Source organism: Streptosporangium sp. NPDC020072 (genome assembly GCF_040631445.1).
Taxonomy (GTDB): domain Bacteria; phylum Actinomycetota; class Actinomycetes; order Streptosporangiales; family Streptosporangiaceae; genus Streptosporangium.
Map to the genome: position 1 here is coordinate 278,310 of NZ_JBEYAB010000007.1, position 54,678 is coordinate 332,987.

At 69.0% G+C, this 54,678-nt stretch carries 57 protein-coding genes (2 of these 57 running past the window's edge); 46 read left to right on the forward strand and 11 right to left on the reverse strand.

Going from position 1 to position 54,678, the window contains the following annotated elements; translation table 11 throughout:
- Positions 1-578, forward strand: the 3' end of a protein-coding gene (locus ABZ470_RS18875) for an antibiotic biosynthesis monooxygenase (protein WP_362912483.1). Its footprint begins 1,204 nt before the window's first position; 578 of the gene's 1,782 nt are visible here — the last part of the coding sequence; its start codon lies off the left edge, out of view; the stop codon is at positions 576-578.
- On the opposite strand, the gene ABZ470_RS18880 is transcribed toward ABZ470_RS18875, so the two are convergent.
- The gene (locus ABZ470_RS18880) at positions 575-823 is read right to left on the reverse strand and encodes a glutaredoxin family protein (protein ID WP_184711971.1); all 249 of its coding nucleotides are present in this window, start codon (positions 821-823) and stop codon (positions 575-577) included. The genes ABZ470_RS18875 and ABZ470_RS18880 overlap by 4 nt on opposite strands.
- Before the next feature lie 215 nt (positions 824-1,038).
- On the opposite strand from ABZ470_RS18880, the gene ABZ470_RS18885 reads away from it, so the two are divergent.
- The 7 genes from ABZ470_RS18885 to hemL all read left to right on the forward strand — a co-directional run bounded on the left by ABZ470_RS18885 (position 1,039) and on the right by hemL (position 9,481).
- Positions 1,039-1,746 (forward strand): redox-sensing transcriptional repressor Rex, encoded by a 708-nt coding sequence (locus ABZ470_RS18885; RefSeq protein WP_352010943.1) that lies wholly within the window; start codon positions 1,039-1,041, stop codon positions 1,744-1,746.
- A 70-nt stretch (positions 1,747-1,816) separates the two neighbouring features.
- Positions 1,817-3,136: a glutamyl-tRNA reductase gene (locus ABZ470_RS18890; RefSeq protein WP_352010942.1), complete on the forward strand. Its 1,320-nt coding sequence runs from the start codon at positions 1,817-1,819 to the stop codon at positions 3,134-3,136.
- Entirely contained in the window at positions 3,133-4,053 is a 921-nt protein-coding gene (gene hemC, locus ABZ470_RS18895; RefSeq protein WP_352010941.1) for a hydroxymethylbilane synthase, read from the forward strand. The genes ABZ470_RS18890 and hemC overlap by 4 nt, the downstream gene beginning before the upstream one ends.
- A complete protein-coding gene (locus ABZ470_RS18900) occupies positions 4,050-5,630 on the forward strand; it encodes a bifunctional uroporphyrinogen-III C-methyltransferase/uroporphyrinogen-III synthase (protein ID WP_352010940.1) in 1,581 nt (526 codons plus the stop codon). The genes hemC and ABZ470_RS18900 overlap by 4 nt, the downstream gene beginning before the upstream one ends.
- A gap of 141 nt (positions 5,631-5,771) precedes the next feature.
- Positions 5,772-6,758 (forward strand): porphobilinogen synthase, encoded by a 987-nt coding sequence (gene hemB, locus ABZ470_RS18905; RefSeq protein ID WP_362912485.1) that lies wholly within the window; start codon positions 5,772-5,774, stop codon positions 6,756-6,758.
- A gap of 202 nt (positions 6,759-6,960) precedes the next feature.
- The gene (locus ABZ470_RS18910; RefSeq protein ID WP_352010938.1) at positions 6,961-7,599 is read left to right on the forward strand and encodes a bifunctional DNA primase/polymerase; all 639 of its coding nucleotides are present in this window, start codon (positions 6,961-6,963) and stop codon (positions 7,597-7,599) included.
- A gap of 586 nt (positions 7,600-8,185) precedes the next feature.
- Complete coding sequence (hemL, locus tag ABZ470_RS18915; protein WP_362912487.1) at positions 8,186-9,481, forward strand: glutamate-1-semialdehyde 2,1-aminomutase; 1,296 nt, start codon at positions 8,186-8,188, stop codon at positions 9,479-9,481.
- A 393-nt stretch (positions 9,482-9,874) separates the two neighbouring features.
- Here hemL and ABZ470_RS18920 read toward each other — a convergent pair whose 3' ends face one another.
- Both ABZ470_RS18920 and ABZ470_RS18925 read right to left on the reverse strand, forming a co-directional pair.
- The gene (locus tag ABZ470_RS18920; protein WP_362912489.1) at positions 9,875-10,654 is read right to left on the reverse strand and encodes a thioredoxin domain-containing protein; all 780 of its coding nucleotides are present in this window, start codon (positions 10,652-10,654) and stop codon (positions 9,875-9,877) included.
- A 30-nt stretch (positions 10,655-10,684) separates the two neighbouring features.
- Positions 10,685-11,167: a vitamin K epoxide reductase family protein gene (locus ABZ470_RS18925; RefSeq protein ID WP_352010934.1), complete on the reverse strand. Its 483-nt coding sequence runs from the start codon at positions 11,165-11,167 to the stop codon at positions 10,685-10,687.
- Positions 11,168-11,685: 518 nt separating this feature from the next.
- Here ABZ470_RS18925 and ABZ470_RS18930 point away from each other — a divergent pair.
- From ABZ470_RS18930 to ccsB, 7 genes are all read left to right on the forward strand, one after another.
- Positions 11,686-11,970, forward strand: a complete 285-nt coding sequence (locus tag ABZ470_RS18930; RefSeq protein WP_362912492.1) for a hypothetical protein — start codon at positions 11,686-11,688, stop codon at positions 11,968-11,970.
- Positions 11,971-12,202: 232 nt separating this feature from the next.
- A complete protein-coding gene (locus ABZ470_RS18935) occupies positions 12,203-13,147 on the forward strand; it encodes a LysR family transcriptional regulator (RefSeq protein WP_352010932.1) in 945 nt (314 codons plus the stop codon).
- A gap of 219 nt (positions 13,148-13,366) precedes the next feature.
- Positions 13,367-14,005, forward strand: a complete 639-nt coding sequence (locus ABZ470_RS18940) for a histidine phosphatase family protein (RefSeq protein ID WP_352010931.1) — start codon at positions 13,367-13,369, stop codon at positions 14,003-14,005.
- A gap of 56 nt (positions 14,006-14,061) precedes the next feature.
- Positions 14,062-14,643, forward strand: coding sequence for a TlpA disulfide reductase family protein (locus tag ABZ470_RS18945; RefSeq protein ID WP_352010930.1), 582 nt, complete (start codon positions 14,062-14,064; stop codon positions 14,641-14,643).
- Positions 14,633-15,379, forward strand: coding sequence for a cytochrome c biogenesis protein CcdA (locus ABZ470_RS18950; RefSeq protein ID WP_352010929.1), 747 nt, complete (start codon positions 14,633-14,635; stop codon positions 15,377-15,379). Before ABZ470_RS18945 ends, ABZ470_RS18950 begins: the two co-directional genes overlap by 11 nt.
- On the forward strand, positions 15,379-16,977 hold the full coding sequence (locus tag ABZ470_RS18955) for a cytochrome c biogenesis protein ResB (protein WP_362912495.1): 1,599 nt from the start codon (positions 15,379-15,381) through the stop codon (positions 16,975-16,977). Before ABZ470_RS18950 ends, ABZ470_RS18955 begins: the two co-directional genes overlap by 1 nt.
- The gene (gene ccsB / locus ABZ470_RS18960) at positions 16,967-17,935 is read left to right on the forward strand and encodes a c-type cytochrome biogenesis protein CcsB (RefSeq protein WP_362912497.1); all 969 of its coding nucleotides are present in this window, start codon (positions 16,967-16,969) and stop codon (positions 17,933-17,935) included. Before ABZ470_RS18955 ends, ccsB begins: the two co-directional genes overlap by 11 nt.
- Before the next feature lie 69 nt (positions 17,936-18,004).
- Here ccsB and ABZ470_RS18965 read toward each other — a convergent pair whose 3' ends face one another.
- Complete coding sequence (locus ABZ470_RS18965; protein WP_352010926.1) at positions 18,005-18,307, reverse strand: PLDc N-terminal domain-containing protein; 303 nt, start codon at positions 18,305-18,307, stop codon at positions 18,005-18,007.
- A 114-nt stretch (positions 18,308-18,421) separates the two neighbouring features.
- On the opposite strand from ABZ470_RS18965, the gene ABZ470_RS18970 reads away from it, so the two are divergent.
- Both ABZ470_RS18970 and ABZ470_RS18975 read left to right on the forward strand, forming a co-directional pair.
- Positions 18,422-19,258 carry a hypothetical protein gene (locus ABZ470_RS18970; RefSeq protein WP_352010925.1) on the forward strand — a complete coding sequence of 279 codons (837 nt, stop codon included), beginning with the start codon at positions 18,422-18,424 and terminating at the stop codon, positions 19,256-19,258.
- Between the two features lie 10 nt (positions 19,259-19,268).
- A complete protein-coding gene (locus ABZ470_RS18975; RefSeq protein ID WP_352010924.1) occupies positions 19,269-19,508 on the forward strand; it encodes a hypothetical protein in 240 nt (79 codons plus the stop codon).
- A gap of 133 nt (positions 19,509-19,641) precedes the next feature.
- On the opposite strand, the gene ABZ470_RS18980 is transcribed toward ABZ470_RS18975, so the two are convergent.
- Complete coding sequence (locus tag ABZ470_RS18980; protein WP_184711992.1) at positions 19,642-19,881, reverse strand: BldC family transcriptional regulator; 240 nt, start codon at positions 19,879-19,881, stop codon at positions 19,642-19,644.
- Between the two features lie 269 nt (positions 19,882-20,150).
- On the opposite strand from ABZ470_RS18980, the gene ABZ470_RS18985 reads away from it, so the two are divergent.
- Positions 20,151-20,348, forward strand: a complete 198-nt coding sequence (locus tag ABZ470_RS18985; protein ID WP_352010923.1) for a DUF4229 domain-containing protein — start codon at positions 20,151-20,153, stop codon at positions 20,346-20,348.
- On the opposite strand, the gene ABZ470_RS18990 is transcribed toward ABZ470_RS18985, so the two are convergent.
- Positions 20,349-21,626 (reverse strand): delta-60 repeat domain-containing protein, encoded by a 1,278-nt coding sequence (locus tag ABZ470_RS18990; RefSeq protein ID WP_362912499.1) that lies wholly within the window; start codon positions 21,624-21,626, stop codon positions 20,349-20,351.
- 432 nt (positions 21,627-22,058) lie between these two features.
- On the opposite strand from ABZ470_RS18990, the gene ABZ470_RS18995 reads away from it, so the two are divergent.
- The 17 genes from ABZ470_RS18995 (at position 22,059) to ABZ470_RS19075 (ending at position 40,925) form a co-directional block, all read left to right on the forward strand.
- Entirely contained in the window at positions 22,059-22,784 is a 726-nt protein-coding gene (locus tag ABZ470_RS18995) for a demethylmenaquinone methyltransferase (RefSeq protein ID WP_352010921.1), read from the forward strand.
- A gap of 146 nt (positions 22,785-22,930) precedes the next feature.
- Positions 22,931-24,208 carry a geranylgeranyl reductase family protein gene (locus tag ABZ470_RS19000; protein ID WP_352010920.1) on the forward strand — a complete coding sequence of 426 codons (1,278 nt, stop codon included), beginning with the start codon at positions 22,931-22,933 and terminating at the stop codon, positions 24,206-24,208.
- Positions 24,209-24,342: 134 nt separating this feature from the next.
- Positions 24,343-24,702, forward strand: a complete 360-nt coding sequence (locus ABZ470_RS19005; protein ID WP_352010919.1) for an NADH-quinone oxidoreductase subunit A — start codon at positions 24,343-24,345, stop codon at positions 24,700-24,702.
- Between the two features lie 2 nt (positions 24,703-24,704).
- Complete coding sequence (locus ABZ470_RS19010; protein WP_352010918.1) at positions 24,705-25,256, forward strand: NADH-quinone oxidoreductase subunit B family protein; 552 nt, start codon at positions 24,705-24,707, stop codon at positions 25,254-25,256.
- Between the two features lie 53 nt (positions 25,257-25,309).
- Complete coding sequence (locus ABZ470_RS19015) at positions 25,310-25,987, forward strand: NADH-quinone oxidoreductase subunit C (protein WP_352010917.1); 678 nt, start codon at positions 25,310-25,312, stop codon at positions 25,985-25,987.
- 74 nt (positions 25,988-26,061) lie between these two features.
- Positions 26,062-27,318, forward strand: a complete 1,257-nt coding sequence (locus ABZ470_RS19020; protein WP_352011279.1) for an NADH-quinone oxidoreductase subunit D — start codon at positions 26,062-26,064, stop codon at positions 27,316-27,318.
- Entirely contained in the window at positions 27,315-28,016 is a 702-nt protein-coding gene (nuoE, locus tag ABZ470_RS19025; RefSeq protein WP_352010916.1) for an NADH-quinone oxidoreductase subunit NuoE, read from the forward strand. Before ABZ470_RS19020 ends, nuoE begins: the two co-directional genes overlap by 4 nt.
- Positions 28,013-29,299, forward strand: coding sequence for an NADH-quinone oxidoreductase subunit NuoF (nuoF, locus tag ABZ470_RS19030; RefSeq protein WP_352010915.1), 1,287 nt, complete (start codon positions 28,013-28,015; stop codon positions 29,297-29,299). Before nuoE ends, nuoF begins: the two co-directional genes overlap by 4 nt.
- Positions 29,300-29,363: 64 nt before the next feature.
- Entirely contained in the window at positions 29,364-31,832 is a 2,469-nt protein-coding gene (locus tag ABZ470_RS19035; RefSeq protein ID WP_362912502.1) for an NADH-quinone oxidoreductase subunit G, read from the forward strand.
- 7 nt (positions 31,833-31,839) lie between these two features.
- Positions 31,840-33,192 carry an NADH-quinone oxidoreductase subunit NuoH gene (gene nuoH, locus ABZ470_RS19040; RefSeq protein ID WP_352010913.1) on the forward strand — a complete coding sequence of 451 codons (1,353 nt, stop codon included), beginning with the start codon at positions 31,840-31,842 and terminating at the stop codon, positions 33,190-33,192.
- On the forward strand, positions 33,179-33,694 hold the full coding sequence (gene nuoI / locus ABZ470_RS19045) for an NADH-quinone oxidoreductase subunit NuoI (RefSeq protein ID WP_271216307.1): 516 nt from the start codon (positions 33,179-33,181) through the stop codon (positions 33,692-33,694). Before nuoH ends, nuoI begins: the two co-directional genes overlap by 14 nt.
- Positions 33,687-34,613: an NADH-quinone oxidoreductase subunit J gene (locus ABZ470_RS19050; protein WP_362912504.1), complete on the forward strand. Its 927-nt coding sequence runs from the start codon at positions 33,687-33,689 to the stop codon at positions 34,611-34,613. Before nuoI ends, ABZ470_RS19050 begins: the two co-directional genes overlap by 8 nt.
- Positions 34,610-34,906, forward strand: coding sequence for an NADH-quinone oxidoreductase subunit NuoK (gene nuoK / locus ABZ470_RS19055; protein WP_352010911.1), 297 nt, complete (start codon positions 34,610-34,612; stop codon positions 34,904-34,906). The genes ABZ470_RS19050 and nuoK overlap by 4 nt, the downstream gene beginning before the upstream one ends.
- A gap of 70 nt (positions 34,907-34,976) precedes the next feature.
- Positions 34,977-36,818 carry an NADH-quinone oxidoreductase subunit L gene (gene nuoL, locus ABZ470_RS19060; protein ID WP_352011278.1) on the forward strand — a complete coding sequence of 614 codons (1,842 nt, stop codon included), beginning with the start codon at positions 34,977-34,979 and terminating at the stop codon, positions 36,816-36,818.
- Positions 36,818-38,365, forward strand: coding sequence for an NADH-quinone oxidoreductase subunit M (locus ABZ470_RS19065; protein WP_362778068.1), 1,548 nt, complete (start codon positions 36,818-36,820; stop codon positions 38,363-38,365). Before nuoL ends, ABZ470_RS19065 begins: the two co-directional genes overlap by 1 nt.
- Positions 38,362-39,915, forward strand: a complete 1,554-nt coding sequence (gene nuoN / locus ABZ470_RS19070) for an NADH-quinone oxidoreductase subunit NuoN (RefSeq protein WP_352010909.1) — start codon at positions 38,362-38,364, stop codon at positions 39,913-39,915. The genes ABZ470_RS19065 and nuoN overlap by 4 nt, the downstream gene beginning before the upstream one ends.
- Before the next feature lie 14 nt (positions 39,916-39,929).
- Positions 39,930-40,925, forward strand: coding sequence for a polyprenyl synthetase family protein (locus tag ABZ470_RS19075; RefSeq protein WP_352010908.1), 996 nt, complete (start codon positions 39,930-39,932; stop codon positions 40,923-40,925).
- Positions 40,926-41,054: 129 nt separating this feature from the next.
- On the opposite strand, the gene rarD is transcribed toward ABZ470_RS19075, so the two are convergent.
- Entirely contained in the window at positions 41,055-41,987 is a 933-nt protein-coding gene (gene rarD / locus ABZ470_RS19080) for an EamA family transporter RarD (RefSeq protein ID WP_362912506.1), read from the reverse strand.
- A 138-nt stretch (positions 41,988-42,125) separates the two neighbouring features.
- Between rarD and msrA the strand changes: the two genes are divergently transcribed.
- The 5 genes from msrA to ABZ470_RS19105 all read left to right on the forward strand — a co-directional run bounded on the left by msrA (position 42,126) and on the right by ABZ470_RS19105 (position 45,377).
- On the forward strand, positions 42,126-42,788 hold the full coding sequence (gene msrA, locus ABZ470_RS19085) for a peptide-methionine (S)-S-oxide reductase MsrA (protein ID WP_362912508.1): 663 nt from the start codon (positions 42,126-42,128) through the stop codon (positions 42,786-42,788).
- A 261-nt stretch (positions 42,789-43,049) separates the two neighbouring features.
- Positions 43,050-43,253 (forward strand): Arc family DNA-binding protein, encoded by a 204-nt coding sequence (locus tag ABZ470_RS19090; RefSeq protein ID WP_362912510.1) that lies wholly within the window; start codon positions 43,050-43,052, stop codon positions 43,251-43,253.
- A complete protein-coding gene (locus ABZ470_RS19095; RefSeq protein WP_362912512.1) occupies positions 43,250-43,624 on the forward strand; it encodes a type II toxin-antitoxin system death-on-curing family toxin in 375 nt (124 codons plus the stop codon). The genes ABZ470_RS19090 and ABZ470_RS19095 overlap by 4 nt, the downstream gene beginning before the upstream one ends.
- A gap of 228 nt (positions 43,625-43,852) precedes the next feature.
- Entirely contained in the window at positions 43,853-44,209 is a 357-nt protein-coding gene (locus tag ABZ470_RS19100) for a hypothetical protein (RefSeq protein WP_362912514.1), read from the forward strand.
- A gap of 769 nt (positions 44,210-44,978) precedes the next feature.
- Positions 44,979-45,377 (forward strand): DUF3592 domain-containing protein, encoded by a 399-nt coding sequence (locus ABZ470_RS19105; protein ID WP_362912516.1) that lies wholly within the window; start codon positions 44,979-44,981, stop codon positions 45,375-45,377.
- A 93-nt stretch (positions 45,378-45,470) separates the two neighbouring features.
- Here the strand turns inward: ABZ470_RS19105 and ABZ470_RS19110 are convergent, their stop codons facing one another.
- Positions 45,471-46,355 (reverse strand): alpha/beta hydrolase, encoded by an 885-nt coding sequence (locus ABZ470_RS19110; protein ID WP_362912518.1) that lies wholly within the window; start codon positions 46,353-46,355, stop codon positions 45,471-45,473.
- 39 nt (positions 46,356-46,394) lie between these two features.
- Here ABZ470_RS19110 and ABZ470_RS19115 point away from each other — a divergent pair, with 39 nt between their 5' ends.
- Complete coding sequence (locus ABZ470_RS19115; RefSeq protein ID WP_362912520.1) at positions 46,395-46,886, forward strand: MarR family transcriptional regulator; 492 nt, start codon at positions 46,395-46,397, stop codon at positions 46,884-46,886.
- 332 nt (positions 46,887-47,218) lie between these two features.
- On the forward strand, positions 47,219-48,313 hold the full coding sequence (locus ABZ470_RS19120) for a Fic family protein (protein ID WP_362912522.1): 1,095 nt from the start codon (positions 47,219-47,221) through the stop codon (positions 48,311-48,313).
- On the opposite strand, the gene ABZ470_RS19125 is transcribed toward ABZ470_RS19120, so the two are convergent.
- Entirely contained in the window at positions 48,291-48,926 is a 636-nt protein-coding gene (locus tag ABZ470_RS19125; RefSeq protein WP_362912524.1) for a transcriptional regulator, read from the reverse strand. The genes ABZ470_RS19120 and ABZ470_RS19125 overlap by 23 nt on opposite strands.
- The gene (locus tag ABZ470_RS19130; RefSeq protein ID WP_362912526.1) at positions 48,923-49,318 is read right to left on the reverse strand and encodes a DNA-binding protein; all 396 of its coding nucleotides are present in this window, start codon (positions 49,316-49,318) and stop codon (positions 48,923-48,925) included. The genes ABZ470_RS19125 and ABZ470_RS19130 overlap by 4 nt, the downstream gene beginning before the upstream one ends.
- 59 nt (positions 49,319-49,377) lie before the next feature.
- On the opposite strand from ABZ470_RS19130, the gene ABZ470_RS19135 reads away from it, so the two are divergent.
- Positions 49,378-50,610: a PEP/pyruvate-binding domain-containing protein gene (locus ABZ470_RS19135; RefSeq protein ID WP_362912528.1), complete on the forward strand. Its 1,233-nt coding sequence runs from the start codon at positions 49,378-49,380 to the stop codon at positions 50,608-50,610.
- Positions 50,607-51,218, forward strand: coding sequence for a histidine phosphatase family protein (locus tag ABZ470_RS19140; RefSeq protein ID WP_362912530.1), 612 nt, complete (start codon positions 50,607-50,609; stop codon positions 51,216-51,218). The genes ABZ470_RS19135 and ABZ470_RS19140 overlap by 4 nt, the downstream gene beginning before the upstream one ends.
- Positions 51,219-51,508: 290 nt before the next feature.
- On the opposite strand, the gene ABZ470_RS19145 is transcribed toward ABZ470_RS19140, so the two are convergent.
- On the reverse strand, positions 51,509-52,588 hold the full coding sequence (locus tag ABZ470_RS19145) for a cellulose binding domain-containing protein (protein ID WP_362912532.1): 1,080 nt from the start codon (positions 52,586-52,588) through the stop codon (positions 51,509-51,511).
- Positions 52,589-52,969: 381 nt separating this feature from the next.
- On the opposite strand from ABZ470_RS19145, the gene ABZ470_RS19150 reads away from it, so the two are divergent.
- Together ABZ470_RS19150 and ABZ470_RS19155 are read left to right on the forward strand one after the other, a co-directional pair.
- Positions 52,970-54,088, forward strand: coding sequence for an FAD-dependent oxidoreductase (locus ABZ470_RS19150; RefSeq protein ID WP_362912534.1), 1,119 nt, complete (start codon positions 52,970-52,972; stop codon positions 54,086-54,088).
- Between the two features lie 173 nt (positions 54,089-54,261).
- On the forward strand, positions 54,262-54,678 hold the 5' portion of the coding sequence (locus ABZ470_RS19155) for a hypothetical protein (protein ID WP_362780815.1). Its footprint extends 159 nt past the window's final position; the window shows 417 of its 576 coding nt (coding positions 1-417); its start codon is at positions 54,262-54,264; its stop codon lies off the right edge, out of view.

Sequence of the window (54,678 nt, forward strand, 5' to 3'; positions counted from 1 at the left end):
TGTACGGCGGCAGGCACAACAACGGCCTCGCCCCCATGCCCGCCGACCAGGCCTTCGGCGCCCCGCCCGTCCCGCCCGGCGGCCCCGACCTCTCACGGGGCGCGAGGCACGGCCAGGCGCCCGAACAGTCCCAGCCCGGGGTGCCCGCCTTCGGCGCCTACGGCCAGCCGCCCATGGCCGCCCCGGAGACCGGCGTCATGTATCCCGGCGCCGGGCCCGAGCAGGCGGGTGGCGCGGGCCGTCCCTCCCCGGCCATCTTCGGGCTGCTGACCGTGTTCACCCTCCTCGACGGCACCGGGGAGAGGTTCGACCGGCTGGCCGAGGAGACGCTTGAGGCCGTCCGCCGCGCCGAGCCGGACACGCTGATCTACGCCTGCCACTCGGTGAAGTCGGCCCCGTTGCAGCGCATCGTCTACGAGCTGTACCGCGACGAGGTGGCCTACGCCGAGCACCAGCGGCAGCCCCACGTCGAGCGCTTCGTCGCCGAGCGGCAGAGCATGGTGCTGGCGACCAACGTGATCGAACTCACGGTCAACGCCGCCAAGGTGATGCCGCTGCCCACGGCGTTCAGGATCTAGCGAGCCAGTGCGGCGCGCAGCCGACCCTCGTCGACCCGCCAGAAGTCGTGCTGGACGCCGTCGATCAGCGTGACCGGGATCATCTCCCAGTACTTCGCCTGGTCCTCCTCGGAGAGCGTGATGTCACGCTCCTCCCACGGAACGCCCAGCTCCGCCGCCACGCGGCCTATCACCGCCCGCGCGTCGTCACACAGGTGACAGCCGGGCTTGCCGTACAGCGTGATGCGGTGGTCCTGCGGTGCCATGTCCGTCACGCTAGCCCAGGGCACGGCCGGTCCGGGAACGTGGGGGACAGGAGAGCAACCTGGGAGTTCTCGTCGTCCCGTTCCGTGCCCGACACTGGGAAGACCCACTTTGTGCACCGGTTCACAAAGGGACTAACCTGAAAGACAGTGGCCTCACCTCGTCATCCGTCGCGTCCGGGCCGCGCCGGCCGCCTGTCCCCCTGGAGCTCCGGCACGTGATTCGCCGTCTTTCCCAAGCTCGTGAACGTGGCATTCCCGAGGCGACCGTCGCCCGGTTGCCGCTCTATCTGCGAGCGCTCAACGGCATGGCCGAGCGGGGCCTGGCGACCGTGAGCTCGGAGGACCTGGCCGTCGCCGCCGGAGTGAACTCGGCCAAGCTTCGCAAGGACCTCTCGCATCTGGGCTCGTACGGCACCCGCGGGGTAGGCTACGAGGTCGAGTACCTCATCTACCAGATCTCCCGTGAACTGGGTCTGACCCAGGACTGGGCGGTCGCGATCGTCGGGGTGGGTAACCTCGGGCGCGCGCTCGCCAACTACGGAGGGTTCGTCTCCAGGGGGTTCCGGGTCGCGGCGCTCCTGGACGCCGACCCGGAGGTGGTTGGTGACCACATCGCGGGACTGACCGTCGAGCACGTCGACGAGCTTGAGGCCGTCATCAGGCGGCGGGCCGTGTCGATCGTCGTGCTCGCGACCCCGGGCGCGGCGGCGCAGGAACTGGCCGACCGGGTCATAGCCGCCGGTGTGACGAGCATTCTGAACTTCGCCCCGGTCGTACTCGCTGTACCCGAAGGCGTCGATATCCGTAAAGTCGACCTATCCATTGAACTGCAGATCCTCGCGTTCCACGAACAACGTAAGACGGATCGGATGACTGGGGGGCCCGCGATGGCCGAGGAGTGGCCCGAGGCGGTGGACTTGTGAACGACAGAGCCCGAAGGCACGACGTCTCCCGCGGGGAGACCACGGGTTCACCACGACCCGAGGAGGCCCGGTGAGCGTCCTCGTCGTCGGTCTGAGTCACAGGACCGCCCCCGTCGCACTGCTCGAACAGGTCTCCGTCACCGGTGACGCGCTGGTCAAACTGCTGCACGACGTGCAACAGGACGTCCGGGTCGCGGAGGCCATGGTCGTCTCGACCTGCAACCGGGTCGAGGTCTACGTCACCGTCGACCGCTTCCACGCGGCCGTCAACGCGATCTCCGAGCTGCTCGCCGTCCACTCCGGCGTCCCCATGGAGCGGCTGGCCGGCCACCTGTACGTCCACTACGAGGACCGGGCCGTCGAGCACCTGTTCTCCGTCGGCTCGGGACTCGACTCGATGGTCCTCGGCGAGGGGCAGATCCTCGGTCAGATCCGCTCGGCGCTCAGGCTCGCCCAGGAGCAGGGCACCGTGGGCCCGACGCTCAACGAGCTGGTCCAGCAGGCCCTGCGGGTCGGCAAGCGCTCCCACACCGAGACCGGCATCGACCGGGCGGGCGCCTCCCTCGTCGGCGTCGGCCTCACCCTCGCAGAACGCGCCCTCGGCCCCATCCAGGGCAGGCGCGCCCTGGTCGTCGGCGCGGGCTCGATGAGCGCCCTGTCGGCCGCGACCCTCCAGCGGGCCGGTGTCACCGACATCGTGATCGTCAACCGCACCCACGAGCGCGCCGTACGGCTGGCGCAGACGGTCGGCGGCAGGGCCGCGCGGTTCGACGACCTGACGGCCGAACTGGCCGAGGCCGACCTGGTGATCTCGTGCACCGGCGCGACCGACGTGGTCGTCACCGTCGACATGGTCCCCGCCAGGCGGATGTTCGTGCTGGACCTCGCCCTGCCCCACGACGTCGACCCGGCCGTGCGGAGCCTGCCCGGCGTCACCCTCGTCGACCTGGAGTCGATGCAGGACGGCGACATCGCCGAGACCGACGACGGCGGACGGGCCGAGGCGGTCGCCGCCGTACGAGAGATCGTCACCCGCGAGGTCGCCGCCTACCTGTCGGCCGAGCGCGCCGCGCGGGTCACCCCGACCGTGGTCGCGCTGCGCAGCAAGGCGGCCGACGTGGTCGAGGCCGAACTCGGACGGCTCGCCTCCCGGGTGCCCGGCCTCGACGGACGGGTCCGCGACGAGGTCGCGCAGACGGTCAGGCGCGTGGTCGACAAGCTGCTCCACGAGCCCACCGTGCGTGTCAAACAGCTCGCCGAGTCTCCGGCAGGCGATCATTATGCGGAGGCGCTGCGCGAGCTGTTCAATCTTGACCCGAAGGTGCCCGATGCGGTGAGACGGGTCGATTCGGTGGAAACGGAGACGAACAAGAAGGAGGTGGGCAGATGAGCGACACCGCTTCTCCACTGAGGATGGGGACCCGGCGCAGCCTGATGGCGACGACCCAGTCCGGCCTGGTCGCCGCCCGCCTCACCGAGCTGACCGGCCGCGCCGTCGAGCTCGTCGGCGTCACCACCTTCGGCGACGTGACCAAGGCCAACCTCACCCAGCTCGGCGGCACCGGCGTCTTCGTCAGCGCGCTGCGCGACAAGCTCATCGAGGGCGAGATCGACTTCGCGGTCCACTCGCTGAAGGACCTGCCGACCACGCCGGACCCGCGCATCGTCATCGCCGCCATCCCGCCCCGCGACGACCCGAGGGACGCGCTGGTCGGCCCCGCCAAGCTGGCCGACCTGCCGCCGGGCGCCAAGATCGGCACCGGCTCCCCGCGCCGGGTCTCCCAGCTGCGGGTCCTCAGGCCCGACCTGGAGTACGTCCCGATCCGCGGCAACGCGGAGACCCGCATCGGCAAGGTCACCTCCGGCGAGCTGCAGGGCATCGTCCTGGCCGCCGCCGGACTCGGCCGTCTCGGGCGAGAGGCCGAGATCTCCCAGGTCTTCGAGGTCGAGGAGATGCTCCCGGCCCCCGGGCAGGGCGCGCTGGCCGTCGAGTGCCGTGCCGACCGCCCCGACCTCGCCGAGTTCCTGAGCGTGCTCGACGACGCCGCGACACGCGCCGCGGTGACCGCCGAACGCGCGGTGCTCGCCGCACTTGAGGCGGGGTGCTCGGCTCCGGTCGGCGCCTACTCCGCCGAGCGCGGGCACGATCTGTTCCTGACCGCCGCTGTCGTCGCCGTGGACGGCAGCAGAGCGGTACGCAAGTCCGCCGCCGGGACCTCTTCGGCGCCCATGGATCTCGGTCGCGACCTCGCGGCCGAGATGATCGCCGAAGGGGCAGGCACGTTGATAGGGGAGCGAGCACATTGAGCTCCGGAAGTACCACCTTCGAGCGCTCCGCCGGGTTCGTCGCCTTCGTGGGCGCCGGGCCAGGCGATGAGGGCCTGCTCACGCTTCGCGGCGCCGACCTGCTCTCGAAGGCCGACGTCGTCGTGCTCGATCGGGAGCCGTACGGCACGCTGCTGCGCCACTGCCGGGAGAACGTCGAGGTCGTCGACACCGCGAACGAGGAGGCCGTCTCACTACGGGCCGTCAACGCCGCCAAGGCGGGCCGTGACGTCGTGCGCCTGTGCGCGGGCGACCCGATGTTCTTCTCCGCGATCACCGACGAGGTCGCGGCCTGCGCCAAGGCCGAGGTGGACTTCGAGATCGTCCCCGGCGTGCCGGCGGCGACCGCCGTCCTCACCTATGCGGGCATTCCCGCCGCGGTCTCCGTGCCCGAGTTCCGCGTCGTGGACGCCACCCAGGTCGACGACTGGTCGGCGCACGCGACCGGCGCGGGAACCCTGGTGATCTACAACGGGCTCTCCCAGGCCGCCGCGATCGGCAAGGCACTGATCGCCGCGGGCCGTCCCGACTCGACACAGGTCGCGATCAGCGGCTCGGGCACCACCACCGAGCAGTACACCGTGGTGACGACCCTCGGCCGGATCGCGCCCGACCTCAAGCACGCCGGGATGACCGAACCCGCGCTGATCGTGGTCGGTGAGGCCGTCGGCATGCGGGAACGCCTGTCGTGGTTCGAGACCAAGCCGCTGTTCGGCTGGCGGGTGCTCGTGCCCAGGACCAAGGAGCAGTCGGCCGGGCTCGTCGAACAGCTGCGCTCCTACGGCGCGGTGCCCGAAGAGGTCCCCACGATCTCCGTCGAGCCGCCCCGGACCCCGCAGCAGATGGACCGGGCGATCAAGGGCCTGGTCACAGGCCGTTACGAGTGGGTGGCCTTCACCAGCGCCAACGCCGTCAAGGCCGTCAGGGAGAAGTTCGAGGAGTACGGCCTCGACGCCAGGGCCTTCGCCGGGCTCAAGGTCGCCGCCGTCGGCGAGGCCACCGCGCGGGCCCTGGTGAGCTTCGGCGTCAAGCCCGACCTGATGCCCTCGGGTGAGCAGTCGTCCGAGGGACTGGTCGCCGAGTGGCCGCCGTACGACTCGATGCTCGACCCGATCAACCGGGTCCTGCTGCCCCGCGCGGACATCGCCACCGAGACCCTGGTCGCCGGGCTGACCGAACTCGGCTGGGAGTGCGACGACGTCACCGCCTACCGGACGGTCAGGGCGGCGCCGCCGCCCGCGCCGACCCGGGAGGCGATCAAGAGCGGCGGCTTCGACGCGGTGATGTTCACCTCGTCGAGCACCGTGCGCAACCTCGTGGGCATCGCGGGCAAGCCGCACAACGTCACGGTCATCGCCGTGATCGGCCCGCAGACCGCCAAGACCGCCGAGGAGTTCGGGCTCAGGGTGGACGTCATGGCCGACAAGCCCTCCGCCTCCGCCCTCGCCTCGGCACTGGCGGAGTACGGCGCCAAGCAGCGCCAGGCGGCCGTCGCCGCGGGAGACGTTCCCCGCAGGCCCTCCCAGACCAGACGAGGGGCCAGGCGCCGCGCCAAGTAGCCTGGAGGACGGTAGGCACGGGTGCCGCGCGGCAGGAGGTCGGCGCGTCGGCACCCGGGAAGACGTTGGACAAACCGAATACGTCCCCCGGCTCCTCTCACCCTCCGTGGTGCCCGTGTGCCGGGGGGAGGGGGAGACATCATGACCGCCCAGTTCCCTGTCGCGCGCCCACGCAGGCTCCGCCGTACGGCGGCGATGCGCCGGATGTCAGCGGGCACCCGGCTGCATCCCGCGGAGCTGGTGCTGCCGGTGTTCGTCAAGGAGGGCATCGACGAGCCCAGTCCCGTGACCTCCATGCCCGGCGTCCTGCAGCACACCCGCGACTCCCTGCTCAAGGCCGCCAACGAGGCCGCTCAGGCGGGCGTCGGCGGCCTGATCCTGTTCGGCGTGCCCGAGGTCAAGGACGCCAGGGGCTCGGCTGGCGACGACCCCGAGGGCATCGTCCAGCGCGCGGTCGCCGACCTGGTCGCCGAGGTCGGCGACGCGCTGGTCGTGATGACCGACACCTGCCTGGACGAGTTCACCGACCACGGCCACTGCGGCATCCTGACCCCCGGCGGGGAGGTCGACAACGACGCCACCCTGGAGCGCTACGCCGCCGTCGCGGTCGCCCAGGCCAGGGCCGGATCCCAGGTCATCGCGCCCAGCGGCATGATGGACGGTCAGGTCGCCGCGATCCGCGCCGCGCTGGACGCCGACGGCTTCCAGGAGATCCCCATCCTGGGCTACTCCGTCAAGTACGCCTCGGCGTTCTACGGCCCCTTCAGGGAGGCCGCCGAGTGCGCGCCGCAGTTCGGCGACCGCAACGCCTACCAGCAGGACCCCGCAGGTCCGATCGGTGAGGCGCTGCGCGAGGTGCGCCTCGACCTCCAGGAGGGGGCCGACGCCGTCATGGTCAAGCCCGCCCTCGCCTACCTCGACATCCTGCGCCAGATCCGCGACCTGGTGGACGTCCCGGTGGCCGCCTACCAGGTCAGCGGCGAGTACTCCATGATCGAGGCCGCCGCGGCGAACGGCTGGATCGACCGGGACCGCGCCATCATGGAGTCCCTGATCGCGATCCGCAGGGCCGGGGCGGACATGATCCTCACCTACTGGGCGACCGAGGTGGCCAGGAAGCTCGGCTGACCTGGTGTGACGACAGGCACGTGGTGAGAACCGGGGGTTTGTCATTCGCACATGGGGTCTGTGCGTTAGAGTGCGAGGACCGGTGCGGATGTGTCCCAGGTGGTGTAGACCCTGGCTGTCTGACTTCTTTCGCTGATCGACCGAACACGGGCATGTCATCGCATCCGAAGGCACGCGGGACGCGCGGACGACGGAGGACACGATGGTGGGGGTACCGCTGACTCGTCGGGGCAAACGACGCGCTCATCCGAAGCAGACGGTCGCCTCCGTGCTGGAGTACGCCGCCCTCGGCTGGGCGAGCTGTCCCGGGGCGCGGCCCCTGAACAGCGGTTCCCGCGCCTGCTCGTGCGACCGCATCGGCTGCCCGGACGCCGGTGCCCACCCGCTCTCCCGCGCCTGGCAGATGCAGGCGACCACCGACCCCGCCCTGCTGAGCCACTGGTGGCAACGTGACCCGGAGGCGAACGTGATCCTCCCCACGGGCAGGGTCTTCGACGTCTTCGACGTGCCGCTCGCCGCGGGCCTGACCGCCTTCGCGAACATGGACTCCGCCGGAACCGCCCAGGGCCCGGTCGCCGCCAACGGTGACCGGGTCCTGTTCTATGTGGCCACCCGCAACACCTCCGACGACGAGGACGAGTGGTGGTCCTGCTCCCTCGACTACGGCCCCTCGACCATCGAGGAGATGCCCGGCCTACGGTGGCACTGCCGCGACAGCTACGTCATGGCGCCGCCCTCCCTGCTGCCGACAGGCAAACCCGCCACCTGGCTCCGCCCCCCGGACGGGCGACCGCTTCCTGACCCGCTGGTCGTGCTGGAAAAGCTGGCCGATACCTGTTGATGGCGATGCCTTCGGCATCGCGGGTCCGGGCGCTTCGGGCCGGTGCTTTCCCTCGTCACTCCGTCGCTTCGCTCCTGCGTTCCTCAGTCCAAGCACCGGCGCGCCCGAACCGGGTTTCTTTGCTCCGCCTGGCGGCGTCGCGGGCTTGGGCGCTTCGGGTCGGTGTCTTCCCTCGTCTCTCCGTCGCTTCGCTCCTGCGTTCCTCAGTCCAGACACCGACGCGCCCAAGCCGACACTCCTCACGCTTGGCGCCGGTAAAGCACAAGATCAAACTCTTCACGCCCGAGGTTGGCGCGCCCGAACCATGTCTCTTTGATCCGCCTGGCGGCGGTAAGGTACAGGCCGGAACTCTTCACGCACCGCGCCGGACGGTCGGGGTGAAGCCCTGCACTTCTGGCATAGGGGCTTTTCGCGCTGGGGTGCCGAGGGCAGGGTTTCTGCACGCTGAGTAATTGTGGTGTCCGGAGCGGACCCCTATCCGGCCAGGGACGGTGCTCCTACCGTGGCCTTTCGCAGGTTGAGGCCCGGGGTGGGGGTTGGGATGCCCTGGGGTGGGGGCTGGGCCTGTCGTGGTTACGCTGGGGGCGTGAGCCTTACTGAGAAGTCCGAGGACCTGTTCGCCCGTGCCCGCGAGATCGTCCCTGGAGGGGTGAACTCTCCCGTCCGCGCCTTCGGCGCCGTCGGTGGTACGCCCCGGTTCATGGCCTCGGGGCAGGGGCCGTACATCACCGACGTGGACGGTAACCGCTACGTCGACCTGGTGTGCTCCTGGGGCCCCATGATCCTTGGGCACCGGCACCCGGCCGTGGTCGAGGCCCTGCAGGAGGCGCTCGCGGCCGGGACCTCGTTCGGTACGGCCACGCCCGGCGAGGTCGAACTCGCCGAGGAGATCGTCTCCCTCGTCGAGCCCGTGGAGAAGATCCGCCTCGTCAGCTCGGGCACCGAGGCCACGATGTCGGCCGTACGGCTGGCGCGGGGGTTCACCGGCCGGGCGAAGATCGTCAAGTTCGCCGGCTGCTACCACGGCCACGTGGACGCGTTGCTCGCCTCCGCCGGGTCGGGACTGGTCACCTTCGGGCTGCCCGACACCCCCGGTGTCACCGGAGCGTCGGCCGCCGACACGGTCGTGCTGCCGTACAACTCGGTCGAGGCCGTCACCGAGGCCTTCCGGGAGTTCGGCGACGAGATCGCGTGCGTGATCACCGAGGCGTGCCCGGCCAACATGGGCGTCGTCCCTCCGCTGGACGGCTTCAACGCCAAGCTGCGTGAGCTGTGCACCGCCCACGGCGCCCTGCTGATCCTCGACGAGGTGCTCACCGGCTTCCGGGTCTCCGAAGCCGGGTGGTACGGCCTCGACCCGGTCGAGGCCGACCTGATGACCTTCGGCAAGGTCATGGGTGGTGGCCTGCCCGCCGCCGCCTTCGGTGGTCGTGCCGACGTGATGGCCAATCTCGCTCCCGAGGGGCCGGTCTACCAGGCGGGCACCCTGTCGGGGAACCCGCTGGCCTGCGCGGCGGGCCTGGCCACCCTGCGTTCCTGCGACGAGGAGGTCTACGACCGCGTCGACGCCGCCGCCCTGATCATCGGCCGTGCCGCCTCCGACGCCCTGGCCGCGGCCGGGGTGCCGCACCGCCTGCAGCGTGCGGGCAGCCTGTTCTCCATCTTCTTCACCGAGGACCAGGTCACCGACTTCGCCGGTGCGCAGACCCAGAACACCGCCGCCTACCGGGCGTTCTTCCACGCCATGCTCGACCAGGGCGTCTATCTGCCTCCCTCGGCGTACGAGGCGTGGTTCCTCTCCTCCGCCCATGACGAGGAGGCCCTCTCCCAGGTGGTCGAAGCCCTCCCCGCAGCCGCCAAAGCCGCAGCCCAGGCCTTCTGAAGCCGTCGCTCGGACCTGCCGACCCGAAACACCTCGGCCTGGGTGTGCCCCCGCCCCCAGGCTGAGAGGTTCCCCGGGTGCCCCGACGCCAAGTCTGAAGAGCTCCGCCCCAGACGCCCCGGCATCAGAAGTGAAGAGTTTGGTCTTGTGCTTTACCGGTGCTGTGTGTGAGGGGTTTTCGGTTCGGGCGCGCCGGTGCTTGGACTGAGGAACGCAGGAGCGCAGCGACGGAGTGACGAGGGAAAGCGCCGGCTCGAAGCGCCCGGACCCGCGACGCCGAAGGCGGCGCAAGGAGACACAGCGACGAGGGAAAGCGCCGGCCCGGAGTGCCCGGACCCGCGACGCCGAAGGCGGCGCAAAGAGTCACAGCCCGCGCCGCCGAAGGCGGCGCAATTATTTCGCGCTCAGGATCTGCTCCAAGCTCTCAGGAGTGGAGAGGAGTTCGTTGACCTGTTCGGCGGTCAGGTCCTTGCCGTTGAGGCGGAGGGTCGGGGTGCTGTTGACCTTCTGCTTCTGGGCGTATTCGGTGGCCTTGTCGACGTCGGCCCCCATCTCCAGGCCGGTGACGCACTTGTCGAACCCGGCGTCGTAGAAACCGAGGTCCCGGGCCCAGTTGAGCAGGTCCTTGTTCTCGAAGCCGTTCTGCCCCTCGACCGGCTGGTTGGCGTACAGCGTCTTGGCGTAGGAGGCCCACTTGTCGGGCGGGGTGCACAGGGCGGCGTTGGCGCCGCGCCGGGAGACCGACGGTACGGGTTCGGGGTGGGCGGGGGCCTGGAAGAGCTGGAACGGCCGGAAGATCACCCGGGCCTTGCCCTCCGCGGCGGCCTTGTAGATCGCGTCGCCGGCGCTGTCCTCAAGCTTCTTGCAGAAGGGGCACTGGAAGTCCTCGAAGATCTCCAGGGTGGGGGCGGTGACGCCCTCCTTGGCCATGAGGATCGAGCCGTCCTCCTGGCGTGTGGTCGGAGCCAGCGGCCCGGTGTAGGCGACGGCCTTCTGGTCGCTCTGACCGGCGTTGTTCTGCGCGACGACGACCGCGACCACGATGACCGCCGCGGCGGCTATGCCACCGAGGACGCCCAGCAGCAGTTTCCGCTGCCTGTCCTTGGCGGCCTGCAGCCTGCGCTCCTCGGCGACGCGCTCCCTGGCTGACTGCCGCCGGGCGTTCTTGCTCATGAGGACTCCTCATCGATATCGCTGCGGCGGTCAGACCGGCTGGCCCGCCCGCCGGTATTCGTCGGTCACGACGCATCCGAAAAGCGCCACGGTTATCACGTGTACGGCCGTGCACCACAGGCAGATCTTGCCGAGGACGAGCAGTTCGGCGCTCACCAGGTAGACCACGAAGAGCACGCCGACGATCACGCTGCCGAGCCGTACCCAGCGGATGAGGGGGGAGGCCGAGCGCCAGGCCCACGGGGTGGTCAGCACCGTGATCGCGGCGAAGAACAGCAGGCCGAGCACGGGTACCGGGATGCCCAGCAGTTCGGAGTAACTGCTCGACGTCACCGAGGCGCAGTCGATCGTGGAGTTCTCCGCGCACACGAGGGGCACCGCGGTGTCGTAGTGGGCGAGGGTCAGGTAGGCCGAGACCGCCAGGCCCATGACGCTCAGCAGGATCGTCGCGACGAGGAACCAGCGCGGCCGTTCCGGTGCTCGACCGGGGTGCGGGTGAACGTCTGTGGCCATGGGGTTTCCTATGGAGGTTCCGGCTTCGCGTCGCCGTGCGGGACAGAGGCGAGGCTAGAACAAAGGGCGTAAGAGGGCGGTAAGGGGCTTGGTAGTGCGTCTTTGGTGCTCATGGGGATCTGTCGGGTCTGAGCGACGATAGCCGGGACAGGCTTTCCCGAAGTAGGGGACAAAGTCCTTGGAAAGACCCGGAGCGGTTTTCCTTTCGTGATTTCTACGGTTCGGTGGGGACTTTTCGGTGTGGGGAGTGGTTGTGTTCCTCCCGGAAGTGGGGGTTGTGAGAAGTCGAGGGTGGCGGCGAGGATCGGGCAGGTAGCCTGACGGAGTCGGTCGTGGGGCCGTGCCGGTGACTCCCCAGGGCGGTGCCCGAGGGGAGACGCGCCGGACGGCCGTGCATGTGCCGGTGTGGTGTCATGGGCGGCCTACCATGATCATCGGAGATACGTGGTAGACGGTCGCCCTTCGGATCGATCATCGTCCCCCGATTGGAAAAGCCTGTGACCGAACGAGGAACGTATGTGCTGGGCATTCCCACCGCCGCGGGCGGCAAGGTGGTGTTGCCTTTCCTGACGGGGGAGCAGGCGGAGCGGGTCAGGGCGTCGTTCGCGGACGTCGCCCAGGCCGCGGCCCAGGTGAAGGAGAGGCCGATGGGAGCGACGCGCCCCTGTGGCAACTGTGAGGGAAACGGCCACTATTACGAGACCCGTGAGACCAAGACCGCCGCGGGCGGGACGGTGGTGACCCAGGTCGAGATCACCTGCCGTCCCTGCAAGGGGAGCGGGCAGGTCAGCGCCAAGGGCTGAGGTCTCCGTTCTTCGGTCCCCGTACGGCCTCCGGGGGCGGCGGCCGTACGGGACCTGATGCCGCAAAACCACCCAGGTGTCGCGAAGTCGTACGGGTGGCTTGAAAGGGTATGAACGAAGGCGATGGGCCGGGCTGGGCGAAGGTGTGATGGATTCGGCGACTTTCGTCCCTGTTCGTGCTTTTTCTTTAGTAAAGGGAGCTTTTTCTGCTACGGGCGTTTAGAGTTGCTACATGCTGGATCTCAACCGCCTCAAAGCTCTGCACGCCGTGGCCGTGTACGGATCGGTCGGTGCGGCGGCCGACGCCCTCATGGTGACCCCGTCCGCCGTGTCTCAGCAGCTCGCCAAGCTCGAACGGGAGACCGGCGCGACGTTGCTTGAGCGCAACGGGCGCGGGGTCCGGTTGACGGACGCGGCCGGGTTGCTCGCCGACCACGCCGAGCGCATCCTCGCGCTGGTCGAGACCGCGGAGGCCGACTTCGAGGCGCTGCGGGGAGCGGTCGTCGGCAGGTTGAGCATCGGGGCGTTCCCCACGGCGGCGCGGGGGCTGCTGCCCGCGGCGCTGTCCCACCTGCAGCGGCGCCACCCCGACCTCAGGCTCCAACTGCACGAGCGGGAGCCGGAGCGTCAGCTCCGTGAGGTGAGCAGGGGTGAGCTCGACCTCGCGGTCGTCCAGGACTGGATGAACCGGCCGCTGGCCGTTCCCGAGGGGCTCTCCAGGGCGATGCTCTTCGACGACGTCGCCGACGCGATCCTGCCCTCGTGCCATCCGCTGGCCGACCGGCAGGAGATCGAGCTCTCCGAGCTGTCCGGCGAGCGATGGATCAGCTCCTCGCCCGGTACGGTCTGCCGCGACTGGCTCGTCTACACGCTGCGTTCGGCCGAGCTCGAACCCGACATCGCCTGCATGGCCGACGAGTATCCGACCCACCTCGCCCTCGTCGCGGCCGGGCAGGGCTGCGCGATCGTCCCCCGTCTCGGCCGCGACTTCGTGCCCGAGGGGGTGCGGATCGTCCCGCTCAGGCCGCGTCCCACCCGGAAGATCTACGCGCTCTGGCGCACCGACGCGGCCCGCCGCCCGGCGATCAGGGCCGCGGTCGAGGCGCTCAGGCTCGCCTCCGAGCCCCACTGCCCGGCGGGTACGGCCGATCCGGTCGGGGAACCCGTCGAAGGCTGAGTGCACGGGCCGGGCGCCTCGGTGACCGGCCCGTGAACAGGTGTCCCATATCGGCCACAGATCGGCCGTGGAACGGTGAGATCATGCACGAAGCACCGGAAAACGCCGCTAAACCCGGAAGTCGACTGTCTTCGGCGCTGGCGTCGTCCGGGCGGCACAGCCACACTGGTCCATCTATGCGCCCTATTCATCCATACCTGTCGGTAGGCTGGCGGCACCATGGCTGAGACGACCGTCGTTCACCTCCTGCGCCACGGTGAGGTGCACAACCCCGCGAACATCCTGTACGGCAGGCTCCCCGGATACCACCTGTCGGAGACGGGAAAGCAGATGGCCGAACTGGTCGCCAAGTCCGTCGCGGGACGAGACGTCACGGCCCTGTTCTCCTCCCCTCTGGAGCGGGCCCAGGAGACCGTCGCTCCGATCGCCTCCTCCTTCGGCCTTGAGGTCACCCTCGACGAACGTCTCATCGAGGCGGAGAACATCTTCGAAGGCGTCTCGGTCGCCGGGGGCAATGGCGTCTTCCGCAGCCCGCGCCACTACCGTCACCTGTGGAACCCGCTGCGTCCCTCCTGGGGAGAGCGCTACACCGACGTCGTCCGGCGGATGAAGAGCGTGATCGACACCGCCAGGGACGCGGCGCGCGGTCACGAGGCGGTGCTGGTCAGCCACCAGCTGCCGATCTGGATCATCCGGCTCGCGGCCGAGGGCAGGCGGCTGCCGCACGACCCCAGACGCAGGCAGTGTTCGCTGGCCAGCCTCACGAGCTTCTCCTTCGAGGGCGACCGGCTGGTCAGTGTCGGATACAGCGAACCCGCGGGCGCGCTCGTCGGGCGCCCTGCCGTACCGGGCGCCTGACCACGCCGGTAGAGTGACTGCTCTACCGGTTGTAGTACAGGAAGACTCAGCCCCTGATGCGCGCAAAACCCTTCGCCGCCGTGCTGCTCGTGGCCGTGTCGATCGTCACCGTGGCCGGATGTGCCGGTAACCAGGGATCGCAGCCGCAGAGCGGGGACACCCGCTTCGTGCCGGGTGACGGCAAGATCACCACGTTCGAGGCCGCCGGCCGCAAACCGGCTCCAGCCGTCGAGGGCGAGACCCTCGACGGCAAGACCGTCTCCCTGGCCTCGTACAAGGGCAAGGTCGTGGTGCTGAACTTCTGGGCCGCCTGGTGCGCGCCCTGCCGCTCTGAGGCGCCGGTGCTCAAGGACATCGCCGCCAAGACCAAGGCGTCGGGCGTGGAGTTCCTCGGCATCGACTTCAAGGACCGCAAGGCCGAGGCCCAGGCCTTCGAACGCAGCCAGCAGCCCGGATACCCCAGCATCTTCGACCAGCCGGGCCGGATCGCGCTGTCCTTCCACGGCACCGTGCCCCCGGCCGCGATCCCCTCGACGCTGGTCATCGACCGCCAGGGCCGGATCGCGGCCCGTGCCCTCGGCGCCGTCAAGTACAACGACCTCCTCGACGTGGTCACCAAGGTCGGCGGTGAGCACTGAGGTGGGAACCGACCTGACCGCGACGGTCGCGAGCGGGTCGCTGCTGCTGGCGTTGCCGATCGCGGTGGCCGCCGGCCTTGTCTCCTTCCTGTCGCCCTGCGTGCTGCCACTGGTGCCCGGCTACCTGTCGTACGTGACGGGGATGAGCGGTGACCCGAGGCGCGGCCGGATGGTCGCGGGCATCGGGCTGTTCGTGCTCGGCTTCGCGCTGGTCTTCGTGGCGGGCGGGGCGATCTTCGGGAGTCTCGGCGAGGCGCTGGCCGACAACGCCGCGATCATCACGCGGGTGCTCGGCGTACTGACGATCGTGCTCGGCCTGGCGTTCATGGGAGTGCTGCCCGGTCTCCAGCGTGACCTGCGCATCCACCGGATTCCAGCCGCAGGGCTGGCCGGGGCGCCGCTGCTCGGCGTGGTCTTCGGCCTCGGCTGGACCCCCTGCATCGGCCCCACCCTGGGTGTCGTGCTCACCCTGGGACTCACCGAGGGCAGCGCGGGGCGGGGAGCCCTGCTGGCCTTCGCCTACGCGCTCGGCCTCGGACTGCCCTTCCTGGTGGCGGGGCTGGCATACCGTAGGGCACTGCACACGTTCAAGGCGGTTCGCCGCCATTCGCAGCTGATCACCCGGATCGGCGGGGCCATGCTGGTCGCCGTCGGCCTGCTGCTCGTCACGGGACTCTGGGGAGAGCTCGTCGCGACCATGCAGGGGTGGATCGGCGGATTCGAGCCGGTGATCTGATGGAGGAAGTCAAGCAGGCCGAGCCTGGCCGTACGGCCGGGCGGCGCGAGCCGGACGGGGACGAGCGGGCCGTACGGCCGGGCTCGTTCGGCGTGGTCGCGTGGGCGCGCTGGTTCTGGCGCACGCTCACCTCGATGCGCACGGCCCTGATCCTGCTGTTCCTGTTCGCCCTCGCCTCGGTCCCGGGGTCGATCTGGCCGCAGCGCGGCGTCTCCGACGCCAAGGTCTCGCAGTACTTCAGCGACAGTCCGGCCCTGGCCGAGTGGCTCGACCGGCTGTGGCTGTTCGACGTGTTCAGGGCGCCGTGGTTCGCCGCGATCTACCTGTTGCTGTTCCTGTCCCTGATCGGCTGTGTGCTTCCACGTGCCGCGACGCACCTGCGTGAGCTGCGGAAGAAGCCCCCGGCACCGCCGCGCAACCTGCTTCGGCTGCCGCAGAACGCCTCCTTCGAGGGTGACCTGACCGTCGAGGAGGCGGCGAAGCGGCTGCGCCGGATGCGCTTCCGGGTGGTCACCGGGCCCGGCTGGGTCTCCGCCGAGAAGGGCTACCTGCGCGAGACGGGCAACCTGATCTTCCACGTCGCGCTGCTCGGCCTGCTCGTCGCGGTCGGCGCGGGCGCCCTGTACGGCTACCGCGGCAACGTGCTGGTCGTCGAGGGGGAGGGCTTCGCCAACACGGTCGCCGCCTACGACCGCTACATGCCCGGCCAGCAGGTCAGCGCCGAGTCGCTCGAACCGTTCTCCTTCACCCTTGACGACTTCCAGGCCACCTACATCGCCCAGGGTGAGCGGCGTGGCCAGCCGCTCGACTTCGAGGCCAGGCTCAAGGTCACCGAGGCCCCCGGCGCCGGACAGCGCGACTACACGCTGAAGGTCAACGACCCGCTGGACGTCAACGGCACGCTGACCTACCTCATCGACCACGGCTACGCCCCCACCTTCAAGATCACCGATGGCAGGGGGCAGGTCGCCTTCGACGGTCCCGTGCCGTGCCTGGTCGTCCAGCCCGCGACGTTCACCTCCGAGTGCGTCATCAAGGTGCCCGACGCCCAGCCGGAGCAGCTCGGCCTCCTGATCGGCTTCCTGCCGACCACGGTGCCGATGAACGGTGAGTGGATCTCGGTCTTCCCCGGCGCGGCCAACCCGACCGCCCAGGTGTACGGCGCGTTCGCCGGGGACCTCGGGCTGCGCAACGGCAGGCCGCAGTCGGTCTACGAGCTGGACCCGACGAGCCTGAAGAAGATGAAGCCGCTGGTCATGAAGGCCGACCCGCTGGCCGTCGGCAAGAAGCTCGACCTGCCGAACGGTATGGGGTCGATCGAGTTCACCGGGCTCAGGCAGTGGATCGCACTGCAGATCACCCACGACCCGGGCCGGATGCCCGCGCTCGTCGCCTCCGCGCTCTCGGTGATCGGCCTGGTGCTCTCGCTGACCGTCCGCCGCCGCCGGGTGTGGGTGCGGATCGGCGACCGGCAGGAAAAGGACAGTGGACACGTCGAGATCGGCGGTCTCACGCGCACCGAAGGCAGCGATTTCAGCGAGGAGTTCGCCGGGATCGTCGCCGCTTTGAATCCAGGAGTGAACAACGATGCCCGTTGAGGTCGATGTCGGCCTCGCCACGCTGAGCGACCAGCTCACCCTGGCGACCGTGCTGCTCTACATCGTCGCGATGATCGGCTACGCCCTCGACCTCGGCTTCGGCCGGGTCAGAAGCACCGCGAAGGCCAGGGCCGCCGGTGAGCCCGCGCTCGTCACGGTCGGCGGGGACGCGGGGGGTGTCTCCCAGGACACCCCCCGGGACGAGGCGCCCGAGGAGAAGGCACCGCCCGCCTGGGCGCTGCGGGCGGCCCCGGTCGCGCTCGCGCTGACCTGGCTCGGCTGGGCCGCGAACCTGGCGGCCATCCTGACCAGGGGCTGGGCCATCGGCCGCTGGCCGTGGGGCAACATGTACGAGTTCGTGGTCGCGATGTGCTTCGCGGCGGTGAGCGCGTTCCTGTTCATGCACCTGCGCTACCGGAACCTGTTCCTGGGGGCCTTCGTCACGGTCGCCGCCGCCCTCGGGCTCGGCTTCGCCGTACGGTATCTGTACGTGCAGGCCGGTCCCGTCGTGCCGGCGCTGAACTCCTACTGGGTCGCCATCCACGTGTCGGCGGCGATCATCGCCAGCGGCCTGTTCATCATGGCGGGCGTCGCCGGTGTCCTCTTCCTGGTGAGGAAGGACAGCGCGGTCCGGCTGCCGTCCCGGCAGGACCTGGAGCGGGTCGCGCACCGCGCCATCGTGGTCGGCTTCCCGATCTGGACGTTCGCCGTCATCGCGGGCGCCCTCTGGGCGGACAAGGCGTGGGGACGTTACTGGGGCTGGGACCCCAAGGAGGTCTGGGCGTTCATCACCTGGATCGCCTACGCGGCCTACCTGCACGCCCGCGCGACCGCGGGGTTCAGGGGCAAGGCCGCGATGATCGTGCAACTCATCGCCTTCGCCTGCCTGATGTTCAACCTGGTCGGGGTGAACATCTTCCTCGGCGGTCTGCACTCCTACGCCGAGGTTCCCGGCTGAGACCGGTCCTTCCCGCCCGTCAGGAGGGCGGCCGTGCCGTACCTCCTGGCGGGCTTTCGCATGTGCTGTTCACTCCTCGTCACGCAGCCGCCGCTCCAGGTCCCTGAGGAACTCGGGGTCGTCGTCGGGGCCCCTGGGGGCCTCGCGACGCACGGGCCTGTGGTCGTCGGGGGGGAGCGTTCCCCTGGCCCCGGAGACGCTCGGCCTGCCGAGCAGGAGCCAGAACACGCCGCCCGCGACGGGCAGCAGCAGCACGATGATCACCCATAGGAGCTTGGGCAGGTTTCTGGCGTCCTCGTCCGGCGTGGTGATCGCGTCGAACAGGCAGTAGAGCCAGAAGGCGAGTATCGCCAGACCGACAAGCAGGGGCATGCCCGAACTGTAAGCCATTCGGCGGCAGGGTGCGGTCGTGGCCCCGATCCGGGTGACTGACGGGGGCCCACGCCGTACGGTGGAGCCTGTTGCCACTTCCTCCTGGGGCGTGTGATGGCGAATTCGGCGGACAAGGGCCGTCATCGGCGGCGCTGGTGGCAGCGGAGCCTGCCGCAGCGCACGGAGAGTGTCGCAGGGAGAGCGGTCCGTGACGCGCCGCTCGCGCCGGAGTGGCGGATGGGCGCCGTCACGGCGCCGGTGGTCGACCGCCCGCAGTACACCTGGCGGGACTTCGAGCTCGACGACGAGCGGCCGAGGGCCATGCCGAACCCTCCGGACGCCCCCGGGATGGGCGACGGCCTACGGCACTGCGGGCGGCTCGAACGCATCCTGCACCGCCAGTGGGACGCCGACCAGGGGCCGCCGTCCGCGGACGCCGTACGGGCGGTCGAGAGCCTGGCCAGGCTGCCCGACATCCTCAAGAGGAAACTCGCCGAGGGGCTCGACGGCATCTACGTCGGCGCGGGCGGGGTGCCCGACCTGGACGACATGGGCTATCTGCGGGGCGCGCCGCTGCCCTCGGGCCGGGCGACCTGGGACATCTGCGCGGGAGCGTACGGCGACCGCAAGATCGTCGTGGGGGACCGGCCCTCGCCGACTCCGGACGTGATGATGCACGAGGTCGGGCACGCCCTGGACGACGTGGACGCTCCCCACGGAGACTGGGTATCCGACTCTCCCGAGTTCGCGGCCCTTTATGAGAGATGCGTCCCTATGCTGGCCTCCGGGTTCCACCTTCAGTCGGGCGATCTGGGGCGTAAGGAGTTTTTCGCTGACGCCTTCGCCGCGATCGTTTCGCGGCAGCGTCCGGCCCTGGTGGACATGCTCGGCGGTAACACGAGGCTGGCGCTCGATGTCATGTTGTTCTTCAACCGGCGTTACGGAATCTAGGTGATCTGGGATGTACGTCATCCGGCTCGCTGACGGAACGCTGCGCGTGCCGCAGACTCTGTCCAGTGATGACGGGCGTCTGATCGGCAACGCGTACGTGGAACTGCTACCGGGAGATCCGGACTACGACCGGTGGCTGGCGGAGGCGTTCACCGAGGAGGAACTCGCCGAGCGCAGACGGCGCTGGCTTGAGGAGAACGACGATCTGGAACGTGAGTTCCTGGCCTTCAAGGCCGAACAGGACGGCTGAGGTCCCTGGGGACGCCCCGGGTGGGGGCGGGGTTGCGGCTCGGGGGGTGCGAGCCGTACGACTCCATCGGTGACCCTGCGGCTTTCCGGGTGGGGGCCCCGTAGGACCACCGATGGTGTGACGTCATAAGTCGTCAGACACGCGGTGCGTCGCCTGCCGGCCTTTCGGCCGTCAAGACGTCTTCCCCGCGCAGAAGGGCGTGCACTTCCGACTCGCGGAACCGCCGATGCCCTCCGGGGGTACGGATGCTGCTGATGCGGCCTGCCGCGGCCCAGCGTGTAACCGTCTTTGGGTCGACCCGGAAGAGGGCGGCAACCTCTCCGGGCGTCAGCAGACGCTCGCTGCTACTCTCCACAATCTCTCCCCCTCGCATCCCGCTTCCTGCCAGCGGGCGGACAGGTAACCAGTGTGCCGAGCGAAGTCTGATTTATCCGTGCTTTTCTACAAAGATCACGGGTTGTTATCGACTGACTGCCCGATTGTTATATGATAGAGCCTCTTTGAGAGTCTCGTGGGTGTTTCTTTACGAAACTGATCTGTTGTGCACACTAGCAGCGCTCACGCGCAGTGCGAAGCACCCACTTCGGCACCCCACACCTACCCCTGAGCAGGCCGGGTGTGGGGTGACGTAACCTCAACGCTGTGCATCCCGTCTTCGTTTACACCGTCTCCCGGCTGGGACTCCTGGCCGTGAGCATCGGTGTGCTCTATCTCCTCGGCCTTCGCCAGCCCTTCATCCTGCTGGTCGCCGCATTCCTGGTCAGTGGGGTGGCCAGCTACGTCCTGCTGTCGAAGCAGCGCGACGCGGTGAGTCAGCGATTCACTAAGAATCAGGAGTGATCACGGCAACGGGAACATGCCGACTCGGGCATGGTACTCGTGACCAAGCCGCGTTGTGTCACTACCAACCAGTAACCCTCCGTGATGGGCGAGGAATGCCTTGACGCCGATTCCGCGCTCCCTGGTGGGATTCCACGACAGGGCCTTGCCGGTGCGCGGATCGATCGCCGAGATTCCCGGCCTCGGGACCGCTCCAGGGCCCGCGGAGTCGTGGCCGAGCGGGTTGTTCAGCCACCGCTGGTGCCCGCCGACGTACACGGCCGCGCCCGTCGCGGCGACCGCGTAGAGCGAGTCGCCCCCGGTGAGGTTCATCCAGGTCGGCCGCACGTTCTCCAGTGAGCCCCGGGGGCGCGTCTCGAAACGCGCCGTGCTGTCACACGGCTTGTCCGGCCCCTGGGGGCCGCCGGTCGTGACGATCGCGAAGTAGCTCCCGTCCGGGGCGAAGTCCACCCCCCGGACGTAGGAGGGGAAGACGGCCTTGCACCTGGCCGCGTAGGTCGAGGTCCGCCAGTCGGCGACCTTCGCGGGACGGGCGGCGACGTCGACGAGTCCGAGCTGCGGCCGGGAAAGGCCGTTCATGGTGGTGAAGTCGCCCGCGACCACCAGCCGGTCCCCGCTCAACGCCATCGAGGCGATCTTGACCCGGCGCCCCCTCGGATCGCCAAGCCGTACGGCGAAGCCCGCGTCGACCACCCCGCTCACGGCGTCGAGCCTGGCCAGTGCCGTACGGCCGGTCCCGCTGATCCCGATGAAGTCACCGCCGACGTAGAGCCGGGAACCGGACCTGGCCAGGGCGGTGACCCCGCCCCCGTAGGTCTGGGCGCCGAAGTCCGTCATCGGGGCGCCGTCGGACAGTCGCAGCCTGACCAGGCCGTTGGTGTCCGCCCCCGAGGCGGCGGGCCCGACCGCCGACAGGCCTTCGGTCTGGGTGGCCGTGGTCTCGGTGAACTCGCCCCCGGCGTAGACCGTGCCGCCGGGGCCGTCGACCAGCGCCCTGACCTGCCCGTCCAGGATCGGCGCGAAGCCCGCCAGAACACGCCCGGTGACCAGGTCGTAGGCGAAGATGTTGGAGCGCTCCACCGTGGTCCTGCTCCCGGCGTTCCTCACCTGGCTGAAGGAGCCGCCGACCACCACCGTCCTGCCGACGAGCGCGATGGCGTTGACGATCCCGTCGAGCACATGGGGGGTGTTGTTCACCGGGTTGGCGGAGACGACCCGCGTGTGCCGTATTGTGCCCGCCGCCGCGGGCGAGGCCGCCCAGGGCGGCAGAAGAACCATTGCTGCGACCAGCGCCGAAACGCTCCTGGTAAACATTCGGTAATTCCTAGCAGACCCACAGTGATCAAGCCGTCACTTTCCGTGGATGCCGAACGCCCCCGGCCACGACCGCCCCCGACACCGGGAACGAGGACTCGCCTCCGTGCTTCTCGGCGCCGTGCGTGAGGTTTTTGATCTTGTGCTTTACCGGCGCCAAGTGTGAGGGGTTTCGGCGTGCCCAAGCCCGCACTGCCGAAGGCGGTGCAAGAGGACCGGCTTGGGCGCGTCGGTGTCTGGACTGAGGAGCGAAGGAGCGCAGCGGATGAGTGACGAGGGAAGACGCCGACCCGAAGCGCCCAAGCCCGCGACGCCGCAGGCGGAGCAAAGAGACACAGCCCCGCGACGCCGCAGGCGGAGCAAAGAGACGCAGACGGCGCTAATAGGCTGGGCCCCATGACGCGCGCTTCGCTGGACAAGCAGCCGCATGAGGTCGCCGCGATGTTCGATCGCACGGCCCGGCGGTACGACCTGGTCAATGACGTTATCTCCCTTGGCCAGGTCAGGCTGTGGCGCAAGGCGACCGCGGCGGCGGTCGACGCGGGCCCCGGGGAGCTGGTCCTGGACCTGGGCGCGGGCACCGGCACCTCGACCGACACCTTCACCTCCCTCGGGGCGCGGGCCGTCGCCTCCGACTTCTCGCTGGGCATGCTGAGCACCGGGGTACGGCGGCGCGGCGGTTCCGGCATCTCCGGTGGCGGGGTGCGGGGGGTCAGTTTCATCGCGGGTGACGCGTTGCGACTGCCGTTCGCCGACGACGTGTTCGACGCGGTGACGATCTCGACGGCGTTGCGCAACGTGCAGGACACCGGGCAGGCGCTGCGCGAGATGCTGCGGGTGGCCAAGCCGGGCGGACGCCTGGTGATCCTGGAGTTCTCCCACCCCACGCTGCGTTCTTTCGACCTGATCTACACGCAGTACCTCATGCGGTTCATGCCGAAGGCCGCCAAGGTGTTCGGTTCGAACGACGACTCCTACGAGTATCTGGCCGAGTCGATCAGGGAGTGGCCGGACCAGGCGGGGCTGGCGAAGATCATTCAGGAGGCGGGCTGGAAGCGGGTCGCCTGGCGGAATCTCGCTCTGGGCATCGTGGCCCTTCATCGGGCATATAAGCCCGCGTGAACATTGACAGGCGATAGCAGTACCCGCCTGACACTTCTCGCCGCAAAGGGGTTAGACTTCGGCGCGACAAGTTTGTGAAGGTCTTCACAAAGGAACGAAAGGCCCCACCCCGAGGCCCTCAAAGCGTGTAGGACAGGACAGGTCCCGTGACCGTGCCAGCCGCCGTACAGCGGAATGTCGCTGAGGCTGACGCCGACGTCATCGTCGTCGGCGCCGGGCCCGCCGGTTCGACAACCGCTTTCCATCTCGCACAGGCCGGGCTTGACGTCCTGTTGCTTGAGAAAACCACTTTCCCCCGCGAGAAGGTCTGCGGTGACGGGCTGACGCCCAGAGCGGTCAAGCAGCTCATCGCGATGGGCATTGACATCGACGCCCCCGGTTGGGTCAGGAACAAGGGCCTGCGCGTGGTCGGCGGCGGCAGACGTTTCGAGCTCGACTGGCCCGAACTGGCCAGCTATCCGGACTTCGGGCTTGTCCGCACCCGCCAGGACTTCGACGAGATCCTCGCCTCCAACGCGGTGCGCGGAGGGGTCCGCCTGCTGCAGGGCGTCAACGTCACCGGCCCGATCCTCGACGACCGCAGCGGCCACATCGTGGGCGTGGTCGCCAAGAAGGACGGCGAGGAGGTCACCTACCGGTCCCGCCTCGTGGTCGCCGCCGACGGCAACTCCACCCGCATCTCGCTGGCGATGGGGTTGCACAAGCGCGAGGACCGCCCGATGGGCGTGGCCGTGCGGACCTATTTCACCAGCCCCCGTCACGACGACGACTACCTTGAGATCTGGCTTGAGCTGTGGGACGGCGAGACGCTGCTGCCCGGCTACGGCTGGGTCTTCGGCGTCGGCGACGGCACCTCCAACGTCGGTCTCGGACTGCTGAACACCACCGAGTCCTTCAAGGGCATGGACTACCGCGACCTGCTCAAGCGCTGGGTCAAGGGCATGCCCGAGGAGTGGGGCTTCAGCCAGGAGAACATGACCTCCCCCATCAGGGGGGCGGCGCTGCCGATGGCGTTCAACCGTCAGCCGCACTACACCAGGGGTCTGGTGCTGGTCGGGGACGCGGGCGGGATGATCAACCCGTTCAACGGCGAGGGTATCGCCTACGCGATGGAGAGCGGTCAGGTGGCCGCCGAGACCATCGTTCAGGCGCTCGGCCGTACGACTCCGGCGCAGCGTGAGCGTGTGCTGCGGGCCTACCCGCAGACGCTGAAGGACGCCTACGGTGGCTACTTCACCCTGGGCAGGGGTTTCGTCGAGCTCATCGGGCACCGCGGGGTGATGGACTTCGCCGCCAGGCACGCGCTGCCACATCCCGGACTGATGCGCTTCGCGCTCAAACTCCTTGGTAACCTCACCGACCGACGAGGCGATGCGTCAGACCGCATCATCAACGCTCTGTCGAAGGTCGCGCCGTCGGCATGACCTCAGCAAACGTACGGAACGTGGAAGGCAAGAGCGATGATCGCCCTGCCTAGACTTGCACAACGGCCTGAACAAGGAAACGACCTGATGAGCTGCGCGCCGGCGCGCGTGGAGATGGGAGAGGAGGCGTAGCGATGGAGTTGTACGCACCCATCCTGGTGCTCGCCGTTCTCGCGGCGGGATTCGCGATCTTCTCGGTGACGATCGCGCCCTTCACCGGTCCCAGGCGCTGGAACCGCGCGAAACTTGACGCCTACGAATGCGGGATCGAGCCGACGCCCCAGCCGGTCGGTGGCGGTCGCTTCCCGCTGAAGTACATGATCACCGCGATGCTGTTCATCGTGTTCGACATCGAGATCATCTTCCTCTACCCGTGGGCGGTCGCGTTCGACCAGCTCGGGGTTTTCGGACTGGTCGAGATGGTGCTGTTCATCGTCACCGTGCTCGTGGCCTACACCTACGTGTGGCGCCGCAAGGGTTTGGACTGGGACTAGACATGGGTCTTGAAGAGAAACTTCCGAGCGGGTTCATGCTCAGCACGGTCGAACAGGTCGCGGGCTGGGCGCGGAAGAACTCCGTCTGGCCGGCGACCTTCGGTCTGGCCTGCTGCGCCATCGAGCTGATGTCGACCGGTGGTCCCAAGCACGACCTGGCGCGCTTCGGCATGGAGCGCGCCTCGGCGTCTCCGCGCCAGGCCGACCTGATGATCGTCGCGGGCAGGCTCTCGCAGAAGATGGCGCCGGTGCTGCGCCAGATCTACGACCAGATGGCCGAGCCCAAGTGGGTCATCGCGATGGGCGTGTGCGCCTCCAGCGGCGGCATGTTCAACAACTACGCCATCGTGCAGGGCGTGGACCACGTCGTCCCCGTCGACATCTACCTGCCCGGCTGCCCGCCGCGGCCCGAGATGCTCATCGACGCGATCGTGAAGCTGCACGACAAGATCCAGAACATGAAGTTCGGCGCGCACCGTGCCAAGCAGATCGACGAGCTCGAACTGCAGGCGCTGCGGGCGCTGCCCCTGATCGATCAGGGGACCGCCAAATGAGGTGCCGCGACGACCGGCCCCGCGCGACGGACGAGGAGCGGTGAGGGACCGACATGAGCAGTGACAACCTCCCCGGGGTCCCGGAGGAGCCGATCGCCCGCACGGGCATGTTCGGTGCCAAGGGGACCGGTGACACCTCCGGCTACGGCCGCCTGGTCGTACGGCGCAAGCCCGAGCTGTCGACCCCCCGCCCCTACGGCGGCTACTTCGACACCGTCGCCGACGAGCTTGAGCGCGCCCTGGGCCCCGAGCTGGCCGACGCGGTCGAGCGTGTCGTCGTCGACCGCGGCGAGCTGACCTTCCACGTCAGGCGTGAGCGTCTGGTCGAGGTCGCCAGGACCCTGCGCGACGACCCCGCGCTGCGTTTCGAGCTGTCGCTCGGCGTCTCCGGCGTGCACTACCCCCACCTTGAGGGGGAGGAACTGCACGCGGTGATCCACCTGTGCTCGATCACCCACAACAGGCGCCTGCGCCTTGAGATCGCGTGCCCCGACGCCGACCCGCACATTCCCTCCACGGTCTCTGTCTACCCGACGCACGACTGGCACGAGCGGGAGACCTGGGACTTCTTCGGGATCGTCTTCGACGGCCACCCGGCGCTGACCCGCATCATGATGCCGGACGACTGGGACGGGCACCCCCAGCGCAAGGACTACCCGCTCGGCGGTATCCCGGTCGAGTACCGCGGCGCCGAAATCCCCGCGCCCGACCAGAGGAGGTCGTACTCGTGAGTGCTCCGTTCGAAGAGATCACGGACGCCACCGAGGGCAAGGTCTACACCGTCTCGGGCAACGACTGGACGGAACTGGTCGAGACCCTCACCGGACAGCAGGACGAGCAGCTCGTCGTCAACATGGGTCCGCAGCACCCCTCGACGCACGGCGTGCTGCGTCTGGTGCTGAACCTGGACGGCGAGACGGTCACCGAGGCCCGCACGGTCATCGGCTACCTGCACACGGGCATCGAGAAGAACATGGAGTTCCGGACGTGGACCCAGGGGACCACGTTCGTGACCCGCATGGACTACCTCGCGCCGATCTTCAACGAGACGGCCTACTGCCTGGGCGTCGAGAAGCTGCTCGGCATCACCGACCGCGTCCCTGAGCGGGCGCAGGCCATCCGCGTGATGATGATGGAGCTGACCCGCATCTCCTCGCACATGGTGGCCATCGGCACCTTCGGCATGGAGCTCGGCGCGACCACGCCGTTCCTCTTCGGGTCCCGCGAGCGCGAGATGGTGCTCGACGTGATGGAGTACATCACCGGCCTGCGGATGAACATGGCCTACGTACGGCCCGGCGGCGTCTCGGTCGACCTGCCCGCAGGCGCGGTCGACAAGGTCGGTGAGCTGCTCAAGATCATGCCGCAGCGCATCAAGGACATGCGCAAGATGCTCGACGCCAACCCGGTCTACCTGGCCAGGACCAAGGACATCGCCTACCTCGACCTCACCGGCTGCATGGCGCTGGGTGTCACCGGGCCGATGCTGCGGGCCGCGGGCCTGCCGTGGGACCTGCGCAAGTCGCAGCCCTACTGCGGTTACGAGACCTACGAGTTCAACGTCCCGACCGAGAAGACCGCCGACGTCTACGGCCGCTATCTCGTCAGGATGGCCGAGATGGAGGAGTCGCTCAAGATCATTGAGCAGGCTCTCGACCGGCTCTCCGGCCCGCTCAAGGGCGACCGGGTCATGGTGGACGACAAGAAGATCGGCTGGCCCGCGCAGCTCGCGCTCGGCCCCGACGGCCTGGGCAACTCGCCCGACCACATCGCGCACATCATGAGCGGTTCGATGGAGGCGCTGATCCACCACTTCAAGCTGGTCACCGAGGGCTTCCGGGTCCCGGCCGGGCAGGCCTTCGCCTCGGTCGAGTCGCCCCGCGGCGAGCTCGGCGCCCACGTGGTCAGCGACGGCGGCACCAGGCCCTACCGCGTGCACTTCCGCGACCCGTCCTTCACGAACCTGCAGGCGGTGCCCCCGACCTGCGAGGGTGGCATGGTCGCCGACGTCATCTCGGCCGTGGCCTCGATCGACCCGGTCATGGGAGGGGTCGACCGATGAACGAGGAGAGGAACGAGGAGGGGGGCGCGACCGTGGGCACAGGGTACGCACCAGAGGTCCGTGAGCGCCTTGAGCGCGACGCCAAGGAGATCATCGGCCGGTACCCCCGGCCGAGGTCGGCCCTGCTCCCGCTGCTGCACCTGGTGCAGTCGGTGGACGGCTACGTCTCCGACGCCGGACACGAGTTCTGCGCCGAGATGCTGGGCCTGAGCAAGGCCGAGGTGGTCGGTGTCTCCACCTTCTACACGATGTACAAGCGCAAGCCGATGGGCGACTACCACGTCGGGGTGTGCATCAACACGCTGTGCGCCGTCATGGGCGGCGACCAGATCTGGGACGAGCTGTCCGAGCACGCCGGGGTCGGTCACGACGAGGTGACCCCGGACGGGAAGATCTCGCTGGAGCGGCTTGAGTGCAACGCCGCCTGCGACTTCGCCCCGGTGATGATGGTGAACTGGGAGTTCTTCGACAACCAGACGCCCGAGTCGGCCAAGCAGCTCGTCGAGGACCTCAAGGCGGGCAAGGACGTCTCGCCCACCCGGGGTCCGAAGAAGCTGTGCACCTTCAAGGAGGCCTCGCGCGTGCTGGCGGGCCTGCCCGACGGCCAGGCCGGCGACGGCCCCTCCGCGGCGGGCGCCTCCCTGGAGGGCCTGAAGGTCGCCAAGGCCAACGGATGGAAGGCACCTGAGCCATCATGACGACTCTCACTCCGGTCCTGACGGCCAACTGGGACCGGCCGGACTCCTTCACCCTGGACGGCTACGGCGACTACGCGGCGGCCAGGAAGGCGCTGGGCATGGACCCGGACGCCGTCATCCAGGCCGTCAAGGACTCCGGTCTCCGCGGCCGTGGCGGTGCGGGCTTCCCCACCGGCATGAAGTGGGGGTTCATCCCCCAGGGCGACGGCAAGCCGCACTATCTCGTGGTCAACGCCGACGAGTCCGAGCCGGGAACCTGCAAGGACATCCCGCTGATGATGGCCAACCCGCACGCGCTGGTCGAGGGCGTCATCATCGCCTCCTACGCCATCCGTGCCAACCACGCCTTCATCTACGTGCGCGGCGAGGTGCTGCACGTCATCCGCCGCCTGCAGGCGGCGGTCGCCGAGGCCTACGCCAAGGGCCTGCTCGGCAAGGACCTCTTCGGCACCGGGTTCGACCTGGAGCTGGTGGTCCACAGCGGCGCGGGCGCCTACATCTGCGGCGAGGAGACGGCACTGCTCGACTCGCTTGAGGGACATCGCGGCCAACCTCGGCTCAAGCCCCCCTTCCCGGCCGTGGCGGGCCTGTACGCCTCGCCAACCGTCGTGAACAACGTGGAGTCGATCGCGAGTGTTCCCTCGATCATCGCGAACGGGGCCGACTGGTTCGCGGGGATGGGCACGGAGAAGTCCCAGGGCTTCGGCATCTTCTCGCTGAGCGGCCACGTCACCCGGCCCGGCCAGTACGAGGCGCCGCTGGGCATCACACTGCGCGAGCTGCTCGACATGGCGGGCGGAATCCGGGCGGGGCACCGGCTGAAGTTCTGGACCCCCGGCGGATCGAGCACGCCGATCTTCACCGACGAGCACCTGGACGTCCCGCTCGACTTCGAGTCGGTCGGGGCCAAGGGGTCCATGCTCGGCACCCGGGCCCTGCAGATCTTCGACGAGACGACCTGCGTGGTGCGGGCCGTACTGCGTTGGACCGAGTTCTACGCGCACGAGTCCTGCGGTAAGTGCACCCCCTGCCGGGAGGGCACCTACTGGCTCAAGCAGGTGCTCAAGCGGTTGGAGAAGGGACAGGGCACCGAGGAGGACCTGTCCACGATCACCGACATCGCGGACAACATCCTGGGACGCTCCTTCTGCGCCCTGGGCGACGGCGCGACCAGCCCCATCCACTCGTCGGTCAAGCACTTCAGGGACGAGTACCTCAAGCACTTCGAGATCGGTGGCTGCCCGTTCGACCACGCCCCCTCAAGGCTCTGGGGGAACAAGTGAGCGGACGGCACGCAACCGGCAAGCACAGCACCGTTTCGGTCATGAGGCCGACGGAGGAGGCGCCATGACCGTCGAAGCGACCACCCCGGCGCAGACGCCGGTAGAACTGGTAACCCTCACCATCGACGGTTTCCAGGTGAGCGTCCCGAAGGGCACGCTGATCATCCGGGCGGCCGAGCTGCTCGGCATCCAGATCCCCAGGTTCTGCGACCACCCGCTGCTGGACCCGGCGGCCAACTGCCGCCAGTGTCTGGTCGACATCCCCGACGCGGGCAACGGCAGGGGCTTCCCGAAGCCGCAGCCGTCCTGCGCCATCGAGGTCGCCCCCGGCATGGTCGTGCAGACGCAGCTCACCTCGCCCGTCGCCGAGAAGGCGCAGCGCGGCGTGATGGAGCTGCTGCTGCTGAACCACCCGCTGGACTGCCCGGTCTGCGACAAGGGCGGCGAGTGCCCCCTGCAGAACCAGGCCATGTCCAACGGCCAGGGCGAGAGCCGCTTCCAGGAGAGCAAGCGGACCTTCCCCAAGCCCATCGCGCTGTCCACCGAGGTGCTGCTGGACCGCGAGCGCTGCGTGCAGTGCGCGCGCTGCATCCGCTTCTCCGACGAGATCGCCGGTGACCCGCTCATCGAGTTCTTCGAGCGCGGGGCCAAGGAGCAGGTCAGGACCGCCGACGGCGAGCCGTTCGAGTCCTACTTCTCCGGCAACACGGTGCAGATCTGCCCGGTCGGCGCGCTCACCGGCGCCGCCTACCGCTTCCGGGCCCGGCCGTTCGACCTGGTGTCCACGCCCAGCGCGTGCGAGCACTGCGCGAGCGGCTGCTCGCTGCGCACCGACCACCGCCGCGGCAAGGTCACCCGACGCCTGGCCGGGGACGACCCCGAGGTCAACGAGGAGTGGAACTGCGACAAGGGTCGCTGGGCCTTCACCTACGCGACCCAGCCCAACCGGCTCAAGACCCCCCTCGTCCGTGACGAGAAGGGTCACCTGGTCCCGGCCTCCTGGCCCGAGGCGCTGGCCGTCGCGGCCCGCGGCCTGGCCGCGGCGCGGGGCAGGGCGGGCGTCCTGGTCGGTGGCCGGGTCACCGTCGAGGAGGCGTACGGCTACGCCAAGTTCGCCAGGATCGCGCTCGGCAGCAACGACGTCGACTTCCGCGCCAGGCCGCACTCCGTCGAGGAGGAGCGCTTCCTGGCGCACGCGGTCGCGGGCAAGGGCATCGAGATCCGCTACCGCGACCTGGAGAGCGCCCCGGTCGTGCTCCTGGTGGGCCTCGAGCCCGAGGAGGAGTCGCCGATCGTCTTCCTGCGTCTGCGCAAGGCGTGGCGCAAGAAGGGCCTGAAGGTCTTCTCGGTCGCGCCGTTCGCCTCCGAGGGCCTGGCCAAGATGGGCGGCACGCTCGTGCGCACCCTGCCGGGCGCGGAGACCGCGGCCGTCGAGGACCTCGTCTCCGGCGTCTCGCCGATCTCCGAGGAGATCAGGCGGGCAGGCGCGATCATCCTCGCCGGTGAGCGGCTGGCCACCGTGCCGGGCGCGCTCTCGGCCCTGGTACGGCTCGCCGACACCAGCGGCGCCAGGCTCGCCTGGGTCCCGAGGCGGGCGGGGGAGCGCGGCGCCGTCGAGGCGGGCGCGCTGCCGAACCTGCTGCCCATCGGCAGGCCGATCGACGACGAGAACGCCCGCACCGAGGTGGCCAGGGCGTGGAACGTCTCCTCGCTGCCCTCGACCCCCGGCCGTGACACCTCCGCCATCCTGACGGCGGCGCTCGGCGGCGAGCTGGGCGCCCTCGTGGTGGCCGGTGTCGACCCCTACGACCTGGCCGACCCGGAGGCCGCCCTGGCGGCCCTGGAGAACACCCCGTTCATCGTGAGCCTCGAACAGCGCCCCAGCGCGGTCACCGACCGCGCCGACGTCGTGCTGCCGGTCGCCTCGGTGAGCGAGAAGGCCGGCACGTTCGTCAACTGGGAGGGACGCGGCCGTACGTTCGAGGCGGCCGTCCCGGTCCCCGGCGTCATGAGCGACCTGCGGGTCGTCTCCTCGATCGCCGACCAGATGGACGTCCACCTCGGCCTGCCCGACCCCGCCGCCGCCCGCCGTGAGCTGGCCGCGATCGGCGCCTGGCGCGGCCCGAGGGCCGAGGCGCCGAACGTGGGGGCCTCCCGGACCGCCGCCCCGAAGGAGGGCGAGGCGATCCTGGCCACCTGGCACCGGCTGCTCGACGACGGCCGCCTGCAGGACGGCGAGCCGTACCTCGCGGGCACCGAGCGCGCGACCGTCGCACTGGTCTCCGCCGCGACCGCGGCCGAGGCGGGTCTCACGGACGGCGGTGAGATCACCGTCACCGCCGAAGGCGGCGCGGTGAGCCTGCCGGTCCTGGTCGCCGACCTGCCCGACCGGGTCGTGTGGTTGCCCGCGAACTCCGCGGGCCGTTCGGTGACCCGCGACCTGCGCGCCACGGCCGGTGACGTCGTCAGGCTCGGCGCCGCGACCGCCGCCCAGGTCTCGGGCGCCGTCCGCGAAGTGAATGAGGAGCGGTGAGCGACCAATGAATACGCACTTGCTCGCGGTTGCGGGCGATCCGTCCCTTGCGGACTTCGGCCACGACCCGCTCTGGATCAGCATCATCAAGGCCGTCGTCATCTTCGTCGTCCTGATGCTGGGCGTGCTGTTCGGCGTGTGGTTCGAGCGCAAGCTCATCTCCCGTATGCAGAACCGCTACGGCCCCAACAGGGCCGGTAAGTTCGGCCTTCTGCAGTCGGTCGCCGACGGTCTGAAGATGGGTCTCAAGGAAGACCTCATGCCCAGGACCGTGGACAAGGTGATCTACTTCATCGCCCCGGTCGTCCTGGCGGTCCCGGCCTTCCTCGCCTTCTCGGTCATCCCGATGGGGCCGATCGTCTCGATGTTCGGCGTCAAGACCCCGCTGCAGCTCACCGACCTGCCGGTCGCGGTGCTGCTGGTGCTGGCGATGGCCTCCATCGGCGTCTACGGCATCGTCCTGGCCGGTTGGGGCTCGCGCTCGCCGTACACGATCCTGGGTGGCCTGCGGGCCAGTGCCCAGGTGGTCTCCTACGAGATCGCGATGGGCCTGTCGTTCGTCGGCGTCTTCCTGTACGCCGGGACGCTGTCCACCTCCGAGATCGTCGCCTCGCAGGCCGGAGGCAGGGAGGTCACGCTCGGCGGGCTGACCCTGCAGCTGCCCTCGTGGTACATGGTCCTGCTCATCCCCTCCTTCCTCATCTACGTCATCACGATGCTGGGTGAGACCAACCGGGTCCCCTTCGACCTGCCCGAGGGTGAGGGCGAGCTGGTCGGCGGCTTCCAGACCGAGTACTCCAACTCGCTGAAGTTCGCGGTCATCATGCTCGCCGAGTACGTCAACGTCTTCGTGGTCTCCGCGGTGTCGATCACCCTGTTCATGGGCGGGTGGCGGGCGCCGTTCCCGATCTCCATGTGGGAGGGGGCCAACACCGGCTGGTGGCCGCTGCTGTGGTTCTTCCTCAAGATGGTGCTCGTCTTCTCGTTCTTCATCTGGTGCCGCGCCTCGCTGCCGCGAGTCCGCTACGACCAGCTGATGGCCCTCGGATGGAAGGTCCTCATCCCGGTCAACCTCGGCTGGATCCTCCTGGTGGCGACCATGAAGGCCTTCCAGATCCCGGGCGTCAACAGGCAGCTGATCCTGATCCTGGCCGGCCTCGTGCTGGTCGGGTGCTTCGCGCTGTGGTGGCGCTTCGACAACGTGCTGCAGAAGCGCAGAGACGCCAAGGCGGCCCAGGTCGAGGCGGAGTTCGCGCAGCTCGACGCAGAACCGGCCGCGGGTGGCTTCCCAGTGCCGCCGCTCGACCTGCCGCACTACCACGGGGTAGCGCGCAAGGAGGTTCCCAGTGGGAGCAACTGATTGGCTGAACTCCGTCAAGGGGTTCGGCGTGACCTTCCACACGATGTTCAAGAAGGTCGAAACGGTCAACTACCCCGAGGAGAAGCGGCCGACGGCTCCGCGTTTCCACGGCCGTCACCAGCTCAACCGCTGGCCCGACGGCCTGGAGAAGTGCGTCGGGTGCGAGCTGTGCGCCTGGGCCTGTCCGGCCGACGCGATCTTCGTCGAGGGAGCGGACAACACCGACGAGCAGCGCTTCTCGCCGGGCGAGCGCTACGGGCGCACCTACCAGATCAACTATCTGCGGTGCATCCTGTGCGGCCTGTGCATCGAGGCCTGCCCGACCCGGGCGCTGACCATGACCAACGAGTACGAGCTCGCCGATTCGAGCCGCGAGAGCCTCATCTACACCAAGGAGATGCTGCTGGCGCCGCTCGGTCCCGGCATGGAGGCCCCGCCCCACGCCATGCGTCTCGGCGAGACCGAAGAGGACTACTACCGGCTGGGACGAAACAATGGGTGAGACCATCACGTTCTGGGTGCTGGCGGTGGTCTCCGTCGGCGCGGCCCTCGGCCTCGTCTTCAGCCGCAAGGCGGTCTACTCGGCCCTGATGCTGGGCATGGTCATGCTCTCCCTGGCGGTTCTCTACGCCGTCCAGGACGCGCCCTTCCTGGCCGCGGTGCAGATCATCGTCTACACCGGCGCGGTCATGATGCTCTTCCTGTTCGTGCTGATGCTCGTCGGCGTGGACTCGGCGGACTCACTGGTCGAGACGATCAAGGGACAGCGGTTCTGGGCGGCCGTCGCGGGCCTGGGCTTCGCGGCCCTGCTCGCGCTCGCGGTCGGCAACACGCTGATCGGCCCGGCCAAGGGCCTGGAGAACGCGGTCAAGCAGGCGGGCGGCAACGTGCCCAGCCTGGCACAGCTGATCTTCACCAGGTACGTCTTCGCCTTCGAGGTCACCTCGGCGCTGCTGATCACGGCGGCGCTCGGCGCGATGGTCCTGGCCCACCGCGAGCGCGTACGGCCCAAGGCCACCCAGCGTGACCTGGCCCGCGCCCGCTTCAGCGGTCCGCAGCCCTCGCCGCTGCCCGGCCCCGGCACCTACGCCCTGCACAACGCCATCGACATGCCCGCCCTGCTGCCCGACGGCACGATCGCGACCAAGTCGATCAACCGGGTGCTCGCCAGGCACGAGGAGGAGGACGGCGTCACGCCGACCGACCCCCGGCGGGCGGCGATCGTCAAGCAGATCCTCGTCGAGGAGCGGCTGGCGGAGCAGGACGTGACCCCGGACGACTCCCACGCGGACGCGCGGGCCGTCGTCGAGGACAACGTCGCTCAGGACTCCTCCCAGTCCGGCACCGAGGACGAAACCGTCACGGACGAGACCGCGACGGGCGAGGCCGTACGGGAAGCCCACCAGGAGGACGGCAAGTGACCACCCACTATCTGGTGCTCTCCGCACTGCTGTTCGCGATCGGCGGCATCGGTGTCCTGACACGACGCAACGCGATCGTGGTGTTCATGTGCATCGAGCTCATGCTCAACGCCTGCAACCTCGCGTTCGTCACCTTCGCCAGACAGCACGGCAACCTGGACGGCCAGATCATCGCGTTCTTCGTGATGGTCGTGGCCGCGGCAGAGGTCGTGATCGGTCTGGCCATCATCGTGATGATCTTCCGAACCCGCAGGTCCGCGTCGGTCGACGACGCGAACCTGCTGAAGTACTAAGAGGTGGCAGGTGCAATCTCTCGCTGAGATCGTCCCGCACTCCGGTGGGGTGGTCGGGGTCTCCTGGCTGATGATCGCGCTGCCGCTGATCGGCGCCGCGATCCTGTTGCTCGGCGGCCGCCGTACCGACCGCTGGGGGCACCTGCTCGGCGTCGCCATGTCGCTGGCCGCGTTCGTCGTCGCGGTGCTGTCCTTCGTCGAGCTGCTCGGTCAGCCGGAGGACAAGCGCCGGATGGCGGTCGAGCTCTACCAGTTCATCCCCGGCGTCGCGAACATGGGCCTGCTGATCGACCCGCTGTCGATCAGCTTCGCTCTGCTGATCACCGGTGTGGGTTCGCTGATCCACATCTACTCGATCGGCTACATGTCGCACGACCCCGACCGTCGCAGGTTCTTCTCCTACCTGAACCTGTTCGTCGCGGCCATGCTGCTGCTGGTGCTCTCCGACAACTACGTCGGGCTGTTCATCGGCTGGGAGGGCGTCGGTCTGGCGTCCTACCTGCTGATCGGCTTCTGGCAGTTCAAGCCCTCGGCCGCGGTGGCGGCGAAGAAGGCCTTCATCGTCAACCGGGTCGGTGACTTCGGCCTCCTGATCGCGATCTTCACGATCTGGACCACGTTCGGCTCGGTCACCTTCAAGGAGGCCTTCGGCGCGGCGGGCGGCGCCTCGGAGGGCACGCTCACCGCCATCGGCCTGCTGCTGCTCCTGGGCGCGTGCGGCAAGTCCGCCCAGCTGCCGCTGCAGTCCTGGCTGCTGGACGCGATGGAGGGCCCGACCCCGGTCTCGGCCCTCATCCACGCCGCGACCATGGTCACCGCCGGTGTCTACCTCGTCGTCCGCTCCGGCGCGTTCTTCGAGGCCGCCCCGACCGCGCAGCTCGTCGTGACGATCGTCGGTGTGGCCACGCTGCTCGCCGGTGCGATCATCGGTTGCGCCAAGGACGACATCAAGAAGGGCCTGGCCGGCTCGACGATGTCGCAGATCGGCTACATGATGCTCGGCGCGGGCCTCGGCCCGGTCGGCTACACCTTCGCCATCGCGCACCTGATCACCCACGGCTTCTTCAAGGCCAACATGTTCCTCGGCGCCGGTTCGGTCATGCACGGCATGAACGACGAGGTCAACATGCGCAAGTACGGTGGGCTGTTCTCGGTGATGAAGATCACCGCGATCACCTTCATGATCGGCTACCTGGCGATCATCGGCTTCCCGCTGCTGTCCGGTTACTTCACCAAGGACGGCATCATCGAGACCGCCATGGAGCACAACCAGATCCTCGGCTGGCTCGCCGTCGTCGGCGCGGGCATCACCGGCTTCTACATGTCGCGGATGGTCTTCATGACCTTCTTCGGCAAGCGGCGCTGGGAGGAGGACGCCCACCCGCACGAGTCGCCCGCCGTCATGACGGTTCCGCTGATCATCCTGTCGATCGGGTCGATCTTCCTGGGTGGTTTCCTGGTCCTGGGCAACCGGTTCATGCTCTTCCTCGGCCCGGCCGTCGGCCTGCCGGAGGAGCTGCCCAGCTTCCACCCCTTCAGCGTCCCCGGCCTGGCCACGCTCGCGCTGGTCGCCGTCGGCGCCGCCTTCGCCTGGTTCAGGTACGGCGCCGCCGAGGTGCCCCGGGTCGCCCCGCGCGGCTCGTTCCTCACCACCTTCGCCCGCCGTGACCTGTACGGCGACGCCCTCAACGAGGCGCTGCTCATGCGCCCCGGCCAGTGGCTGACCCGGCTCGCGGTGTTCTTCGACAACCGAGGCATCGACGGCCTGGTCAACGGGCTGGCCGCGGCGATCGGCGGCACCTCCGGGCGGCTGCGCCGCGTGCAGACCGGCTACGTACGGTCGTACGCGCTGTCCATCCTCTTCGGTGCCGCCGTGGTCGTTGGCGCGCTGCTCTACGTAGGGAACATGTGATGCCCTGGCTCTCGACCCTGATAGCCGTGCCCGTCGTGGGCGCGGTGGGTGTCTCCCTTGTCAAGAGTGACAAGCTCGCCAAGCAGGTGGCCCTCGTGGTCTCGCTGGTCGTGCTGGTCCTGACCGCCGTGATGGCGTTCAGGTTCGACCCGGCCCTGGGCGCCGCGAAGGAGACCCGCTTCCAGTTCGCCGAGGTCTACAACTGGATCCCGGCCTTCGGCGTGCACTACGGCGTCGGCGTCGACGGCATCGCCCTGGTGCTGATCGCGCTGTCGGTCATCCTGGTGCCGATCGTGATCCTGGCCTCCTGGCACGACGCGGACGGCACCGGGGCCGCGGCCCCGCCCAAGCGGTCCGTGAAGACCTACTTCGCGCTGCTGCTGGTGCTGGAAGCGATGATGATCGGCGTCTTCGCGGCGACCGACGTCTTCCTTTTCTACGTCTTCTTCGAAGCCATGCTGATCCCGATGTACTTCATGATCGGGTCGTACGGCGGCGCCCAGCGGTCCTACGCGGCCGTGAAGTTCCTGCTCTACTCGCTCTTCGGCGGCCTGCTCATGCTGGTCGCGGTGATCGCGCTCTACGTGATCGCCGAGAAGGGCACCTTCATGTTCCCCGAGCTGGTCGGGGTCATCCAGGACCCGACCACGCAGAAGTGGCTCTTCCTCGGCTTCTTCATCGCCTTCGCGGTCAAGGCGCCGCTGTGGCCCTTCCACACCTGGCTGCCCGACGCCGCCGCGCAGGCTCCGGCCGGCGCGGCCGTACTGCTGGTCGGTGTGCTGGACAAGGTCGGCACCTACGGCATGCTCCGCTTCTGCCTTGAGCTGTTCCCCGACGCGGCCAAGTTCTTCACGCCGCTGGTGATCACGCTCTCGGTGATCGGCATCATCTACGGCGCGATCGTGGCCATCGGCCAGACCGACATGAAGCGCCTGATCGCCTACACCTCGATCTCGCACTTCGGCTTCATCGCCCTCGGCGTGTTCGCGATGACCACGAACGCGGGCGCCGGCGCCACGCTCTACATGGTCAACCACGGCTTCTCGACCGGTGCGCTGTTCCTGATCACCGGGTTCCTGATCTACCGCCGCGGTTCCAGCCAGATCGCCGACTACGGAGGCGTGCAGAAGGTCGCCCCCGTGCTGGCGGGCACCTTCCTGATCGCCGGGCTCTCCGGCCTTTCGCTGCCGGGTCTGTCGACCTTCGTCAGCGAGTTCATGGTCCTGCTCGGCAGCTACGAGCGCTACGTCGTCCCGACGGTCATCGCGACCACCGGTGTGATCCTGGCCTCGATCTACATCCTGTGGATGTACCAGCGCACGATGAACGGCCCGACGGCGGAGAAGGTCAAGGGCCTGCCCGACCTCGACGCCAGGGAACGGTGGGTGGTCGGCCCGCTGATCGTCATGATCATCGCTCTTGGGTTCTTCCCCAAGCCGGCGCTCGACATGATCAACCCGGCGGTGGACCACACGCTGTCCAACGTCCACATCTCCAACGTCCACATCACTCCGGCCGTCGCTGAGAAGAAGGGGGCCGGGCAGTGAACGGCACCACCATCACCAGCCCGACGATCGAGTACGCGCTGCTGTCCCCGATGCTGATCGTGTTCGGCGCGGCGCTCGTCGGTGTGCTGGTCGAGGCGTTCGCGCCTCGCTACCTGCGCAAGTCGATCCAGATGCCGCTCACGCTGCTGGCACTGGTCGGCGCGTTCGTCACGACCATCCTGACGGCCCTCAACGGCCTGCCGGAGCGGGCCGCCGCCATGGGCGCGGTCGCGGTCGACGGTCCCGCGCTGTTCATCTGGGGCATCATCCTCATCCTGGCCTTCGTCAGCGCGCTGCTGATCAACGACGACGACCAGTTCGTCGCGCAGGCGGCGGCCGTACCGGGCAGCGTGGACGAGGAGGAGGCGGTCCGCAGCGGATTCGCCCAGACCGAGGTCTACCCGCTGCTGCTGTTCGCGGTCGGCGGCATGCTGCTCTTCCCCGCGGCCAACGACCTGCTGGCCATGTTCGTCGGCCTTGAGGTCATGTCCCTGCCGCTGTACCTGCTGTGCGGCCTGGCCCGCCGTCGCCGCCTGCTCTCGCAGGAGGCCTCGGTCAAGTACTTCCTGCTCGGCGCCTTCTCCTCGGCCTTCTTCCTCTACGGCACGGCCTTGGTGTACGGCTACGCCGGGTCGGTCGACCTGAGGGCCATCAGCGAGTCGCTCGGCAGCGTCTCCGGCCAGCAGACCCTGCTGCTCGTCGGCATCGCGCTGCTCGGCGTCGGCCTGCTGTTCAAGATCGGCGCCGTGCCGTTCCAGGCGTGGAAGCCCGACGTCTACCAGGGCGCGCCGACCGCGGTCACCGCGCTGATGGCCTCGACCGTGCTGGTCGCCGCCTTCGGCGCGCTGCTGCGCGTCTTCTGGGTGGCGCTGGGCAACCTCGACTGGGACTGGCGCCCGGTCATGTGGGGCGTGGCGATCCTGACGATGATCGTCGGTGCGATCCTGGCGATCACCCAGACCGACATCAAGCGCATGCTCGCCTACTCCTCCATCGCGCACGCGGGCTTCATGCTCACCGGCGTGATCGCCACCGGCGCCGCGGAGCAGAACTCCCAGGCGCTGTCGGCGGTCCTGTTCTACATGGCGGCCTACGGCTTCACCACGGTCGGCGCCTTCGCGGTCGTCACCATGGTCCGCGACGCGGGCGGCGAGGCCGGGCACCTGTCCCGGTGGGCGGGTCTGGGCAAGCGGTCCCCGATGCTGGCGGGCATCTTCGCCTTCTTCCTGCTGGCCTTCGCGGGCATCCCGCTGACGAGCGGTTTCTTCGGGAAGTACGCGGTGTTCACCGCGGCGGTCGGCGGCGGGGTGCTGCCGCTGGTCATCGTGGGTGTGGTGAGCTCGGCGATCGCGGCGTTCTTCTACGTCCGCGTGATCGTGCTGATGTTCTTCAACGAGCCCGCGGCGGACGGCCCGAGCATCGCGACGCCCAGCGTCGGCACCTCGGCTGTGGTCGCTCTGGCGGCAGCGGCTACCGTAGTGCTGGGGGTCTTCCCGCAGCCGGTGCTGACTCTGGCGGACCAGGCTGCGTCCGCGTTGTTCATTCGTTAGAGGAGTAGTGCTTCATGGCTGCGCCACCCGTTGTTGATCTCCCGTTCGTCGACGAGCGGTTGGCGCAGGACCTCGCCGACGGACTGGCGGAGGTCGAGAAGCTGCTGCGGTCCTCGGTCGAGAGCCGGGACTCCTTCGTCACGGAGGCGTCCCGGCATCTCATCGAGGCGGGTGGCAAGCGGTTCCGGGCGATGCTCGTGCTGCTGGCGGCCCAGTTCGGCTCATCCGGGGCTTCGGGGGTGGTTCCCGGAGCCGTGGTCATCGAGCTGACCCATCTGGCCACGCTGTACCACGACGACGTGATGGACGAGGCCCCGGTGCGCAGGGGGTCACCGTCGGCCAACGCCCGCTGGGACAACACCGTGGCCATCCTGACCGGCGACTATCTGTTCGCCCAGGCCTCGGAGATCCTCGCCGATCTCGGCCCCGAGGTCATCCGCATCCAGGCACAGACGTTCTCCCGGCTGGTGCGCGGGCAGATCCGCGAGACCATCGGCCCCCGTGAGGGCGAAGACCCCATCGCCCACTACATCGAGGTGCTGGCCGACAAGACCGGGTCCCTGATCGCCACCTCCGGCCGGTTCGGCGGCCTGTTGAGCGGCGCCGCGCCGGAGGTCGTCGACCGGCTGACCAGGGCCTGTGAGGCGATCGGAATCGGCTGGCAGCTCGGTGACGACCTGCTGGACGTGGCCTCCGAGTCCGCCGAGTCGGGCAAGACGCCGGGAACCGACCTGCGTGAGGGTGTTCACACCCTGCCGATGCTGTACGTTCTGGCCTCGGAGTCGCCGGAGGACGCCCGCCTGCGTGAGCTGCTGGCCGGGCCGGTGGCCGAGGAGGACGTCGAGGAGGCCCTGCGCCTGCTGCGCGCGCACCCGGCCATGGAGCGGGCCCGCGCGGAACTGGTCTCCTGGATCGATCGGGCACGCAAGGATCTCTCCGGCCTTCCGGACATACCCGCCAGGGCCGCCTATCTCGCCCTGTGTGACTACGTCATCGAGCGCTCGGGCTGATCCGCCCATCGGGGCGTACGGCCCCGCTGCGGGCTTTCCAGCGGCTTTCCGGCCAACCCGATTTTCCCGGATTTTTCGTCTTTTGTGGGTGGGTGGGCTGTGTCAGCCGGCCCGGCTCCTCAGTGCTCCTCAGCGGCTCGTCATCCCCGCGGGCTGAGCCGTGACGCTCTCGCGTACGGCACGGCGGGAGCGCCGGGCCGTACGGAGACCGTCCCAGGTGAAGACCGACAGGGCCAGCCAGACGATCGCGAACCCGACCCAGCGGCTGGCCGGCATGACCTCGTGCACCACGAGGATGCCGACGAGGAACTGCAGAACCGGGGCGATGTACTGCAGCAGCCCGACCGTGGTGAGCGGCACCCGCAGGGCCGACGCAGTGAAGAGCAGCAGCGGGATGGCGGTGATGACGCCCGCCCCGACGAGCAGCAGGGCGTGCCCCAGGCCCTCGGTCCCGAAGGTGTTCTGCCCCTGCCCCTGCAGGAAGGCCAGGTAGCCGAGCGCGGGAAGCAACAGCACCAGGGTCTCGACGGCCATGCTCTCCGCGGCCCCCACCTGCGCGATCTTCTTGACCAGGCCGTAGGTGCCGAAGCTGGCCGCCAGCGTCAGCGCGATCCACGGCGGCCTGCCGTAGTCGATGGCGAGCAGCAGGACCGCTACGGCGCCGAGCCCGACGGCTCCCCACTGCCACGGCCGCAGGCGCTCCTTGAGCAGCACGACGCCGAACAACACGCTCACCAGCGGGTTGATGAAGTAACCGAGCGCGCTCTCGACCACATGTCCGGCGTTGACCGCGTAGATGTAGACACCCCAGTTGACCGTGATGATCGCGGCGGCGAGGGCGAGAAGGGCGAGCTTCTTCGGGGTGCGCAGCAGTTCGCGGAACCACGACCAGTGGCGCCGCACGGCCAGGATCACGACGACGGCCGCGAGGGACCACACCATGCGGTGGGCGAGGATCTCCAGGGCTCCGGAGGGCTTCAGGAGCGGCCAGTACAGGGGAAACAGCCCCCACATGCCGTAGGCGGCGATGCCGTAGAGGACCCCACGTCGTGATTCAGGCATGTCCCCCATTTTTACTGCTTACGCGATTTAACACAAATTAGTGATACTTGCCCGATGATTAAGGCACGCTTAAGGGAACACGGGGGCGGCCAGGATGGTTCCTAGCTGGTGAGAACGTGTCAGAAGGAGGTTCGCAGCATGGGCTGGCTGTTCGGCAAGGACAAGACTTCCATGGTCGTCCCGGAGAACGCGCTGCCGGGCCGTACCACCCCGATCGCGGTGCCCGCGCGCCACGCGGTCCTCGACGCCCCGCTGGCTCCGCCGTACCCCGAGGGAACCGAGATCGCCGACTTCGGCCTGGGCTGTTTCTGGGGCGCCGAGCGCAAGTTCTGGCAGACCCCGGGCGTGGTCTCCACCTCGGTCGGCTACGAGGGCGGTTACACGCCCAACCCGACCTACGAGGAGGTGTGCACCGGCCAGACCGGCCACACCGAGGTCGTCCGCGTGATCTTCGACCCGTCCCGCGTCTCCTACGAGGAACTGCTGCGCGTCTTCTGGGAGAACCACGACCCGACCCAGGGCATGCGCCAGGGCAACGACGTCGGCACCCAGTACCGCTCGGCGATCTACTACCACTCGCCCGAGCAGGAGAAGTCCGCCCTGGCCTCCCGCGACGCCTACCAGAAGGTGCTCGACGAGGCGGGCTACGGCAGGATCACCACGGAGATAGCCCCCGCGGGCGACTACTACCACGCCGAGGACTATCACCAGCAGTACCTCCACCGCAACAAAAACGGCTACTGCGGAATCGGCGGAACGGGCGTGGCCTGCCCGGTGGGCCTGACGTCCGGCGAGGCGTAGCTCCACGGCGCTCCGCCGTATGGCTCGCGCTCAACTTTCTGGACACGGGTCGTCTGCTGTCTGGTCATGGTTGATCTGAGGTCGTCCGTCGTATCGGCTGTTCGAACCTGGGTCGTCGCCGACAACTCGGTGAGGGCGGACAGCGGTGCGGCTCATGATGTCGGCTTTGCCGACCAGTAGCGGTGTCCACTTCTCGGGAACAGGACTTAAGGGTCCTTGTGTCACCGAGAAGTGGTACCAAAAAATGGTACCGTCGGTCGTATGGCTGAGACACGGCTTCGACTGCCGGATGAGACGTACGAGCAGATCAAGCAGATCGCCGGGGCTGACGCGCAGAGCGTCAACTCGGCGATGGTGGTGGCCATCGAGGAATACATCGCCCGACGGAGGCGGGAGCGCTATCAGACGATGGGCCGGAAGATCGCTGAACGAGACCGGGAGTTGCTGGAGCGGCTCGCTCGATGACGCTCTATCCGACGACCTCGGACCTTCTCGCCCTGGCCGAGGTGGTGCTGCCCGAGGTCCTTCTCCGCGACGGCGGCCAACTGCACGTAGCCGTGCTGCGCCCGCAGACCACCGTCTTCGGCGAAGACGCCTATCCGGACCTGTGGGAGAAGGCTGCGGCTCTGATGCAGAGCATTCTGATCGGGCACCCTCTGGTGGACGGTAACAAGCGGCTCGCCTGGGCGGCGTCCGTCGCCTTTCTGGAGGACAACGGGGAGATCCTGGAGTATCAGGACGTGGACGAAGCCGAAAGGCTCGTCATCGCCGTGGCGACGGGCGAGCTGGAGGACATCCCCGATCTGGCGCCGCGACTTCGCAAACTTCGTGGGTGAAGACCGACGCACGATTGGGTTCGCCACCTCACCTCCGACGAACTGCGCGCCTTCACTCTCGAACTGGTGGAGGCGCTCTCCGACGCCGCGGAACTGGATGTCGACCTCACCACACAGGAGGTCATCGCGGGGCTGGCGGGCGACCGCTCGGATCAAGGCCGATCCCGCCCATTACGCCCAGGCTCGCAAGGCCACAGGCGGTGACTACGGGCCGGTAGAGGTTTCGGCGTGAGCCCGAAACGCGGTGACCGGGTCACGGTCCCGCCTCCGGATGACGAATGGGGCATCCGGTTCGGTGCCAGTGATGCGGTCAAGGGGTGGGAGGAACTGTGCCGCCACGCCCTGGGCAACACACGCCGATGTTTCGAGGCACCGCGCGCCTATCTCCGCTCACGAGCGGATCACGAGCGTCGACATCGCCTACGCGGTGACCTCGCGACTCATCGTCATAATGGCCAGGACCTGGAGCAATGGGAATTCGAGGTCACCAGCGGCGGGCGCGTCCGCTATGTCATCGATGACGCCATTCGCACTGTCTGGATCGTCTATGCCTCACCCCGTCACCCGAAAGACACCGACACCTGAAGCCGGAGATGGGGAGCCGATCAGGTGATCCTTTGTCCGGACCGCGACAGTTGTCCGGCTCAAGATCGAAAAGAGGGAGAGCCGGTGAGGTGGGAGCAGGGGCGTGCCGCACTTGAGGGCATGCTCGGCCGCGGTGAGATCGAAAGAGTGGCGGCGAGCCGAGCATAGGCGGAGGAACTGCTGGCTCAGGCCCGAAAACACATGGTGACGGCTCGCCTTGCGATGGAATCGGATCCGAGTGGCCGGTGTCGGCCGAGGAGTGGCTCCGCGCCTCTCGCCGTACGGCTCGCCCGGGGACGAGCCGTTTCGCTGCCTGGACTTCATCCGGTAGTTCGGCGGCGGATCAGCGGACGGTTCCCCAACCGCCATCCAGATGCCGGGTCACGGGCCGGTGTGGAAGCGGCATACCGGAGATCGGCCGTGGACCTCTGTACGGCGAGCCGTTCGGCGAGGTGGCGCGTTCCGCCGCCGCGAACGGTCGTGCGTCCTGCAGCAAGATCCAAGTCGCTTGCAATCGCGGTCCGGAATCCTGCTGCCGTACATCACACCGGGCCGTCACGCAGGAGCGTCATGCGCCGGGGCAGGTTCATGCCGGGGAATCGCAAGGGCCACGGGGCGTCCGGCAAGCTGCCGCGACCCCGTCGCTCCTTCTGCTGACGCGATCACCGGCGGGTGATCGGCCGGGTCGGGCTTCGGCGGCGCGGGCCCTCGGACAGGATCGCGAACGGCGGCCCTCGAACGAGATGGGGAGGCAGTGGACACAGGCATCATGCCATTGGTCGGGATCGTGTTCGGAGCGGTGTTCATCGGGACCAGCGTCCGCACCATCACCGTTGGACGGTGGCTGCGGCGGCACGGGGCGCGGGTGCCGGGCGTCGTCGTGAGACTGCGCCGGTCCGGCGGCCATCACAGGGGCGTGTACTACCCCACCCTGCGGTTCCAGACGGTGCAGGGTTCCGTGGTGGAGACCGAGTCGGATCTGGGCTTCAACCCGTCGCCGGTTCGTCCGGGCCAGCAGGTCATGGTGGTCTACGACCCCGAGCGACCCCAGCGTGTCCGTGTGGACGGGGCGGGCGGCGGTGGCGTGCTTCACGGCGCGCTGTTCCTGATCGTCGGGGCGGTCGTCCTGGTGGTCTCCCTGGTCTTCGCGGTCAGGGCCTGGTTGTGAGGACGACCACTGCGGCATCGGGGGCGCCGACGTCAGGCTGGGGCTCGTCCGAGTCCCACGGTGCGGAGGTACGGTCTCGGGCCGTTCGGGGTCTCACATCGCTGTCCTGTGGAGGAAGTCGACGACGCGGGTGTTGAGGTCGGCGGCCTCGTGCCACGGCATCGCGTGGTGGGACAGGCCCGGCAGCACCGCGATCTCCGCGTGGGGGAGAAGGCGTGCGGCGGCGGACGCGACGCGGTGCGGGAAGTGCGCCCTGCCGCCGCCGGCGAGGAGGATCAGGGTCGGAGTCGTGAGCGCGCGCAGCGATCCGGGCCTGGGCCGCCTCCCGGTCACGATCCTCGTGTCCGGGAACTCCGCGGCCAGTCCGTAGAGCCGCAGCCAGGCGGGGTCGGCGTGCGCGCCGCCGGTCTCCCATGCCAGGAACGCCCGCGCGCGCGAGGCCGTCGGCCGCGCGAGGGACGGCAGCGCGCGTGCCAGGTATCCCGCCCGGAACCCTCCGAAACACTGTGTCGGATCGAGCAGGACGAGCCGCCGGACCCGCCGGGGCGCGTGGAGACCGTACGTCAGGGCGATCCACGCGCCGTAGGAGTGCCCGCACACCGCGGCGTTCTCGACCCCGAGCCCGTCGAGTACCCCGTCCAGCCAGCCGAGCAGGTCGCGGACGTCGCGAGGGGGATGTTGGCCTCGGATGCTCCGTCCCGGCTCGCCGATGCGGTCCACGGCGTACACCCGGTGGCGGTGCGCGAACGCGGCGACGTTGGCGAACCACATCGCCGCCGTGGTGCCACCGCCGTGCAACAGGACCAGTGGTGGGCCGTCCGCGGGGCCGCACGCGTTCACCCGTGTCGTGCCGTACACCGACGGCAGGTCGATCGACTCGACCCGGACCGGCCAGCGCCCGAGGACCGTGTCGTAGGCGGAGAGGAAGGTCGTGTTCCCGTTCTCGGACATGCCCACCCCGATAAGTAGCTCGCTCATCAATAATCTCGTTGGGCGAGATAATGTCATACTGGGGCGGTGACGAGGAGCCGGGAGGGCGGCGGGGACGTGTACGAACAGGACGCCGGGATGCGGGTGGTCCATCTGCTGCGCGCCATCACCGTGGAACTCGACCGCATGGGAGAGAGGTTCGCCGCCGAACACGATCTTCATCCGACCGATGTGCGCGCGCTCATCTGCCTGCTGGACGCCGCCCGTACGGGCACGCCCGCCACCCCGGGAACGCTGGGGGCGAGTCTCGGCCTCAACTCCGCGGGTACCACGGCGGTGGTCGACCGGCTGGAAAGACTCGGTCACGTACGCCGGGAACGCGACACCCGGGACCGTCGGCGGGTGCTGCTGAAAGTGGACGAGAGCGCCGTCGCGCTCGGATGGGGCTTCTTCGGCCCGCTCATCCACGAGATCGTCGCCGTCATGGGCCGGTTCGACGCCGCGGAGCAGGCGACCATCGAGCGCTTCCTCGGCGTTGTGCACGAGGCCGTCGCTCTGGGACGAACCACCCAGGACTAGGTTCCGCGTGTCGTCGGCGATGCCTTACAAGGTCGGCCGCTGCCCGTTGCTGTCGTTCATGGTCTTCGGAGGGAGCGGTTCATTCGCCGGGCGTAGGGGTCTGTGCTCGGGGGTGGAGGCGTCGGCGGAGGCTCGGTCGCGGTGCCGCCCCGTCGGTAAGTTGTTCGGTTCGATTTTTTCGGCCGGAGCGAACAAGGCGGGTTGGTTTTGTTCGGGTTACATCGACTCAGCCGAACAAAACCATGGGAGAGCCGGTGTCAGGACCGGGCAGACCGTCCAGGGCGACTGTGTGCCAGCCTCTCGACGAGGCCGTTCGAGAGCTTCGTGACCGTTTGGGCGGGCTGCCTTCGCCTGCTGAGGCGGAGGACATCTGGTCTGACATCTGGCACCAGGAGACTCACAACAGCACTGCGATCGAGGGCAACACGCTCGTGTTGCAGGAGGTGGAGAAGCTCCTTGAGGAGGGCCGGGTGGTGGGCGCGAAGCCTCTCAGGGACTACATGGAGGTGAGGGGGTACGCCGACGCCGCGAAGTGGGTGTACGGGCAGGCACTGGAGCCGGGAGACTGGCAGAACGGAGATCTCATCACGCTCCAGGAGATTCGGCAGATACATCACACCGCCATGTCGCTCGTGTGGGCTGTGGACCCTCACCCGCACGCCACCCCTGCCGAAGGTCCGGGGAACTTCCGGCGACATGAGATCGCCAAGTTCCCCGGGGGTATGAGGCCGCCGTCATGGCCGGAGGTCGACTCCCGGATGCGGGACTGGGTGAAGATCGTCGATGGCCTCCGCGGTGAGTCCGAGGAGCCCCTCCCCGAACGCTTGGCACATGTTCACAATCGGTTCGAGCAGATACATCCGTTCCTTGACGGCAACGGGCGGACGGGCCGTTTGGTGCTCAACTTGATACTCGGCAGGATCGGCTATCCACCGGCGATCATCTACAAGCGCGACCGTGACAAGTATCCGCAGGCGATGCGCCGAGCCGACAATGACGAGTTCGGCCCGTTGGGCGAACTCGTCTCACGCAGCGTGACGACGAATCTGTATCGCTTTGTCATGCCGGCGGTGGCCGGTCCGGTCAAGCTTCGTCCCCCTGCCCGCCCTCGCGACACGCGACGTCACCGAGAACGCCCTCCGGGTGGCTGCCGCACGGGGGCGCCTGCGTGCGGTCAAGGGCGACGACGGGATGTGGCGCAGCAGCAAGAAGTGGGTGAACGACTATCTCAAGTCAAGGCACCGCAGGTCGTGATGCGTCCGCCGCGGATGAGAAGTCGCCCAGGTGGCAGGACCACTGAAGAGGTTCGGCGTCTCGGCCTGGATGATGATCCGCGAAGTCGGTCGTCTCGCCGCTGCGGGATCGCCGATCCGTGGGTGATCCAGGTGGGCACCGTACGGCGGGTCAGGGCTGGGCGTGGCGGGTGAGGCCGAGGGTGGCGATGAGGTCCTCGTGGAGTTCGAACCAGACACGGTGGCAGGAGTCCACGTCGGTGCGGTCGACCCAGGCGCCGTCCCCCGCCTGCGCGCGTGCCAGGGCCGCGGCGAAACGTGTGTCGTATCCGCGGAACCGCGTGAGGACGTGACCGAGCCGGTCCACGAGCGGGGTGAGCGCCCGGCCGACGCAGGCCAGTTCGTGGAGGACTCCGGCGTCCCAGGTGGGGTCGGAGTGGTCGTTGACGGCGAGCCGATCGTTGGCGGCGGGCCGGAGTTGCCAGTCGGTGCAGGCCTGCAGCAGGAGAGCGTTCAGCGGGAGGAACCTGCGGTGGACGTCTCGGACCTCGTCGGCGGCGCCCGCGAGGGTGAGTTCGGCCGCGAGCCGGCGCTCGTTCTCGGCCCGGCCGGGTTCGGTCAACGACCAGCCTCTGGTGTCGGCGAAGGAGGTGTGCTCGACCCAGCCACGGCTCCCGGCCTCGCGTAGCACCTCTTCCGCCGTGGCCGTGTCGAGCCCGTACCGGCGGGCGATCACCGGGGTGTCCGCGAACCCGGTGACGCGTACGGCGTGCAGGATCAGGAGGTCGGGCGAGGAGTCGTGTGTCATGAGCCGGTGTCCTGTCGTGCGGTCAGGCGGGTGTAGTGCTGCTGGCATGCCTGCGGGGAGTTGAACCCCATCACGTGCGCCATCTGCGCCCAGGTCAGGCCCGCGCTTCTGGCGATGAACAGCAGGGCGGATTCGAGCCCTTCGACCTCGGCTCGTGCGGCGGGCAGGAGGGCGAGCGCGTCCAGGATGCCCTCCGGGTCCAGGTCGGCGTTGCGCCAGACGGCGAACTGCACGAGGTCGACCGCCGACAGCGGGGCGGGCGGGGGACGCCACGGACGGGCGTCGAGCTCGTCCGCGCCCAGGTCAAGAAGCCGCTCACGCGCGTCCCGCTCACGCCCGGCCTGGGCGTGGTCGGCGTGCGCGCCGGAGGCGATGTCGTCCTTGCGTGACATGCGTCCCAGCATGCACAATCAACAAATTGTTGTCAACGTTCTGTTGAAGGGCGAAGTGGATGATCGTTTCCCTTGGGGAGGCCGTCGCCGACACCTGCGGGGGCAAGGCCGGCGCGCTCGGCGCGTTGCTCAGGGCGGGTCTGCCGGTTCCCGACGGCTTCGTCGTCCCGTTCGCCGCCTACCTCGCGGCCGGACCGGACGACGCCGACGCGGCGCGGCAGACGATCGGGGCCCGCCCGGTCCCCGCCGCCGTGATCGACGCGCTGGGGCGCGCGCTGGACGAGCTCGGCGAGCCGTCCGTGGCCGTACGGTCATCGGCGGCGAAGGAGGACACCGGTCAGGCGTCGGCCGCCGGTCAGCACGAGAGCTTCCTCGCCGTGCACGGACCCGACGAGGTCGCCGAAGCCGTAGGAGCCTGCTGGGCCTCGCTGTTCTCCCCGCGTGCCGTCGCCTACCGGGCCGGCTCCGGCTGCGACGACCTTCTGATGGCCGTCATCGTCCAACGCCACCTGGACGCCGAGGTGTCCGGGGTCATGTTCACTCCCGCGGGTCCGGACGACGTGACCCGGATCGAGGCGTCCTGGGGTCTCGGCCCCAGCGTCGTCGAGGGCAGGGTCACCCCTGACGCCTACCGTGTCTCCAGGGACGGGTCGGTCGTCCGTACCGTCGCGGACAAACGGCGGCGTCTTGACCGGAGGGGCACACGGCTCGTCGTCCACGACGTGCCCGTCGCCGCCCGGGACCAGCCGGCGATCGACGACGCGACCGCCACGCGGCTGGCCGAGCTGGGCGAACGGGTCGCCGCCGTGCTCGGCGGCCCGCAGGACGTCGAGTGGGCGATCGCCGACGGCCGCGTCTGGATTCTGCAGGCACGGCCGGTCACCGCCGCGCTCCCGCCACCCCTCTCCGGTGCCTCGGACGTCACGGCCACCGGGCTCGCCGGGACGCCGGGCAGCCACGGGACCGTGACCGGCACCGCGAGGATCGTCCGTGGTTTCGGCGACTTCGCGCGGGTGAGCCCGGGGGACATCCTCGTCTGCCCCTTCACCGACCCCGCCTGGACGCCGCTGCTGCGCGTCGCCGCGGGAGTCGTCACCGAGACGGGAGGCGTGCTCTCCCACGCCGCGATCGTGGCCAGAGAACACGGCATCCCGGCCGTCCTCGGCGTTCCTGGCGCGACGAACAGGCTCCGCGACGGCGCCGTCATCACCGTTGACGGCACCGCCGGAACCGTCACGGCCGACCACCTCCGTCCGAGAGGAGACGGGGCCCCCGCCCCTGACCACGCATGACGACCAGACACCTCTACCTCGTGCGTCACGGCGCGGCCGACGCGTTCGGGGAACTCACCGACACCGGGCGTCGACAGGTGGGTCTGCTGGGCGAACGGCTCGCGGGTGTGCCGGTCGACGTCGTGTGGCACTCTCCGCTACCGCGTGCCGTGGCGAGCGCGCGTGAACTCGCCCGTCGTCTACCGGACGTGCCGGTGATCGAGGCCGCCGAACTCGTCGACCATGTGCCCTACGTTCCCACCGCGGCCGAGACGCCTCCGTCCTGGGCCGGCTTCTTCGACGGCTACGACGATGCTGAGGCGGCCTCCGGCCAGAGCCTCGCCGAGGCCCTGGTCGCCCGGTTCGCGAAGGTCACCGGCTCGGCCGCGAGGGCTCCGAGATCCACCCACGAGGTCCTGGTGACGCACGCCTATCCGATCGCGTGGCTGGTACGGCACGCGCTGGACGCGCCGCCGTCGCGGTGGCTCGGGCTGAACAGCGCCAACACCGCGCTGACGGTCATCGAGTACCGCGACGGCCTGCCACCGACGATCGTGATGTTCAACGACATGAGCCACCTCCCACCCGGCCTGCGCTGGACCGGATTCCCCGAAGGCGTCAGGCCGTGAGATCACCAGGCCCGGACTGTTCAAGGCCAATCGGTGGGGTTTCTGTGTGGGCGGAAAGCGCCGAATTCCGGCCCGGGTTCACCTGGTTCGTTCCGCGTTCAATTGAGCCCGGGCTTTTTTCGGCGAGGGTTTCTCCGCGCGGTCACGCCTTCGGCGTTTTCTCTGCCGTCGACGAAAAGTCGTGACGCGTTCGTCCGCGGCGTCGGCCGGGTTTCCCCGGTCCCGGAGAAGAGGAACGGGCCCACGGGCGATTGCGCCGATCCCGTGGGCCCGTTCTCGTCAGGTGGTCGTTACTCGACGGAGCAGAGCCTGCCGTTGAGGGCGAACCTCAGGGGGGCGGGCTGGGCGCCGCTGTAGGAGGCGGTGAACCCGATCTGGGTCGTCGAACCCGGGTTGACGACCTTGTTCCACTGCTTGTTCGTGCCGCTGATCCGCGAGCCGTTCTGGGTCCAGTCCGCGGACCAGCCCGAGGTGAGCTGCGCGGACGACGCCGGGTAGTCGACCGACAGCGTCCAGCCGTCGATCGGGGTCGTGCCGATGTTACGCACGTTGATCTCCGCGTTCAGCGTCGAGCTCCACGTCGCCGCGCGGTAGGAGACCGTGCACGTCGGGGTCGGGGTGGGGAAGCCCTCCCTGGCCAGGACGGACAGCATGGAGGACGGCTCGCTGAGGTTGCCGGCGTCGTCCTGGGCGACCACGAAGTAGTTGTAGCGCCGCCCGACGACCACGTCGGACTCGGCGAAGTTCAGGATGCCGGAGGACGAGATCGTGCCGACCCTGTCGTAGGCCGACGGGTTCTCACGGTAGACGTCGTACTCCTTGACCCCGACGTTGTCGGTCGAGGGCTGCCAGCAGAACGTGGCGCCCCGGTAGTCCTGCAGGCAGGCGTCCTGCAGGCCGGTCGGCCGGCTCGGCGGCACGCGGTCGCCGGGCTTCGGGGACGGCGAGGGCGACGGGGTCATCCCGGTCAGCGCCGGCACCGTGATCAGTTCGGACGGCGGGCTGACGTTCCCCTCCGCGTCCCTGGCCACGACGTACAGCGTGTACCGGCGGTTCAACTCGCCGGAGACGACGCTGCTCGGGTAGGTCGTGGTGGCGGCGAGGACGAAGCCGTCGACGTCCAGGCGGTACACGTCGTAGATGACGCCCCCGCTTTCGTCCGACGAGGCGCTCCAGCAGATGGAGGCGTAGCCGGTCTGGGTGACGGGGGCGAGTGGCACCGGGCAGTGCCACAGGCCGACAGGACGCGTCGGGGAGCCGGGATTGGTCTGCGTGCTCGTGGGGCTGGGGCTGGGAGTGGACGCGTGGGCGATGCCCCCCCACGGGGCGGCGGCCATGCTGATCGCCAGCATGGCCGTCAGTAACGCCACCGTGAGAAACCCGAGGCTGAGGAGGACCGTCCCGGAGGATCGTCTGCCGATTTGCATGATGTCCCTGTCGAATCGTCTTTTGGCGTTTGTCCCCCCGCGGTGATTGTGGAGTGTTTTTGACATTCCGTAAAGTCACGATTTTGCAGGCTGGCGAAAGCCCAGGTCCCGCCGTACGACGTCGGTCGGCGCTTGGCGCGTCCGGCACGGGCCGCCGTCACCGGCCGTGCCCGCAGGCGCTCGACCTCCGTGGCGGAGAGAGCGCGGGGCGGCCGCCCAGGCCGTCATCGCCCCAGGTCACGCCCAGCTCGGGCGGTGTGACGCAGTTCACGTCACGTTCCCGGCCCCTGACCGGTTCTCAGCGGGCGAGAAAGGGAGAGACAGATGACCCATCACATCGTGGTTCTCGGAGCGGGGTACGCGGGGCTGGTCGCAGCCAAGCTGGCGGCGCGGCAGAAGGGGACCAGGGTCACCCTGGTCAACCGGCGGGACCACTTCGTGGAGCGGGTACGGCTGCACCAGCTCGTCACCGGTCAGCGTCTTCGTGACCTGCCGCTGGCCGACCTGCTCGCGGGCACCGGGGTCGAGCTGGTCGTCGACACGGTGACCGGGATCGACGCCGACACCCGGACGGTACGGCCGGCGCACGCCCCGGAGATCGGCTACGACACACTCGTCTACGCGCTGGGGAGCCAGGCAGACCTGAGCCCGGTGCCCGGAGCGGCCGAGCACGCCCACACCGTCGCCACCCTCGACCAGGCCGAGCGGCTCAGGACTCGGCTGCGGGACGGCGGCACCGCGGTCGTCGTCGGGGGCGGGCTCACCGGCATCGAGACGGCGGCCGAACTGGCGGAGTGCCTGCCGGAGGTGAAGGTACGGCTGGTCACCGAGGGGGCGTTGGGCGGCGCGCTGTCGCGGCGGGCCCAACGGCACCTCAACGCGGCCTTCGGCCGTCTCGCCGTCGAGGTGCGCGAGCACGCCAGGGTGACCGAGGTGCACGACGACCACGTCACGCTGGAGGGCGGAGAGCGGCTCGGTGCCGACGTCACGATCTGGACGACCGGCTTCCGGGTTCCCGAGCTGGCGCGCCAGGCCGGGTTCTCCGTCGACGACGACGGGCGCATGCTGGTGGACCCGACGCTCCGCTCGGTCTCGCACCGGGAGGTGTACGGCATCGGCGACGCGGCGGCCGTGCGCACGGCCGACGGCGTGGAGTTGCGGATGGCCTGCGCGACGGGGCTTCCGGTGGCCCAGCAGGCTGTACGGGCGATCACCGCGCGTCTGGCGGGGCGGACGCCCGATCCGGTGCGCTTCAGGTACGCCAACCAGTGCGTCAGCCTCGGCCGCCGCGACGGTCTGATCCAGTTCGTGCGCGGGGACGACAGCCCGGTCGAGATGGTGCTCACCGGGCGGACGGCCGCCGCCTACAAGGAGGCCATCGTGAAGGGCACCGTCATGGCGTTGCGTCACCCGTGGATGCCGACGCGGATGCCCGGACGCTGACGGGCGCGGGGGCGTCGTCAACAGTCAGGGGGATCCTCGGTAGGCCGCGAGCGGGACCGGTGGATCACCTCCCAGGGGGACGATCTTCACCGGGGGTACGACCAAAAATTGATCTTCACCGCGCCGCCTCTCTGAATGTGATCGCACGCAGAAGGGAACCGATGGAGATGAAGATGAGGACGTATGGCAGGGTCGTGCCCCTCGTGGCGGCGACCGCCGCGGTGGCGGCACTGACCGTCGCCTCTCCCGCCTCGGCCGCGTCCACCGCGGCGGTGACGATCAGGGTCGAGCGGGCCTACTCCGAGAACGTGCCGGAGTGGGGCACGCAGTTCACCTGCCCGACGAACCAGGTGCTCACCGGCCGTTCGCACACCGGTGACGAGAACGCCTGGACCACGTACTACTGCAGCTGGATCCTCATCAACGGCGAGCAGGTCCGGGTGTCCCTCGGGGACTGGACCCCCGGCCAGAAGGAGAGCAGGTCCAGCTACAGCGCCCCGGCGGACCAGGCGCTCGTCGGCCGTTCGCACACCGGTGACGAGAACGGCACCACGCGCTACCGTACCGCCACGCTGTCCTGGCAGGGCCGT

Coding starts and splice junctions, on each gene's coding strand:
- ABZ470_RS19035 (WP_362912502.1), top strand. CDS start 29,364: ATGACCGTCGAAGCGACCACCCCGGCGCAGACGCCGGTAGAACTGGTA.
- ABZ470_RS19005 (WP_352010919.1), top strand. CDS start 24,343: ATGGAGTTGTACGCACCCATCCTGGTGCTCGCCGTTCTCGCGGCGGGA.
- ABZ470_RS18995 (WP_352010921.1), top strand. CDS start 22,059: ATGACGCGCGCTTCGCTGGACAAGCAGCCGCATGAGGTCGCCGCGATG.
- ABZ470_RS18955 (WP_362912495.1), top strand. CDS start 15,379: ATGGAGGAAGTCAAGCAGGCCGAGCCTGGCCGTACGGCCGGGCGGCGC.
- nuoL (WP_352011278.1), top strand. CDS start 34,977: ATGATCGCGCTGCCGCTGATCGGCGCCGCGATCCTGTTGCTCGGCGGC.
- ABZ470_RS18920 (WP_362912489.1), bottom strand. CDS start 10,654: ATGAGCAAGAACGCCCGGCGGCAGTCAGCCAGGGAGCGCGTCGCCGAG.
- ABZ470_RS19050 (WP_362912504.1), top strand. CDS start 33,687: ATGGGTGAGACCATCACGTTCTGGGTGCTGGCGGTGGTCTCCGTCGGC.
- ABZ470_RS19140 (WP_362912530.1), top strand. CDS start 50,607: ATGACGACCAGACACCTCTACCTCGTGCGTCACGGCGCGGCCGACGCG.
- ABZ470_RS18880 (WP_184711971.1), bottom strand. CDS start 823: ATGGCACCGCAGGACCACCGCATCACGCTGTACGGCAAGCCCGGCTGT.
- ABZ470_RS18935 (WP_352010932.1), top strand. CDS start 12,203: ATGCTGGATCTCAACCGCCTCAAAGCTCTGCACGCCGTGGCCGTGTAC.
- ABZ470_RS19065 (WP_362778068.1), top strand. CDS start 36,818: ATGCCCTGGCTCTCGACCCTGATAGCCGTGCCCGTCGTGGGCGCGGTG.
- ABZ470_RS19125 (WP_362912524.1), bottom strand. CDS start 48,926: ATGACACACGACTCCTCGCCCGACCTCCTGATCCTGCACGCCGTACGC.
- ABZ470_RS18980 (WP_184711992.1), bottom strand. CDS start 19,881: ATGCGAGGGGGAGAGATTGTGGAGAGTAGCAGCGAGCGTCTGCTGACG.
- hemC (WP_352010941.1), top strand. CDS start 3,133: ATGAGCGACACCGCTTCTCCACTGAGGATGGGGACCCGGCGCAGCCTG.
- ABZ470_RS19095 (WP_362912512.1), top strand. CDS start 43,250: ATGACGCTCTATCCGACGACCTCGGACCTTCTCGCCCTGGCCGAGGTG.
- nuoE (WP_352010916.1), top strand. CDS start 27,315: ATGAACGAGGAGAGGAACGAGGAGGGGGGCGCGACCGTGGGCACAGGG.
- ABZ470_RS18910 (WP_352010938.1), top strand. CDS start 6,961: ATGGTGGGGGTACCGCTGACTCGTCGGGGCAAACGACGCGCTCATCCG.
- ABZ470_RS19105 (WP_362912516.1), top strand. CDS start 44,979: ATGCCATTGGTCGGGATCGTGTTCGGAGCGGTGTTCATCGGGACCAGC.
- msrA (WP_362912508.1), top strand. CDS start 42,126: ATGGGCTGGCTGTTCGGCAAGGACAAGACTTCCATGGTCGTCCCGGAG.
- ABZ470_RS18925 (WP_352010934.1), bottom strand. CDS start 11,167: ATGGCCACAGACGTTCACCCGCACCCCGGTCGAGCACCGGAACGGCCG.
- rarD (WP_362912506.1), bottom strand. CDS start 41,987: ATGCCTGAATCACGACGTGGGGTCCTCTACGGCATCGCCGCCTACGGC.
- ABZ470_RS19135 (WP_362912528.1), top strand. CDS start 49,378: ATGATCGTTTCCCTTGGGGAGGCCGTCGCCGACACCTGCGGGGGCAAG.
- ABZ470_RS19010 (WP_352010918.1), top strand. CDS start 24,705: ATGGGTCTTGAAGAGAAACTTCCGAGCGGGTTCATGCTCAGCACGGTC.
- ABZ470_RS19015 (WP_352010917.1), top strand. CDS start 25,310: ATGAGCAGTGACAACCTCCCCGGGGTCCCGGAGGAGCCGATCGCCCGC.
- ABZ470_RS19130 (WP_362912526.1), bottom strand. CDS start 49,318: ATGTCACGCAAGGACGACATCGCCTCCGGCGCGCACGCCGACCACGCC.
- nuoH (WP_352010913.1), top strand. CDS start 31,840: ATGAATACGCACTTGCTCGCGGTTGCGGGCGATCCGTCCCTTGCGGAC.
- ABZ470_RS18945 (WP_352010930.1), top strand. CDS start 14,062: ATGCGCGCAAAACCCTTCGCCGCCGTGCTGCTCGTGGCCGTGTCGATC.
- ABZ470_RS18970 (WP_352010925.1), top strand. CDS start 18,422: ATGGCGAATTCGGCGGACAAGGGCCGTCATCGGCGGCGCTGGTGGCAG.
- ABZ470_RS19150 (WP_362912534.1), top strand. CDS start 52,970: ATGACCCATCACATCGTGGTTCTCGGAGCGGGGTACGCGGGGCTGGTC.
- ABZ470_RS18990 (WP_362912499.1), bottom strand. CDS start 21,626: ATGGTTCTTCTGCCGCCCTGGGCGGCCTCGCCCGCGGCGGCGGGCACA.
- nuoF (WP_352010915.1), top strand. CDS start 28,013: ATGACGACTCTCACTCCGGTCCTGACGGCCAACTGGGACCGGCCGGAC.
- ABZ470_RS19090 (WP_362912510.1), top strand. CDS start 43,050: ATGGCTGAGACACGGCTTCGACTGCCGGATGAGACGTACGAGCAGATC.
- ABZ470_RS18975 (WP_352010924.1), top strand. CDS start 19,269: ATGTACGTCATCCGGCTCGCTGACGGAACGCTGCGCGTGCCGCAGACT.
- ABZ470_RS19110 (WP_362912518.1), bottom strand. CDS start 46,355: ATGAGCGAGCTACTTATCGGGGTGGGCATGTCCGAGAACGGGAACACG.
- ccsB (WP_362912497.1), top strand. CDS start 16,967: ATGCCCGTTGAGGTCGATGTCGGCCTCGCCACGCTGAGCGACCAGCTC.
- ABZ470_RS18965 (WP_352010926.1), bottom strand. CDS start 18,307: ATGCCCCTGCTTGTCGGTCTGGCGATACTCGCCTTCTGGCTCTACTGC.
- hemB (WP_362912485.1), top strand. CDS start 5,772: ATGACCGCCCAGTTCCCTGTCGCGCGCCCACGCAGGCTCCGCCGTACG.
- ABZ470_RS19075 (WP_352010908.1), top strand. CDS start 39,930: ATGGCTGCGCCACCCGTTGTTGATCTCCCGTTCGTCGACGAGCGGTTG.
- ABZ470_RS18940 (WP_352010931.1), top strand. CDS start 13,367: ATGGCTGAGACGACCGTCGTTCACCTCCTGCGCCACGGTGAGGTGCAC.